Below are 57,671 nucleotides of genomic sequence, written 5' to 3' on the forward strand. Positions count from 1 at the left end.
GTCAATAGCATTTACAGCTTTTTCAAGAGGTTCAGTAATCTGCGATTCTATAATGTCGGCGTTAGCACCTGTGTAACTTGTTCTGATAGAAACCTGCGCCGGGTCGATCGAAGGAAATTCCCGCACACCCAAAAATGTATAACCAATAAAACCGAATAATATGATTAATAAATTCAGTACAATGGTTAAAACAGGTCTTCTTATACTTGTAGTTGATAAACTCATTTGTAATTTTAGATTTTAGATTGTTGATTTTAGATTTCAGATTTATTGCTAAATCTTACCGCCATCTTTAAATCTATATTCAAGTCTTATGACTTTGGACTTTCGGCTTTATGACTATTTTACTTTTACTTTAATAGGTGCTTCATTTTTTAATGACATAACACCGCTTGTTATTAAAGTATCTCCGGCTTTTAATCCTGATAAAATCAAAATAGAAGCGTCAGTTCTTGTTGTTGCATCAACCATAACTTCTTTGGCTTTACCCATGTCTGCAATAAAAACTTTTTTACCGTCTTGTACAGGAACAATAGCCTGAGAAGGTACAACTATGGCATCTTTAATAATGTTTAATGGTAATTTTACATCGGCAAAAGTTCCCGGAAAAAGTTTCCCGTCAATATTATCTGCAATGGCACGAATTTGTAAAGTTCGCGTTGAAACTGCCACTTCTGGCTCAATTGCGTAAATTTTTGCTGAATAGGTTTTATCTGAACCAGAAACTGTAAAATCGATTGTTGAACCGGATTTTACCTGCGATGCATATTTCTCAGGAATTGAGAATGTGATTTTTAATTTTCCTGTGTTGACCAGTTTTGCTACTAAAACTGTTGGTGTAATATAGGTTCCCGGTGAAATAGAACGCAGACCCACTTTTCCTGAAAAAGGTGCTTTTACAGATGTTTTAGATATTTGCGCTCTAATTAATTGACTTTGAGCCTGTGCCGAAGCATAATCTGCTCTTGCAACATCTGCTTCTTCCTGACTGATTGCTTCTTTTTGAAGTAAAAGTTTTGCTCTTCTTTCATTTTCTGCAGCTAAGCCTTCTTTGGTTACTGCTTGTCTTAATTGTGCTTTTAATTCGATGTCGTTTACTTTAAAAAGTATCTGACCTTTATTCACGTAACTTCCTTCATTAAAATAAATGCCTTCTACAATTCCCGAAACTTCACTGTGAATTTCAATTTGTTCGTTTGCTTCGATTGAACCTGATAAAGATAAGTTGTTATCAAATGTCGAAGTTTTAACTACAAGTCCAGTGACTGTTGTTGGTTTATCTTTGTCGCCAAATTTTTTTGATTCGTCATTTTTGCTTTTATTGGATATTATCCGATAGGTAATAAATCCTCCTAAAACGATGATTATCAAGGCGTAGATTAGGTGTTTTAATTTCATAAAATTTAGGTGAATGTTTTTTTGTTGTATTTTTTTGCAGCTAACAAATTTAACTTTTTGTACTGAAACCAAAAGGCGTTAGCTTTTATTTAACACTTGGATTACTATAATTTCAAATCGCTTTTATGAGCTATAACTGCCAAAGTTTGCTTTTAGACTTCTCTTTTGAGAAAAGGTTTAAATATAAATGCTGCTTTTTTTTAATAATTCTTAACAGCTTTGATAGTTTTTTATCTATATATCTTGTAATCAAACTGATATGTTTGTGTTTGGTATAAAAGTAAAATTTTATGTTTTAATTTTTATTTCCTTTCATCTCCAATGATTGCTCATACTTCATAATTTTTTTTCGCATTTGTCCGATTTTTTTTGCACTTTATCGAATTTATTTGTAACATTACTATGTTAAACAAAATGCCGGTTTTGCCAATAATAGGTATAAAATACTGTAAGATTATTTGCTTTAATAATAGGTTAGATGTAGTTTTTTAGGTTTTTTACAGAAATTATTTAATAATTATATTAACAAGTGTTTATATTTTTTGCTCTTAATTACTAAAAAAATAATAATATGAAGAAAAAAATACTCTTAGCTTTATGGTTTACACTTTTACTATTTTCAGTTGGTTATCTTTTTTGGCAGAATGAATTTAAATATAGTCTGCCAACGCCAATTCCGAAGAATTACCATGCTATCGCAATGGGTTCTAAAATTGATTTGTCGCAATGCTGCGCATTTGATAACAAACCTGTTTTTTTTCATTTCTTTAATCCGGATTGTCCTTGTTCACGCTTCAATGTTCCGCATGTAAGTGATTTGATAAAGAAATATGGTGATAAAGTCAATTTTAAAATTGTTGTTTTAAACAAAAAGAAGACTTTTTCTATTGAAGAAATTCAGCAAAAGTTTGGAGCGCATATTCCAGTTTATTTTGATGAAGGCATAGCTCAAAAATGCGGTGTGATTTCGACCCCGCAGGCTGTTCTTTTAGATGCCGGTCATAATTTATATTATCGTGGTAATTACAATAAAACTAGATATTGCACAGATGCTGATAGTAATTATGCCCAAATGGCGATCGATTCGCTGTTAAAACAAAATATTTCGCCCTCATTTAATGCTTTAGCCCTCAAAGCTTACGGATGTTCATTACCAAATTGCACTAAATAAAATCTATCACTAACCTAAAAATTTTTAACCTATGAAAACAAAAGCCAGTTTAAATGAGCAAGATTATCTGCATAATTTTATGTCAACTATGACACAAAAATCAGATACTATTATTAATTATGTTCTCGCCGTTTATTTTCTCCTCGGAATCGGATTGTCCTTTAAATATGATACATTCGAAATAGGAGTGGGAGTTGGAACACTAAACCTTTTGGCATATTATTCGGCCAAGTTTTTTGTAAAGAATTCCAAATTTTATCAATACGTATTGTCGATTGTGCTGGCGATATTTATGGCACAGTATATTTATCAAATGCACGGTTTATTCGAAATGCATTTTACAGTTTTCATTGCCAGTACCATTTTAATTATTTATCAAAACTGGAAACTGCAGATTCCGTTAACACTTCTGGTTGTACTTCATCACGCCGGGCTGGCTTATTTGCAAAACTTTGTTTATAATGATGCAAACGGACTTCAGATTTATTTTTCTCAGGTAAATTTTGATTTAGAAACACTTATAATTCATACTGTATTGGCAGCTGTTGTATTTTTTATGAACGGATATTGGGCTTATTATTTTAAAGAACACAGCCACAATCATATTTCTAAAATTTCTGATGAATATGAATTAGAAAACATGAAACTGGCATCTGCAAAATATAGTTCACTGTCGGCTACAAAAGAATATAATGACTTTATTCACAGAACAACTTTAGATTTAAAACTTCCGGTAAATTCAGTTTTAAAGTTAATTGATGTTTCAAAAGGACATACTGATAATGATAAGCTTTTGACGTATTTGGAAATGATGCGTGAGAGCGCTAAAAAGATTGATGATTTAGTAAATGATATTCATGTAAAGTCTACTAATTCAAGAAATTAAATGCTGTAAAAACAACTTTAAACAAACATTTTTACACATACAAATACGATTGTTTATTAATTATTTAGTAGAAATTTATGGATACGAGATTTAACCGCCCAACGCCTTCTGACAGAGAAGTTGATTGGAATAAAAATAAAGTATTACTCAGTAAAACAGATAAAAACGGAACAATTCTGTATGCCAATGAAGATTTTATTGATGTCTCAGGGTATGATGAATTTGAACTTGTAGGGCAGCCTCATAATATTGTGAGGCATCCTGATATGCCAAAAGTGATTTTTAAATTCTTATGGGACAGTATAAAATCAAGTGAAAACATCCATGTTATCATAAAAAATATGGCAAAAACCGGCAGGTATTATTGGGTTGTAACCGATTTTAAAATTATTGCCGATGCTGATGGAGATATTGTAGGCTACTTTGGAACCAGAAAATCTGTTCCCGAACCTCTCATTACAAAATTTATTGAACCGCTGTACAAAAAACTCTTGCAGATTGAAGAAGCAAGTGGTTTAAATGCTTCTGAAGAATATTTGGTTGGTTTTTTAGAAGAACGTAAAAAAACATATATGGAATATGTCGATCATTTAATTGCTACAGGAAAGGATGATAAAAATAAAATAAGCAAGGGCTTATTCAGCGGTTTATTCGAAAAAACTCCGCCCAAAAAATAGTTCAATAAAGTATGCTTCATTGTGTCGGCGCAATATTCAATCAAAAATTTGACCCCCAACAAATCTAATCACCTGAATATTTAAAAGTTATTAAAGTTTAGATGCAGTGGAGTGTATTTTTTTTGAAGGTTCAAAGTGACAAAGGGACAAAGGTTATTTTGGTTTCATAAGCCTTCGACTTCGTTCAGGATGACATTCGTCAAGTTAAAACCCCTGAACCTTTGTCACTTTGTATCTTTGTCACTTTGACCCTTACGAAATATAATTCCAAATATTTTTCTTCTTTGTTAATTCGATAAATACCATTTTTAAAATAGCATGTTCCGGTTTTTGTAAGGGAGCATCTTCTTTTAAAATTTTTAAGGCGTAGTTTCGTGCCAATGATAAAATGTCACGATCACGAACAATATCAGCTATTTGCAGGTTTAAAACACCGCTTTGCTGCGTTCCCATTAAATCTCCGGGACCGCGGAGTTTTAGGTCAACTTCGGCAATTTCAAAACCATCGTTGGTCTGCACCATTGTTTCCATTCTCGTTTTACTGTCGGCGCTTAATTTATGGCTTGTCATTAAAATACAATAACTCTGTTCGGCACCACGGCCAACGCGTCCGCGTAACTGGTGCAATTGCGACAAGCCAAAACGTTCGGCACTTTCGATAATCATAACACTGGCATTTGGAACATTTACACCAACTTCAATTACAGTAGTTGCCACCATAATATTGGTTTTTCCTTCAGAAAAGCGTTTCATTTCGGCATCTTTATCTGCAGGTTTCATTTTCCCATGTAGAATCGAAATCGAATATTGAGGCAGCGGAAAATCTCTCGAAATACTTTCGTAACCGTCCATCAAATCTTTGTAATCCATTTTTTCAGATTCCTGAATTAATGGATACACAATATAAATCTGTCTTCCTTTGGCAATTTCATCGCGCAGGAATTTCCAGACTTTTAATCGGTTAGTGTCAAAACGATGCGCTGTTTCAATTGGTTTTCTTCCAGGTGGTAATTCATCGATAACAGAAATATCGAGATCGCCGTATAAACTCATAGCCAAAGTTCTCGGAATTGGCGTTGCCGTCATAACCAAAACATGCGGCGGAATATCATTTTTCTTCCACAATTTTGATCGCTGTTCAACACCAAAACGATGCTGTTCATCAATAACCGCCAAACCTAAACTTTGAAATTTTACTTTATCTTCTAATAAAGCGTGCGTTCCAATTAAAATCTGCAGATTCCCATTTTCAAGTTCTTCATGAATAATTTTCCTTTCAGAAGTTTTAGTAGAACCTGTTAATATTTTGATATTGATGTTTAGTGTATTAGCAAATTTAGATAACCCGATAAAATGCTGATTTGCCAGAATTTCTGTCGGTGCCATTAAACAGGCCTGAAAACCATTATCGATTGCTAAAAGCATGCTCATAAAAGCTACAATCGTTTTTCCTGATCCAACATCTCCTTGAAGCAATCGGTTCATTTGGGCGTTGCTTCCCATATCTGAACGGATTTCTTTTATTACTCTTTTTTGAGCATTTGTCAGATCAAACGGAAGATGATTTTGATAAAAATCATTAAAAAATTCACCCACTTTTGTAAAAGGATGCCCTTTTATTTTATGTTTCCTGATTAAGTTTTTAGTTATTAATTGTAATTGAATAAAAAACAATTCTTCAAATTTTAATCGGAATTGGGCTTTTGCCAAAGCATCAGTACTTTTAGGGAAATGTATATTAAATAAAGCCGCTCTTTTAGGAATTAACTTTAATTCTTCAATTAAATATGCCGGAAAAGTTTCGGTAAACAAAGCCTGAGTTTCAATAAACAATTGTTCCATTATTTTATTGATCGTTCTGTTTGAAATTCCGCGGTTTGTCAGTGTTTCTGTAGAAGGATAAACCGGCTGCATGGCAGAACGAAGGCTTTTTTCATGTTCGCTCAACAATTCAATTTCCGGATGCGCCATACTAAATTGACTTCCGTACAAAGAACATTTTCCAAAAATAACGAGCTGTTCGTTGAGTTTTAAGCTTTCGCGAATCCATTTATGTCCCTGAAACCAGTTTAGTTCAATCATTCCTGTATCATCAACAAAACTTGCGACTAGGCGCTTTTTGTTTTTGGCAAATTCAACCGTTTTTATGTTGATGATTTTTCCAATAATCTGAACCTCTGCTCCCGTATTTTGCAGTTCATTAATCTTATAATAACGAGTCCTGTCGATATATCGGTTTGGATAAAAATTGACTAAATCTCCGTATTTATGAATTCCTAATTCCTTACGAAGCAATTGACCGCGGCTTGGGCCAACACCTTTTAAGTATTCGATAGGAGTTTCAAGGAGATTGTTAGACATTTATTAATTTTAGATTTTAGAGTTTTAACTTTAGATTTTGGAATTGGAATTTCTATTTTGGGATTTAATTTGAAAAGCGAAGATAAATTTTAATTAGGAATTTTGAAAGTCTGAAATAATTGCTGATAGCTGTTTTTTGATGACAAAGGCAGAATTCATGTTGTGGAGAAAAATTGGTGAAGACGAATAGTTTTAATATTATCTTTGATTAAAATTTTAAAAAATGACGACACATTTAGCTCTTCTTCGCGGTATCAACGTTTCGGGCCATAATATGATGAAAATGGACGCTTTGAAAACAATGCTGGAAAATATTGGCTTTCAAAATGTTCGAACATATCTGCAGTCCGGAAATGTTTTTGTTGATAGTGAAGATGATGCTGCAAAAGTGGGTTTTATAATCAAACAGGAAATTTTTAAGGTTTTTGGACATGAAGTTCCTGCAATTGTGATTTCAAAAAAAGATTTAGAGCTGAGTCTTGCAAACAATCCATTTTTAAAGGAAAAAGATATTGATGCCAAAAAGTTGTATGTAGTTTTTGTTGCTATTGCCTTAAAGAAAGAAAGCATACATGATTTAAAAATCAGTCAGTTTAAACCAGATGAAGCAAGCATTGATGAAAACAGGATTTACATTAAATACGCCATTGGTGCAGGAAAAACTAGACTTGAACTGAAATACATAGAGAAAAAACTGAATGTAATAGGAACAATGCGAAACCTGAATACGGTTACGAATTTATTATCAATGTACAACGAATAGTTTTTGCCGCGAATTACACAAATTTCCACGAATTGATTTGTGGAAATTTGTGTAATTCGCGGCAAACTATTATGCTCAGCCTGACAATTACTTAGGGATTAGGTCACAATACCAAAATCCAAAATCAAAAGCATCTGCAGTATTTGTGTCACAGGCTTTATTTGAAGAATCCTGAGTTTTTGGTTTTTCATATTTTCGATAAACAATTTCACCAATTTCAAAATCAATAGGTTTAGAAAAAATTGGCCCATCAAAAGTAAAAGTGTGAAACTCTCCGTTTTCACCGCAAACATCAACGTTTTTAGGTAAATCATTTATAAAGTCCTGATCGATAATTCGACCGACAAAACTTTTATCCAAATATCTTTCGTTTACACAAACAACAATTGTTTTAAAACCAAGCGAAATAAATTCCTGAATTAAATCGAGAGATGGAATTTTCCAAATAGGGAAAACGCCTTCAAAGCCTATTCTGGACAATTGTTCTTCACGATATTTTCGTAAATCTTCCAGAAAAATATCTCCAAAAACAGAGTACATAATTCCTTGATTTTTTAATTCCGTCAAAGTTTCTGTCATTACGGTTTCGTAAACTTCCATTGTTGGCATTTCTGGAACCTGCATGATTTTTAATGGAATTCTGATGCTTTCTGCCTGCGCCTGCAATAATTCAACACGAACGCCATGCATTGAAATTCGCTGATATTGCTGATTCACGCTTGTTAATAAACATTCAATTTTAAATTCAGGATTTTGAAGAATCTTGTATAATGTTAGGGCAGAATCTTTTCCGCTGCTCCAGTTAAATAAGGCTTTTTTTGTTGTAGGCACGTTTGGTTATTTTTGTATGGTAAACTTACAAATTTCATTCGATTTGTTGGTGGAACCTTTGTAACTTTGAGTTTTTTATACGCCAATTGATGACATTATATAAGAACAAATTAAAAATCGATTCCAATCGATTAAAGGATTGGGATTATTCATGTGAAGCAGTTTATTTCATTACGATGGTTACAAAAGATAGAGAATGTATTTTTGGCTCTATTGAAGATGGAAAAATGATTTTAAATGAAAATGGAAAGATTGTAGAGAATGAGCTTTTGAAAACGATAAAGATTCGTAAAAATTGGTTTTTTCATAATTGGGTTGTCATGCCAAATCATATTCATTTATTAATTGAAATTCAAGGAAATACATCGCATATTGAACCGTCACAGATTACAACGTCGTGTATTAACACGTCGTGTATTGTAGAGACGCACAGCAGTGCGTCTACGTCCGGCATATCCACAACGAATGAAACGCAATCTTTGTCGACAAACTTTGCGGAGACGCACTGCTTGCTGTGCGCCTCTACAGAACCAATCTTTGCAGACATTCTCTTGCAAACCAAATTCCATTTCATCATTTGTTGCTGTTTTTAAATCGATTACGACGAAACAAATCAATGGTTTTGAAACGATTTGGCAGCAAAACTATCACGATCATATTGTTAGGAATTACAAAACATTTGAAATAATTTATGATTATATTAAAAATAATCCAATATCTTGGGATACGGATTCTATAAATTCACAATTGCAATGAAATACATTTTCTTTTTTATAACCACTTTCATTTTTGCACAGCAAACCAAATATGTTGATTTTAAATCGGTTTCGGGACAATTAAATATTGTTGATTCTCAAAAAATAATTTACGGACAAGCAGATTACGATTTTGAGGTTTTGCAGCCTATTGATACCATAAAAATCGATGCCAAAAACATGCAGTTTACAAATGTTCAAATTGATGGAAAAGATGTAATTTTTATTTATACAAACAAAGAATTACAAATAATTAACAATTTTCAGAAAGGAAATAATCATTTGACTTTCAGTTACAACGTAAAACCAAAACAAGCCTTGTATTTTGTAAATATTGAAAATGACGATATTCAAATCTGGACGCAGGGACAGGGAAGATACACCAGCAACTGGTTTCCGAGTTTTGATGATGTGAACGAAAAAGTAATTTTCAATCTTGGAATAACTTATAAAAAAGAATACCAGGTTGTTTCAAACGGAGTTTTAAAAAGCAAAACCGAGAAAGATAATCTGGTACATTGGCAATACCAAATGGAAAACCCGATGAGTTCTTATTTACTGGTGCTTTCTATTGGAAAATATGATAAAAAACAATTTACATCTAAATCTAAAATTCCGTTAGAATATTATATTGAAAACAAAGATGAATCGCGTTTTGAACCAACATATCGTTATTCGAAGCGAATTTTTGATTTCCTGGAAAAAGAGATTGGAGTAAAATATCCGTGGAAAGTTTTCAGACAGATTCCGGTCCGCGATTTTTTATACGGCGGAATGGAAAATACGACAACTACACTTTTTACCACACGTTATGTAGTTGATGATATTGGTTTTATAGATCGAAATTATACTAATGTTGATGCACACGAATTGGCACATCATTGGTTTGGGGATTTAATTACAGCCGAAAGCAGTACGCATCATTGGCTTCAGGAGGGTTTTGCAACTTATTATGCATTATTGGCTGAAAGAAACATTTTTGGAGATGATTATTTTTATGCCAAATTATATGATACGGCGCAGCAGATAAAATTTGCCTCAAGAACAGACACTATTCCAGTTTTAAATGGAAAAGCCAGTTCGCTCACTTTTTATGAAAAAGGTGCGTGGGCACTTTTCGTTTTACATGAATCTGTTGGAGATAAGGCTTTTAAAAAAGCGGTAAAAAGTTATTTGAAAAAATACGCATTCAAGAATGTAAACACACAGAATTTCTTTGACGAAATTAAAAAGGTTTCCAATTTTGATTTGGTTCAGTTTCAGAAAACCTGGCTGGAATCTACAGCATTTGATACGCCGACAGCCAATGCTTTATTAAGTAAAAACAATGCAATTAAAGTGCGTTTAGAAGTAGATAAATTAAAGAAAACGCCTTTGAAAGAAAAGCTTGATTTCTTTGTTAAAACAATAGATTCAGACATTCATCATTCAGTAAAAGAAGCTGTTATTTCGCAATTGCAAACTGAAAAATACGAAGACAAGAAAGGATTATTATTGAAAGCACTGCATCAAAATAATGTGCAGCTTTGCCAGACTTTAGCAGAAACTTTATCTAAAATACCGGAAGATTTCAGGATAGAATATGAAACGCTGCTTGATGATAAATCATACCAAACACAGGAAGTTGCATTATTCTATTTATGGAATAACTTCCCGAATCATAGAAAAGAATATCTTGATAAATCGAAAAACTGGATTGGTTTTAACGATTATAATCTTCGTACATTGTGGCTTTCGCTTGCTTTATCTACACCGGATTACAGCAATAATCCTGAGGAATTAATAAATGAATTAATTGCTTTTTCCACAACAAAATATGAAGCGACTACACGTCAGAATGCATTAGAAAAATTAATTGCTTTTAAGTTTATTAATGATGATGTTCTAACCAATTTAGTTAACGCTACAACGCACCATATGTGGCAGTTTTCAAAATTTGGAAGAGATTCGATCAGGGTTTTGTTAAAAAATTCAGAAATGCGTGCTTCATTTAGTAGAATTTTACCTAATTTGACACCCGATGAACAGTTTCAATTGAATCGTTTATTAAAAGAATAGAACATAGAGAATAGATTAAAAAAATAGATTAAAGAAAATAGATTTCTAGGTTGAGTCTATATTCTGTTTTCTTTCCTCTATTCTCTAACCAAAAAACAAAACCTACTATATATTTTATGAGAGCATTAGTTATTTCTGGTGGTGGAAGTAAAGGCGCCTTTGCTGGAGGAGTTGCACAGTATTTAATTGAAGAAAAACGACATGAATACGATTTATTTATAGGAACATCTACAGGAAGTTTACTTATTCCGCATTTAGCTCTCGGTCATATCAAAAAAATACATTCTGTTTATACAAATGTTACGATGTCAAGTATTTTTAATATCTGCCCATTTGTAGTAAAAGTAAAAGAAGGAGTAGATATCGTTACAATTAATCACTTTAATGTACTTCGTCAGTTTTTTAAAGGAAAGAGAACTTTTGGCGAAAGCAAAGGTTTAAAGAGATATATTCAGAATAATTTTTCTCTCTCTGATTTCAATAAACTAAAAAAAATGAATAATGATGTAATTATTACAGTTACCAATTTTACTAAAAACGAATCAGAATACAAATCGGTTAAAGATTGTTCTTATGAAGAGTTTTGCGAATGGTCGTGGATTTCCAGTAATTATGTTCCGTTTATGAGTTTGGTTTCAAAAAATAATTGCGAATATGGTGATGGCGGATTCTCGAGTTTGGTTCCAATTCGAGAAGCTATTAATCGCGGCGCCACAGAAATCGATGTTATTATTTTAGAAACAGAGGTAAATACAGGTAAAACGGTTATTGGTAAAAACCCATTTTCATTAATGATTGATTTGTTTAGAATTGCTTTAGATCAAGTTGAAAAACATGATATTGCTATAGGAAAACTTATGGCAAATACTAAAGATGTGAAGCTTAACTTATATTATACTCCAACTAAATTGACAGATAACGCTTTGATTTTCAATAAAGAAATTATGAAAGTATGGTGGAAACAAGGTTACGAATATGCTCAGAATAAGTCTGAAGTTATGAGTGATAATAAGATAGCTTGATTAAGATAAATAACAAAAAATAAAATGAGCCAATTTAGATATAGCATCTGTGAACCAACAAACCCAAATATTATTGAAAAAGGAAAAATAGATTCTTCAGAAATATTGGAATTAGTTAATAATTTTCCGTGGAAGAAATATTTGCATGAAATGGAAAATATAAAAGATCCTTATTATTCACCTTCACTTGAATTTGAAAATTTGAATAATAAAAACGGTTTATCAATTTCTGCTGTAGGTACATATGAGAAATTTGAATTTTATGTATTTTTCAAAAGACCAAAAATGCAAAAGACCTGGTTTGGTTTAAGTGAAAAATTGAACAATAATTATACTTCGGAATTGCTTGATCAAAATGAAGAAAAAACTATGGAAATAGTAAAAGCTTTAGTTAATGATGATTTAAATTTTCTGGAACGTAAATTCAAATAAACTAAACAGAATATTTTAGAAGAAGGAATAAATAAAGAACCATTTATTCTTTAAAGTTATTTTAGATTTTAGATTGAAAGCTCATAAATCTGAACTCAGTAACCTAAAATCTAAAATCATTTTTTACCAAAGTTCTGCAACTTCGTTTTTAATATAACCTAAAGCAGCATTACTTGGAGATTGTTTCTCTAATAATTCATTCAAAATAACTTCACGAAGTTTATCTGCGCTGTCAACACGGTCGCTCATGGCAGCTTTACGAATCATTTGAATTGTTGAGTTTTTTGCAGTTGTAATAATAGTCCAACATTCATCAGACATATAAATTTGCTGTGTTAAATTGTGCTCAAATTCTTGTTCGATTTGGTCGATTACAAAGTTTTCATAATCATGTTTATCGTGTGAAATAGGAGTGATTCTGATTAATAATTTTGTCAAATTGATACGCTCTAAAAATAAAGTCATACGTTCGTAAGCTTGCAAACGTATCGGAAGTGATTCTTTATGAGCTTGTCTGCTTAACAAAAAAGCACGCTTTTTATCATTGTTTTTAATATGCAGTTCAAAAAAACTGTAGGCTACAAATCCGGTAACAATTGCAGGTAAAGTATAACTCGCTAATTCTATAATTCTTGTAAAATCCATTTGGGTAAATTTTTTTAGCAAAAATATACTTTTTGACGAGAAATCCACTTTAAATTTACGCGAATAAACAAATTGTAAAACTTACTTTTGCAACTTGTTTTTTAATACACTTTTAATGGATTCATACATAATATTTTTTCTTTGCCTGGCAGCTTTTGCGGCAGGATTTATTGATGCAATTGTGGGCGGCGGCGGACTTATCCAAACACCAATGGGATTAATTTTATTGCCAAATCTGCCGGTTTCAACAGTTATTGGAACTTTAAAAATTCCAGCTTTTAGCGGAACAGCTTTTGCAGCTTTTCAATATCTTAAAAAAGTAGTTATTCAATGGAAATTGCTTTTGATTATGATGTGTTTAGCAGTTCCATCTGCTTTTTTAGGCTCTACTATTTTGACACTTGTAAGCAATGATTTTATGAAACCGCTTTTGCTTGTTGTTTTATCATTGCTATTTATATATACTTACGCAAAGAAAAATTTCGGACAGCACGCTGCTAAAGATCATTCCGCAGCAACACAAATAATTTATGCGGTTGTCATTAGTATAATTGTTGGTTTCTACGACGGATTTATTGGCCCCGGAACAGGAAGCTTCTTTGTGGTTGCTTTTATTGCGCTTTTAGGTTTTGATTTTTTGCACGCTTCTGCGAATGCTAAAATGGTAAATCTGGCAACGAATTTCGGTTCGATCTGTTTATTTATGATTAAAGGAAAAATCATCTGGACAATTGCTATTCCAATGGCTGTAAGCAACGGACTTGGCGGCTGGCTTGGCGCAAAACTGGCAATTAACAAAGGAAATGGATTTATTAGGATTTTCTTTTTGGTTGTGGTTGTAGGGACTTTGATCCGATTTGCTTACGACGTTTTCTACAAATAGTTTTTTAAACCATATAAGTGATATAAGAAATTATAAGCTGTGCCTCAATAAGTTTAAATTTTTAAATCATATAAGTGTTACTGGCTTTGTTTAAGTCACAGAATTAAATGAACTTATATGACTTATATGGTTCAAAAAAACTTAGCAGCTTAGAACCTCAGAATCTTAGTAGCTTATTAAAACTATAATTCTTATTTTTGCATAAAGGAGAAAAATTACATGCAGAAATATATTGACCAGCTCAACGAAGCACAAAGACAACCCGTTCTGCAAAAAGACGGGCCAATGATTATTATTGCTGGTGCAGGTTCGGGAAAAACCCGTGTTTTAACAATTAGAATTGCTTATTTGATGGCTCAGGGTGTTGATGCATTCAACATTTTGTCGCTTACTTTTACCAATAAAGCAGCCCGTGAAATGAAACACAGGATTTCGGATATTGTGGGGGCATCTGAAGCAAAAAACCTTTGGATGGGAACTTTTCACTCTATTTTTGCCCGTATTCTTCGCTCAGAATCAGATCATTTAGGTTATCCATCAAATTTTACAATTTACGATTCTCAGGATTCGGCCAGACTGATTTCTTCTATTATTAAAGAAATGCAGCTGGATCGTGATATCTACAAACCAAAACAGATATTAGGCCGTATATCCAGTTATAAAAACAGCTTAATTACAGTAAAAGCATATTTCAATAATCCAGAGTTAATCGAGGCTGATGCAATGGCAAAAAGACCAAGATTAGGAGAAATTTATCAGCAGTATGTAGAACGCTGTTTTAAAGCCGGAGCAATGGATTTTGATGATTTGCTGTTGAAAACAAATGAGCTACTGACTCGTTTTCCAGAGGTTTTAGCAAAATATCAGGATCGTTTTCGCTATATTCTGGTTGATGAGTACCAAGATACGAATCACTCTCAGTATTTGATTGTTAGGGCTTTGTCTGATAGATTTCAGAATATTTGTGTGGTTGGAGATGATGCACAGAGTATTTATGCCTTCCGTGGAGCGAATATCAATAATATCCTGAATTTCCAAAAGGATTATGAAGGCGTAGTAATGTATCGTTTAGAGCAGAATTACCGTTCGACCCGAAATATTGTGGAAGCAGCAAACACCATAATGGAGCATAATAAAACCAAACTAGATAAAGTAGTTTGGACGGCGAATGAATTTGGCCCAAAAATTAAAATACATAGAAGCTTAACAGATGCCGAAGAAGGCCGTTTTGTAGCGAGTACGATTTTTGAACAGAAAATGCAGAACCAGCTTCATAATGGATCTTTTGCGATTTTATACCGTACTAATGCTCAGTCGCGTGCGATGGAGGATGCATTGAGAAAGCGTGATATTCCGTATAGAATTTATGGTGGATTGTCTTTCTATCAACGTAAGGAAATTAAAGACGTTTTGTGTTATTTACGTTTGGTAATTAATCCAAAAGATGAAGAAGCATTGATTCGTGTAATCAATTATCCGGCACGTGGAATTGGAGATACAACGGTCGAAAAACTAACTATTGCTGCCAATCATTATAAACGTTCGATTTGGGAAGTAATGGTGAATATTGATAAAATTGACTTAAAACTGAATGCGGGTACAAAAAATAAATTGAAAGATTTTGTAACGATGATTCAGAGTTTTCAGGTTATTGATCAAAATCAGGATGCATTTTATATTACAGACCACGTTGCAAAGAAAACTGGTTTGGTTCAGGAATTAAAGAAAGATGCAACTCCTGAAGGAATGGCAAAAATTCAAAATATCGAAGAACTTTTAAACGGTATTAAAGATTTTACAGAAGGGCAAAAAGAGATTGACGGTGCAAGAGGGGCTTTATCTGAATTTATGGAAGATGTGGCACTTGCAACAGATTTAGATAAAGATACAACAGATGAAGATCGTGTGGCGTTGATGACGATTCACTTAGCAAAAGGATTAGAGTTTCCTCATGTTTTTGTGGTGGGTATGGAAGAAGATTTGTTTCCTAGTGCGATGAGTATGAGTACCAGAAGTGAACTTGAAGAAGAACGTCGTTTATTTTATGTAGCTTTAACTCGTGCAGAACATCAGGCGTATTTGACTTATGCTCAGTCACGTTACCGTTGGGGAAAATTGACAGATAGTGAACCATCTCGTTTTATTGAAGAAATTGACGGACAATATTTAGAATACCTAACTCCATCAGAAAGTAATTACCGTTACAAATCACCAATTGACGGCGATATTTTTGGAGACATTGATAAATCAAAATTGCGATTAGCAAAACCAGTGGGTGGAACGCCGCCAAAACATATTACAGATAATAACCCGAAACCGGATTTAAACATTCGTAAATTAAAACCTGTTTCAGGAAATGCACCGGTAAGTTCTAGCACTAATTTGTTTGACAGTAAATTAACGGTGGGAAATGTGGTAATGCACGAACGTTTCGGAAAAGGAGAAGTGATCAATTTAGAAGGAGTTGGAGCTGATAAAAAAGCCGAAATTAAATTTGAAGTCGGCGGAATTAAGAAATTGTTGCTAAGATTTGCTAAATTAGATGTTGTAGGATAAGAATATTTGTTTCAAGTTTTGAAAACATTTGTCACCCTGAGCGAAGTCGAAGGGCGCTCCAATTGGACGCGGGCTTCGACTTCGTTCAGCCTGACAGCAGAGAACTTGAAACCTGAAACAAAATCAAAACTTTAAACAAAAAAACAAAAATGGCTGAATTCATAAAAATATATCAAGATAAACCTAGCGAAGCTGCAATTGCAAAAGTTGTAAAAGTGCTTCAAAATGGCGGTTTGGTAATTTATCCAACAGATACTGTTTACGGTTTAGGCTGTGATATTACCAATTCGAGGGCTTTAGAAAGAATTGCCAAAATAAAAGGAGTTAAATTAGAGAAAGCAAATTTCTCTTTCATTTGTCATGATCTAAGCAATTTGTCAGATTATGTGCGCCAGATTGATACTTCGACTTTTAAAATATTAAAAAGAGCTTTGCCAGGACCTTATACTTTTATTTTACCGGGAAATAATAATCTGCCTAAAGAGTTTAAAAAGAAAACGACTGTTGGTATTCGTGTTCCGGATAATAATATTGTTTTAGAAATCGTTCGCCAGTTAGGAAATCCAATAGTTTCGACTTCAATTCGTGATGAAGATGACGTAATTGAGTACACTACAGATCCTGAATTGATTTTTGAAAAATGGCAGAATTTAGTCGATATGGTAATTGATGGCGGTTATGGAGATAATATTCCATCAACAATTATAGATTTATCAGAGCATGAGCCGGTTATTGTAAGGGAAGGGAAAGGCGATATTGATATTTTGTAAAAAAATACTTAAATCATGTAAAAGTTAAAAAAAATATAACTAACTTTAGGATAGTTAAAATTTAGTTAGTTAATAAAAATAATGCTGTCCTTGATTTCTTTTAATTGGTTGTTAAAAAAAAATTAAGGAAACAAAAAAAAGCAGGTCAATCGACCTGCTTTTTCTGTATATAAAGTATGTTACTTTAAATTATTTTGCCTGTTTTTTCATTTCTTTCTCGATCATATCGTAGAACTGATCAATTTTAGGCATAACAACGATACGGGTTCTTCTGTTACGTGCTTTGTTTTCTGGAGAATCATTTGCAACTAATGGTACGTAAGAACTTCTACCAGCAGCAATTAATCTAGCAGGGCTAACATTTAAGTCATTTGTTAAGACACGAACGATAGAAGTAGAACGTTTAACACTTAAATCCCAGTTGTCTAGCAAAATTCCGTTGCTTTTGTATGGAACATCATCAGTATGTCCTTCAACCATACACTCAAAATCAGGTTTGTCATTTACTACTTTTGCAACTTTTGCCAAAACAGTTTTAGCTTTATCGCTTACGTCATAACTTCCGCTTTTAAATAACAATTTATCAGCGATAGAGATAAATACAACTCCTTTTTCAACATTGATTTCGATATCTGGATCGTTGATTCCAACAGCACCTTTTAAACTTGTAACTAATGCTAATGTTACACTGTCTTTTTTAGTAAGTGCATCTTGAAGTCTGGATATTTTTAGATCTTTCTCTTTTAAACTTTCTAAAGATTTTTCAAGATTTTCTGCACCTTTAGTAGTTAAAACTGTTAAATCTTTAGAGCTGTTAATTAAGTCTTGATTGTGTTGTTTATAACTTTCAGCTGTTGCTGCTAATCCTGCTTTTTCTTCCAGACAAGAATTTAATTTAACTGTGCAAGAGTTTAATAAATCTTGTGTCTCTTTTTGCTTAGCTTCTAATGCAGCATATTGCTTTTTCGATACACACGAAGTTAAAGCCATTAATACTGATAGTGCGATAACTATTTTTCTCATAGGTATTATATTTAATTAAACGTTGATTACAAATTTAGTTTTTAATATTTTGATTACTGTTAAAGATTTCTTTAAAAACCCCTAATTTCTTTATATAATAGAGGAAAACGATACTTTTTACAGTATAGTATTGCTGTATTTGAAAATCTTTTCGTTTGCTTAGATATTTTAAAGATAGGCAATAAAATGAAAAATGCGCCTTTAAAATTGCAAAAGTATGTCCAAATTTTCCTTGAGTAAGAAAACGGATACCAGCAACTCCATCTAAAATCATTCGGAAGAAAATTACAAAGAACAGTCCTTTTTTAGGAAGATTTTTGACAAGCATTAACAATGAATTCCTAAAGTTTAAATACGTTTTTTTAGGATTTCCCTGCTGCAAAGTTGCTCCTCCAACATGATAAACAACTGATTTTGAATTGTATTTTATTGTATGCCCTTCATTTGCTGCACGCCAGCACAAATCAATTTCCTCCTGATGCGCAAAAAAAATTTCATCAAAACCTCCTAGAGTATGATAAACTTCTTTTCTAATAAAGAAACAAGCACCAGATGCCCAAAAAAGTTTACAGTTGTCATTATATTGACCGTTGTCTTTTTCGATAGTATCAAAAATTCTGCCTCGGCAAAATGGAAAACCGTATTTATCAATAAACCCGCCGGCTGCTCCGGCATATTCAAAATATTCCTTATTTTTAAAATCAAGAATTTTTGGCTGAATTATAGCGGTTTCTTTTTCTTTATCGAAAGTTTCGATAATAGGTTTCAGCCAATTTTCGGTTACTTCAATATCAGAATTAATTAAGGCATAAATTTCGGCATCTACACTTTGAAGGGCTTCATTATAACCTTTTGCAAAACCGTAATTACCAGTATTTTGTATTATTTTTATTGAGGGAAAATTTTCTCTTACAAAATTTACAGAAGTATCTGTTGATGCATTATCAGCTACATAAATGGTGGCTTCTTCTGAATATTGTAAAACAGAAGGTAAAAATTGTTCTAACAATTTAACTCCGTTCCAATTTAAAATGACAACTGCTATTTTATCCAAAAGTGTTTTATTTTATTTATTAATATGGTAATCTGGTAAGCTTTGTAAAAACTGATATTTTTCATTTTCAAAGTCCATTTGACAATAAAAATGATTTAATCCATTCGTGACATTCAAAAACCGTGCCTTCATGGTCATGTTATAACGGGCAATTTGATCAAAAGTTGATTGAGATATTTTTACCTCAGGCGCTTTACACTCTACTAATATATGTATAGAACCATCTGAATTAAAAACTACAACATCATATCTTTTTCGTAATCCGTTGACAGTTAAAACCTTCTCTACATTGATTAATGATTTTGGGTATTTTTTTTCCTGAATTAAATATTGAACCACATGCTGGCGAACCCATTCTTCTGGGGTAAGAATGATAAATTTTTTCCTGATTTCATCAAAAATAGACACTTTATTTTCGCTATTTTTGAATCGGAAAGTATATGTGGGGAAATTTAGTTTTAACATATAGCAAATATAATTTGAAAATTAGTCAATTTGAAAATTAGTTAATTATTTTATTTCGAATTAAACTGAAAACTGATACTGAATACTGAAAACTAAATTTAATGGACGAAGTTGTAAAAATTGTTAATGATATCAAGGCAGGAGATATAAAACCTATTTATTTTTTAATGGGCGAAGAGCCTTATTATATAGATAAGCTGTCTGAATATATTGAACAAAATGTACTGGCCGAAGAAGAAAAAGGATTTAACCAAACGGTTTTATACGGAAGAGATGTTTCTGTTGAAGATATTGTTTCAACCGCCAAGCGTTATCCTATGATGGCTGATCGTCAGGTTGTTATTGTAAAAGAAGCACAGGATTTGTCCAGGACAATTGATAAAATAGAGTCTTATGTTGATAACCCGATGCTGTCTACAGTTTTGGTTTTTTGTTATAAATATAAAACGCTTGATAAACGTAAAAAAGTTACCAAACTTTTAGCGCAAAAAGGAATTGTTTACGAAAGTAAAAAACTATACGAAAATCAGGTTGGGGATTGGATTAAGCGTGTTCTGGCTGGAAAAAAATATACAATCGATCCCAAAGCAAATGCCATGCTGGTTGAGTTTTTAGGAACTGATTTAAGTAAAATCAATAATGAGTTAGAAAAACTGCAGATTATTTTACCACAAGGAACCATGATTACACCTCAGCACATTGAGGAGAATATTGGTTTCAGTAAAGACTATAATGTATTTGAACTCCGAAAAGCAATAGGGGAACGAAATCAATTAAAAGCTTATAAAATAGCTGAAAATTTTGCCCATAACCCAAAAGAATATCCGCTGGTAATGACAACCGGTTTAGTTTTTGGATTTTTTGTGCAGCTTTTAAAATACCACGGACTCAAGGATAAGAACCCAAAGAACGTGGCAGCAGCAATTGGAGTAAATCCGTATTTTCTAAAAGAATACGATTTGGCTGTAAAAAATTATCCAATGAGAAAAGTCAGCCAGATTGTTGGAGCCTTACGTGATATTGATGTAAAAAGTAAAGGTATAGGAGCCAATGCTTTACCACAATCAGATTTGTTAAAAGAAATGCTGTATAAAATATTTAATTAAGCCGTGAAAATTCACGATATTTGCCTTTCTAAAAATTTTACTACTTAAAAATAATAATTACACAATTATGGGAATGAATAAAAATACCGTTTTAGGATGGGCTACTTTTATAATGGTACTTATGGGATTGTTGCTTATAGGTCTTGGCGCTTTTAGATATAGTGACGTTTCTGGCTGGGGATTTGCGGCGGCAGGTGTTGGTTTTTTTGCTAATGCTTGGGTTTTTAACGCTTTAAAAGGTAGAGTTTAATCTTTTCAAAACCAATTGCAAAAATCAATTGCAATATAAATTCAATAAAAAATAAATAATTAAAATAAAATATAGAAAATGTCAGACGATAAGAAAGTAATTTTCTCAATGCAAAAATTGAGTAAAACCTATCAGGGAGCAGACAAACCAGTACTTAAAAACATTTATTTAAGTTTTTTCTATGGGGCTAAAATTGGTATTTTAGGTCTTAACGGTTCTGGAAAATCTTCTCTTTTAAAAATTATTGCAGGAGTTGATAAAAATTATCAGGGAGATGTGGTTTTTCAACCAGGTTATACTGTAGGTTATTTAGAGCAGGAGCCAATCCTAGATGATTCTAAAACTGTTATCGAAATTGTTCGTGAAGGAGCTGCTGAAACGATGGCAGTTTTAGAAGAATACAACCAAATTAATGATTTATTCGGTCTTGAAGAGAACTACTCAGATCCAGATAAAATGGATAAATTGATGGATCGTCAGGCCGCTTTACAAGATAAAATTGATGCTCTTGGTGCTTGGGAAATCGATACCAAATTAGAAATCGCAATGGATGCTTTGCGTACGCCGGAAGGAGACACGCCAATTAAAAACCTTTCTGGAGGTGAGCGTCGTCGTGTAGCTTTATGTCGTTTGTTATTGCAGCAGCCAGATGTATTATTACTTGATGAGCCTACCAACCACCTTGATGCAGAGTCTGTACTTTGGTTAGAACAGCACTTAGCACAATATTCAGGAACTGTAATTGCAGTTACGCACGATAGATATTTCCTTGATAATGTAGCAGGTTGGATTCTTGAGTTGGATAGAGGAGAAGGAATTCCATGGAAAGGAAACTATTCTTCTTGGTTAGACCAAAAATCAAACCGTATGGCTCAGGAAGAAAAAGTAGCTTCAAAACGTAGAAAAACTTTAGAGCGTGAGTTAGAATGGGTTCGTCAAGGAGCAAAAGGACGTCAGACAAAACAAAAAGCACGTTTACAGAATTACGATAAATTATTAAATGAAGACCAAAAACAATTGGACGAGAACTTGGAAATCTATATTCCGAATGGTCCACGTTTAGGTACAAATGTTATAGAAGCTAAAAATGTTGCCAAAGCTTTTGGTGAAAAATTATTATATGATAATTTGAACTTTACTTTGCCACAAGCTGGTATTGTTGGAATAATCGGGCCAAACGGTGCTGGTAAATCTACCATTTTCAAAATGATTATGGGAGAGCAAGCTACTGACAGCGGAGAATTTTCGGTTGGAGAAACGGTAAAAATTGCTTACGTAGATCAGTCGCACTCTAATATTGATCCGAATAAATCTATTTGGGAAAACTTTGCCGACGGTCAGGAATTGATTATGATGGGAGGGAAGCAGGTTAATTCAAGAGCTTACTTATCTCGTTTCAATTTTGGCGGTGGAGAGCAAAACAAAAAAGTTTCAATGTTGTCTGGTGGAGAGCGTAACCGTTTACATTTAGCTATGACATTGAAAGAAGAAGGAAACGTACTTTTACTGGATGAGCCTACGAATGACTTAGACGTAAATACACTTCGTGCACTTGAAGAAGGTTTAGAAAATTTCGCAGGCTGTGCTGTAATTATCTCTCACGACAGATGGTTCTTAGATAGAATTTGTACACACATCTTAGCTTTTGAAGGTGACTCTGAAGTTTATTTTTTCGAAGGAAGTTTCTCTGATTATGAAGAAAACAAAAAGAAACGCCTTGGTGGTGATTTAACTCCAAAACGTTTGAAATACAGAAAATTGATTAGATAATAAAATCTAAATTTTCAATAAAAAAATCCCAAATTCCAATTGTTGTGAATTTGGGATTTTTGTTTTTTGTCATTTCTGTAAAAGTCACTTATTTCGGTAACGGATTTATCATTTCAATTGGCTTTTTTCCATCAATTCCCTGATGTGGCCTTTCATGATTGTAATAATATAAATATTGTAATAATTCTTCCTTTAGTTCTTCTTGAGAATCAAAATCAGTATCTCTTAATAAATCATCTTCCAGAGTTCTCCAAAAGCGTTCTACTTTGCCGTTTGTTTGTGGTCGATATGGTTTTGTGTATCTGTGCACTATGCCTAATTCCATTAACATTCTTTCAAAAGGATGATTATTTTTTACCTTGCTTGTTTTAGGTCCAAACTCAGCTCCATTGTCAGATAATATCTCTTCAAATTTTATTTCATAATGACTGCTTAAGATGTTTAAGCATTTTAATGCGGCAAACATAACTGTCAAACTTGTGATGTCGGGAACCAATTCTGCCCAGGCAACCCGGCTGTAGTCATCAATTACACAGACTAAATAGAGCTTTTTGTTTTCTCCTCGAACAATACTTTTACTTAAATAATGACAATCAATATGACCCAGCTGTCCCATTCTTTCCTTGATTATTTTTTGATGATTCCTTTTAATCTTCGGAGTTAATCTATTTATTTTATGCCGTTTTAAAATATTATAAACTCCAGAATATGATGGTGTATGTTTTCCTAATTTGGGATTCAATATACTAACAATTTCATATCTGTTGTTTCCTTTTTCTCGTAATTCTATTACTTTCTGTTCTATAAAGGGCAAAGGACGTCTGGTTTTATATTTTGGACCCCGCTTTTGGGGTAATAGATCCCGAGATTTCCCGCTCTGTTTATAACGATTATAATACTTTAAGAAACTTTTTCTGCAAGTGTCATTTGCTGTGTAAAAATCCATCGCTTTTTTATAAAGCGGGTGAGTTTTATTTTTTACCTGCTCATATTCTTTTATTAAGAAACGATATTTCTCTAAATAGTTTCTCTCTAATGTGCAATCTTGACTATTATTTCTCATCGCAACAAAATTTATTAAAGTTAAATTTTGTTACCGAAATATCTAACCTTTACAATTTCGACGTAAGGAGAAATCGCACAAGAAACTCGACAAAGATTGGCGACATTCTATACGGAATTACTAGTGTGATTTTCGTTCCTCGAAATGACAAAATAAAAACCTGTGCAAACCCGTTTGATCAGTAAAATCAGTGGGCAATCTTTACAAAAACTTAGCCTTCAATTCCGGAGTAGGAATCATACAGCTTTCTTTTTTGCCGTACCATTTATAACGGTTTTTAGCAATATAATCGTAAATATAATTTCGAAGTTTTTCTGGAAAGATTTTAAAAAAAGAAAGTAAACTGTAAAATCGGCCTAAGTCATTTGCAATTTCTATAATCGCTGTTGATTTGTAATAATACGCAGCGCCGGGATTATACAAAATAATACTGTCAATTTTCGTTTGATCGACACCTATATAATTGCAAATTTCTTTTCCCAAATCTGATTGCAAAGCCACAAAACGAAAAATATCTTTTTTGTCATGTTTGATAATAAACTGAACAGCGCCGTTGCAGAGATTACAAACGCCATCGAAGAGGATTATTTTTTTTTGATTTGGTAATTCTTGCATTTTGATTATTTAAAATGAAAACTTTGACAAAGTTGTATTTAATTTGTCGTTCCTCGGAATGACAAAAAAGAGTATAAAATAATTATCAATGTAATTTATTAAAAATAAAAATTCAATAAATTTTACAAATTAAAAACAGCTTTCATAAATTATTTTTAAGCGATTTTTGAAATTTTTCCATCTTCGTAACTGTCTTTTTGAAGTTCGTTTCTTAAATCGCTTTATTTTAATTTTGCCTCAATTTTACGCATTTTTAAAACTGAAAACTGCGACTGCGACTGAAAACTAAAAAAAAATTACTTCTTCCCAGCTTCGACAAACTCTAATTCATCCAAACTTACTTTCGAAGTAAAAATTCCGTAATTTACTGTTGCTTTGTTTTTTTCGATAGAGTCGATACTTCCAACAGATCTTCCGTCGAGCATTCTAACTCTGTCACCAACTTTTAAAATTGGTTTTGGTTTTTCTATAACTGGTTTGAGTTTCTTTTCTTTTTTCTCTTTACGGATTTCTTCAACTTTTACTTGAACTTCGGCAATTACTTCTTTTTGTTTTTCAACTTTTGCCTTAACTTCTTTTGGAGTTGCTTTTTTACGTTTTGAGTTTTCGATTTCAACAATTTTCAAAAATTCTCCAATAAGTTCTTTTTTGTTTTTGTTGTTGAAATATTTCTCAGCAATATCGTCAATTTTTTGTCCTATATATATGATCTTCTGATTGCTGTCATATAATTCCTGATAGCTTTCTAATTTCTGCTGGATTCTTGTATTGATGTTTTCCATCTTTTTGCTTTCCTCACGAGCGCGGGTTTCTTCTTCTTTTAAATTAAGAGAAGTTTTTTCGAGCTTCGATCTTTCTTTCTGAAGCGTTGCAATGGTTTTATCAAAACGAACTTTTCCAACTTCGATTTTCTTTTTCGCACGATTAATTAATCCAAACGGAATACCATTTTTTTGTGCTACTTCAAATGTAAACGAACTTCCTGCTTGTCCTAAAGCCAATTTATACATTGGTTCTAAAGACTTTTCGTCAAACATCATATTTGCATTTGTTGCAAAAGGTAATTCGTTAGCCAGAATTTTTAAGTTTGAATAATGCGTTGTAATAATCCCGAAAGCTTCACGGTGATAAAATTCTTCCAGGAAAATTTCAGCTAAAGCTCCACCCAATTCTGGATCAGAGCCGGTACCAAATTCATCAATTAAAAACATGGTTTTCTTGTTGCATTTCTTCAAGAAATAATTCATGTTTTTTAAACGATAACTATATGTACTTAAATGATTTTCAATAGATTGATTGTCTCCAATATCTGTTAGAATTCTGTCAAACAAGAAAGTTTCGCTTCGTTCATGAACCGGAATCAATATTCCTGATTGTAACATCAATTGTAACAAACCAACAGTTTTTAAGGAAATTGTTTTTCCTCCGGCATTTGGTCCAGAAATTACAATAATTCTGTTTTCTTGTTTTAATTCAATTGTCTGCGGATGTGTAACTTCATTTTTTTGTTTATTGTTCAAGTACAAAATAGGATGATACGCTTCTCTAAAAAATAATCTTCTCTTTTCTGTGATTGCTGGCAAAATTCCGTTGATTCGGTTTGCGTATTTTGCTTTTCCGGCAACGACATCAATATCACTTAAAAAGTCTTGATATTCAATTAGTAAAGGTAAATACGGACGAATTATATTCGATAAATTCTTTAAAATTCGCGTAATTTCTTCTTTCTCTTCATATTCAAGATTTGCTAATTCTCTTGAGTATTTTAAAGTAGCTTCTGGTTCAATGTAAGCAATGCTTCCGGTTTTTGAACTTCCTAAAATTGAGCCTTTTACCTTACGTCTGTACATAGCAAGTACAGCCAAAACACGTCGGTTTTGAACGAAACTTTCTTTGATATCATCCAAATATCCTAAACCATTATATTGCGTTAAAGCTACACCAAAACTTTGGTTTACTTTTCCGCGAACTAAATTCATATTCTGACGAATACTCAAAAGTGCGGGAGAGGCATTGTCTTTAATTTCTCCGTATTTGTCAACAATTGCATCAATATGAGTTATGATGTCTTTTGTTAATTCTACACGAGAAGCTCTTGCATTTAAGTTTGGATAATAATCGTCAAACTTTCTCAGGAAGTTTAATAAAAAATTCGTTGTTGAAGAAAGATTGGCAATTTTTCTAAAACTGCCTACTTCAAGAAAACTGTCTTCAATTGCTAAAAACTTAATTTCATGTGTTATAGCGTCAAATCCATGATTTGGAATTGCGTTGTTATTTTCAAAAGACGAAACATATTCTGAAGTCTGCATTAAAGACTGCATTAAGGTTTCTTTATCTCTGAATGGTGTTATTTGTAAAGCTTTTTCTTTTCCAATATCTGTATTACAGCCAGCCGAAATGGTTTCGAGAACTGTTGGAAATTGTAAGTCTTGTAATGTTTTTTCGGTAATACTAATCATTTAATTTCTTTAAGAAAGTACAGGCAAAAATACAAAAATAGTATCATTGAATACTGTAAAGTTATAGTGTAATTTTATTGTTTGTTAAAGTATGATTTAACTTAAAAATTTCTGAAATTCGCATAAAAAAAATTATGGACGTAAAAATGCATTCTTCCTGGAAGCCAGTTTTAAATGCAGAATTTGAAAAATCTTATTTCAAGGAATTAATCGATTTTGTAAAATCAGAATATTCAACGAAGGTTTGTTATCCAAAAGGAAGCCAGATTTTTTCTGCTTTTGATCATTGTCATTTTGATCAGGTAAAAGTGGTTATTATTGGACAGGATCCTTATCACGGACCTAATCAGGCAAATGGCTTGTGTTTTTCTGTAAATGACGGAATTCCGTTTCCTCCATCTTTATATAATATTTTCAAAGAAATTGAAACTGATTTAGGTAAACCGTTACCAAAAACGGGCAATTTAGAACGCTGGGCAGATCAGGGTGTTTTTCTTTTAAATGCTACTTTAACAGTTCATCAATCTGAAGCCGGAAGTCATCAAGGAAAAGGCTGGGAAAAATTTACTGATGCTGTTATTAAACAAATTTCTGCCGAATCTGAAAATGTTGTGTTTTTACTTTGGGGCGGTTTTGCTCAAAAGAAAGCAGGTTTGATCGACGCTTCTAAACATCATATTTTAAAATCAGGACATCCATCTCCTTTAAGTGCCAATAGAGGATTTTGGTTTGGAAACAAACATTTCAGCCAGACAAATGCTTTCTTGAAATCAAAAGGGCTTAAGGAAATTGAGTGGTAAAAAAGTTTTATTTGTCATTTCGAGGAACGAGAAATCGCACCAGTAATTCCGTATAGAATGTCGCCAATCATTGTCGAATTTTCGTTCCTCGAAATGAAAAAACAGGGCTATTTTTTAATAATTTCCTCTAAAACAGCTTTGTTTTCGTAGTTCACTACTTTTAATATAATCTCTTGATTTTTAACTGTTTTTCCTTCAATGATATATAATTTTCCTTTGTTGAAGGGAACATTACTTTGGTCAAAATCAACATCTCCGTAAGTTAAAGTACTTTTGATATCGGCAGTATCAATCCATTTTTCGTTTAAAGTCTGAATTGCTTTATCTGAATATTCAAAAGGCTTTGTTCTTAGATTGTTTAAAACTCTGGCATTTGGGAAATAATTGCAGCGAGTGTCTTTACCACTAAATACAAGGGCTACAAAAAAGCATCCCATAATTAATCCAATCAAATAATAGGCAAAACGGTGTACGAACTTCATGAAATAAAATTTTTGCAAAGGTACATTAAAGTTCCTTTAAAATACAAGTAAATTAATATCGTTGTCTGGCAGGTCGAACCAGTCGCCAATGGCTTTATTTGTTAGAATTCCGTGATATAAATAAATTCCGTTTTTAAGTCCTTTATTGCAACGAATAGCACTTTCTAAACCACCATCTTCGGCTATCTGATGCAGGTAAGGCGTTAGCATGTTACTAATTGATAATGAAGCAGTTTTAGAATAACGTGAAGGTATATTGGGTACACAATAGTGCAAAACATTATTTTTAATGAATGTTGGCTTTTCGTGGGTCGTTACTTCCGAAGTTTCAAAACAACCTCCGGTATCAATACTTACGTCAACTATTACTGCACCTTTTTTCATGTGTTCGACCATAGTTTCGGTAACTATAATTGGGCAGCGTTCTTTGCCGCGCATTGCACCAATTGCGACATCGCAGCGTCTTAATGATTTTAATAACGCTTTCTGCTGAATGGTAGAAGTAAAAATCCTTTGGCTTAAATTATTTTGTAAACGGCGTAATTTAGTAATTGAGTTATCGAAAACTTTTACATTTGCACCCAATCCAATTGCAGTTTTTGCAGCAAATTCACCAACCGTTCCGGCTCCAAGAATCACAACTTCTGTAGGAGGGACGCCGGTAATATTTCCGAATAAAAGTCCTTTTCCAAATTCATCTGTAATCATTAATTCGGCAGCAATAAGAATGGAAGCAGTACCTGCGATTTCGCTTAGAGATTTCACGGCAGGATAAGACCCATCCTCATCTTTAATATATTCAAAAGCTAAAGCTGTAATTTTTTTTTGTGCCAAAGCTTCAAAGTAAGCTTTCTTTTTGGTTTTTAACTGAATAGCCGAAATGATTGTAGTTTCCGGATTTATCATTTCAATTTCAGCTAACGTTGGCGGTTCTACTTTTAATAGAAGCGGACAACCGAAAACTCTTTTGGTATCTTTTGTAATTTCTGCACCGGCATCTGAATATTCCTTATCGGTATAACTTGAACTTTCTCCTGCTCCAGATTCAATCATAACACGGTGACCTTCATAAGTAAGGGAATTTACGGCATCGGGAGTCAAACAGATACGACGTTCCTGATAGCTTGTTTCCTTAGGAATTCCTATGAAAAGTTCTCTTTTAAAACGACCAACCTCAAGTTTTTCTTCTTGCGGAAGCAATTGTTGTTTTGTAAATGGAGTTAAGGTAATTGACATGGATTGTGCAAAATATTAAGGGTACAAATTACGTAAAAAGTTTTAAAATTAGTGCAAAAATTCTGCTAATAGTAAAGTCCTAATGTTAAGTTATTTTTTGTGTCTCTCTGTGTAAATTTTTACCGCAGAGATTCGCAAAAAAATCACAGAGGTTCGCAAAGTTTTTTAGGCTAATTTTAATTCTCTTTTTCCATCTGCCAATAATTCAATATTAATTGTAGAATATTCTTCTGGAAGCAGGTTCGCTATTTTTTCAGACCATTCTATAAAACACCAGTTTCCTGAATATAAATAATCATCAACACCCATATCCAGTGCTTCGGTTTCTTTATTTAATCGGTAGAAATCAAAATGATAAACGGTTTGATTATTAGAAGTATTATATTCATTTACTAAAGAAAAAGTAGGGCTGCTGGTAGCATCCTGAACTCCTAAACTTTTGCATAACTGCTTAATTAAAGTAGTTTTTCCAACGCCCATTTCTCCATTAAAAAGGATAATTTTTTTAGGGTTTGAATCTAAAATCTGCTGTGCAGCTTCCTGAATTTGATCTAATGAAAAAACGATAGTCATTTTTATGTTTTATTTATTTTAGTCGCAGTCGCAGTTTGCAGTTTTAGTCTGAAAACTGTCAACTGCGGCTGTAAACTTTTTATTTATTTAAATTATCTTCTGCGAAAGCGAAATTATTTTTTTGCCACAGATTAAAAGGATTTTAAGGATTTCTTAATCTGTGTTAATCCTTTTAATCTGTGGCAAAATATATTTTAAATCAATTTCAAGTTCTCATTGAAAACCGAGACTAAAAACTTTATTTTGGGTTAAATACCAAGAATGGAATAATCATTTCTTCTAACGAAATTCCGCCATGTTGGTATGTATTTTTGTAATAACTTACATAATGGTTATAGTTGTTTACGTAAGCCAGGAAAAAATCATTTTTGGCAAAAATAAACGAACTACTCATATTTATTGCAGGTAAACCAATTGTTTTAGGTTCTTTAACTACATAAACATCTTTTTGTTCGTATGTTAAACTGCGGCCTGTTTTGTAGCGCAAATTTAAACTTGTATTTTTATCTCCCACAACTTTCGACGGATTTTTTACATTAATTGTTCCGTGGTCTGTGGTTAAAATCAATTTGAAACCTAAAAGCTGTGCCTGCTGAATGATTTCCAGTAATGGAGAATTTTTAAACCAGCTTAAGGTCAATGAACGATACGCTTTATCATCAGAAGCTAATTCTTTTACGACTTCCATTTCGGTTTTAGCGTGCGAAAGCATATCAACGAAATTGTATACAACGGTTACTAAATCATTTCCTTTTAAGGCTTTAAAGTTTTCAGCCAGTTTTTTACCGCCGGAATAATTGGTTATTTTGAAGTAATCTTCTTTAATATTTAATCCCAAACGTTTTATTTGTGCCGAAAGAAATTCAGCTTCGTAAAGATTTTTTCCTCCGTCTTCTACGTCATTTTTCCAATATTGCGGAAATTGTTTTTCCATATCCAAAGGCATTAAACCTGAAAAAATAGCATTTCTGGCATATTGTGTAGCGGTTGGAAGAATAGAGAAATACGGAACTTCTTTTTCTAATTTATAGTAATTAGAAATTACGGTTTCAAAAGATTTCCATTGATCGTAGCGAAGGTTATCAATTACAACAAACAAGATTGGTTTGTCTTTCTTTTTAATTTCAGGAACTACTAATTCTTTGAATAAATTGTGTGACTGAATTGGTTTATCTGCTTTTGGTGCAAACCAGTCTTCATAATTTCTTTCAATATATTTTCCGAATTGAGAATTGGCTTCAACCTTTTGAGATTCAAGGATTTCGACCATTGCCTGATCGTTGATGTTTTCTAGTTTTAATTCCCAGAAAAGCAGTTTTTTATACAATTCAACCCAGTCTTCATATGAATTAACCATCGCTAATTCCATTGAAATTTTGCGAAATTCTTTCTGATAATCGAGCGTCGTTTTTTCTGAAATTAGTCTTGAATCATCCAGATTTTTCTTCAAACTCAATAAAATCTGATTTGGATTTACTGGTTTTATCAGATAATCGGCAATTTTAGAACCAATTGCTTCTTCCATTATATATTCTTCCTCACTTTTGGTAATCATAATCATCGGGATGGCCGATTTTTTCTCCTTCATTTCAGAAAGGGTTTCAAGTCCGCTCATTCCCGGCATATTTTCATCAAGGAAAACAATATCGAAATTTTCTTCTTCAAACAAAGCAATGGCATCAAGGCCGTTGTTGCTTGTTGTAACTTCGTAATTCTTTTTTTCGAGAAATAATATATGTGGCTTTAAAAGATCAATTTCATCATCGACCCAAAGTATTTTAATCTTATCCATAAACAGTTTTAATTTTAATGCAATTTAAAAGTATAGAACTTAAAAAGTATTAAAAATAGTATAAAATTAGGGGTGACAAATTGAAATTTATTTAAAATTATTTTTTGCGTCTTTTTAATGTTTAAGAAAATACTTATGATAAATATCTGTTTTTTAAGTTAAAAACTAAAATGAATTTATACTTATTTACTTATATTTGTTGACCAAAAAATAACCAACGAGTGACTCAAATTAACAAATTAAAAATATTCAATGACCCAATTTACGGGTTTATAACAATACCGAACGAACTAATCTACGACCTAATTCAACACCCTTATTTTCAGCGTTTGCGACGTATTTCACAAATGGGATTATCGTATTTAGTTTATCCGGGAGCAAATCACACCCGTTTTCATCATGCTTTGGGCTGTATGCATTTAATGCAGAAAGCAGTTGAAGGTCTTCGTTTTAAAGGTGTTGCCATTTCAAATGAGGAAGAGTGTGCTTTATTAATTGCTATTTTACTGCATGATATTGGGCATGGGCCGTTTTCGCATGCTATGGAAAAAAGTATTGTTGAAGATGTAAATCACGAAGCTATTTCATTATTGTTTATGAACAGGCTTAATGATGAATTTGATGGTAGATTAAGTCTGGCGATTCAGGTTTTTAAGGGCGAATATCATAGGAAATTCATGCTGCAATTGATTTCAAGTCAATTAGATATGGACAGAATGGATTATCTTAAAAGAGATAGTTTTTATACCGGGGTTGCAGAAGGAAATGTAAATTCAGAACGTTTAATCCAGATGATGAATGTGGTTGACGACGTTTTGGTGATTGAGGAAAAAGGTATTTATTCTGTAGAGAAATTTCTGCTTTCGCGAAGATTAATGTACTGGCAGGCTTATTTGCATAAAACGAGTCTGGTTGCCGAGTTAATCTTAATGAAGGCGTTGAAACGAGCTAAAGAATTGACTTTAAAAGGAGCTAAACTTCCTTGCAGTGAACCACTTTTGTATTTTATGCAAAACAAAATTAGTCTTGAAGATTTTGATGCCGAAAAACTGGATTTATTTTCCCAGTTAGATGATTTTGATATTATCAGTGCTTTAAAAGCATGGCAGAGGCATAATGATTTTATACTTTCTACTTTAAGTAAAATGATCATTAACAGAGACTTATTAAAGATCAAACTTAGTGCAGACAAAATTCCGATGGAAGAATCCCAATCTTTAAAAGAAGAATTTGCAGAAACGCATAATATATCGGCCTTAGACGCCGGTTATTTTATTTTTAGAGGTAAAATTAAGAATCAGGCTTATAGTAAAGCTGCCGAACCAATACGAATTTTGAAAAAAGATAAAACAATTGAGGATGTTGTTGAAGCTTCTGATCAGTTGAATCTGAAATCGTTATCTAAATTGGTGACAAAATATTATATCTGTTTTCCAAAACAACTTATCTAAAATTAACATTTAAAATCTATTTTTTATATTTTTGTCGCAATGAAATTTACAGCAGAACAAATAGCAGGAATTTTAGAAGGAGAAGTTGTTGGGAATCCCAATGCCGAAGTTTCTCGACTTTCTAAAATAGAAGAAGGGGAGGAAGGATCTCTTACTTTTTTGGCTAATCCGAAATATATCAACTATATATATACCACAAAAGCAACCGTTACCATTGTTAACGACAGCTTTATACCTGAACAGGAAATAACTACTACATTAATAAAGGTTGAAGATGCGTATGCTTCTTTTTCTAAATTATTACATTTTTACAATCAGGTAAAATTGAATAAAAACGGAATTGAACCACAGTCTTTTATGTCTGAAGGAACTAAACATGGTGAAAACCTGTATTTAGGAAGCTTTAGTTATATAGGACAAAATGTAGTTTTAGGAAATAATGTAAAAATTTACCCAAACAGTTTTATTGGCGATAATGTTGTTATTGGTGATAATGTGTTTATTTTTGCCGGTGCAAAAATTTATTCAGAAACTATAATTGGTAATAATTGTACGATACATTCAGGTACTATTATAGGTGCAGACGGTTTTGGTTTTGTACCAAATGAAGAAGGGGTTTATAGTAAAGTGCCGCAAATAGGTAACGTGATTATCGAAGATAATGTAGATATTGGTGCAAATACTACAATTGACAGGGCAACTCTGGGTTCTACAATTATTAGACAAGGAGTTAAATTAGACAATCAAATTCAAATCGCCCATAATGTTGAAATTGGTAAAAATACTGTAATTGCTGCGCAGAGTGGTGTTGCAGGTTCTACTAAAATTGGCGAAAACTGTATGATTGGCGGACAAGTTGGTATCGCAGGACACTTAACAATAGGAAATAACGTGAGACTTCAGGCACAGTCCGGAGTAGCGAGAAATATTAAAGATGATGAAATTCTGCAGGGAACGCCATCACTTGGATATACTGATTTTAACAAATCGTATGTTCATTTCAAAAATCTTCCTAAGATAGTTGCCGAAGTTGAAGAAATAAAAAAACAAATAATAAACCCAAAAAATGGAAATAATGGTTAAACAGAAGACCATCAAAAATGAAATTTCACTAACAGGAGTTGGATTACATACTGGTAAAGAAGTTACAATGACTTTTAAACCTGCTCCAATTAATAATGGTTTCACTTTTGTCAGAGTAGATTTGCAAGGCCAGCCAGTCATTGAGGCTGACGCTAATTATGTTGTTAATACGCAAAGAGGAACTAATTTAGAAAAATTAGGTGTTAAAATACAAACTCCTGAGCACGTTTTAGCGGCAGTAGTTGGCTGTGATTTGGATAATATTATTATTGAATTGGATGCCTCTGAACTTCCTATTATGGATGGTTCATCAAAATATTTTGTTGAAGCAATAGAAAAAGCAGGAATCGAAGAACAAGACGCAAGCCGTAATGTTTATGTCGTAAAAGAAGTTATTTCGTTTACTGATGAAGCAACAGGAAGCGAAATCCTTGTTATGCCAAGTGATGAGTATCAGGTAACAACAATGGTAGATTTTGGTACAAAAGTTTTAGGCACTCAAAACGCTACGCTTAAAAGTATTGCTGATTTTAAAGAAGAAATTGCAAGCTCAAGAACTTTTAGCTTTTTACACGAATTAGAGTCTTTATTAGAAAATGGGCTGATTAAAGGTGGTGATTTGAATAATGCTATTGTTTATGTAGACAAAGAAATTTCTGAGTCTACAATGGTTAATTTAAAGAAAGCTTTTGGTAAAGAGGAAATTTCTGTTAAACCAAACGGAGTTTTAGATAACCTTACATTGCATTATCCAAATGAAGCTGCAAGACACAAATTACTTGATGTTATTGGAGATTTGTCTCTTATTGGAGTTCGTATTCAAGGAAAAATCATTGCAAATAAACCAGGTCACTTTGTAAACACCCAGTTTGCTAAAAAACTGGCAAAAATAATTAAAATAGAGCAGAGAAATCATGTTCCGGTTTATGATTTAAATCAGGAACCATTGATGGATATTCATAAAATTATGTCAATGCTTCCTCACAGACCTCCATTTTTGTTGATCGACAGAATTATCGAAATGTCTGATCGTCATGTGGTTGGTTTAAAAAATGTTACGATGAACGAAAATTTCTTCGTAGGACATTTCCCTGAGGCTCCAGTTATGCCGGGAGTTTTAATTGTTGAAGCAATGGCACAAACAGGCGGAATTTTAGTTTTAAGTACTGTTCCGGACCCTGAAAATTATTTGACATATTTCATGAAAATTGATAATGTTAAATTCAAACACAAAGTATTGCCGGGTGATACCTTAATTTTTAAATGTGAGTTGATTTCTCCTATCAGAAGAGGAATCTGTCATATGCAGGCAAATGCCTACGCAAACGGAAAATTAGTGACTGAGGCAGAATTAATGGCACAAATTGCAAGAAAACAATAATTAATCAAATTTATTGTTTAGGTTTGTTGCCCTAAAAATTAGACTATTTTAATTAAAATATAAAATATAGATGAATCAACCATTAGCATATGTTCATCCAGGCGCTAAAATCGCCAAAAACGTTGTAATTGAGCCTTTTACAACAATTCACAATAATGTTGTTATTGGAGATGGTACTTGGATTGGTTCAAATGTGACCATTATGGAAGGCGCTCGAATTGGTAAAAATTGCAATATTTTTCCGGGGGCGGTAATTTCTGCAGTGCCACAGGATTTAAAATTTGGCGGAGAAGATTCTCTTGCTATAATTGGAGACAATTGTACTATTAGAGAATGTGTTACTATCAATAGAGGTACTGTTGCTTCTGGACAAACTATTCTTGGAAACAATTGTTTAGTTATGGCTTATGCCCACATTGCACACGATTGCGAGATTGGTAATAATGCCATTATTGTAAATGGTGTTGCTTTGGCAGGTCACGTAGTTGTTGGTAATCATGCCGTAATTGGCGGTTTGGCGGCGATTCACCAATTTATTCATATTGGAGATCACGCCATGATTTCTGGAGGATCTTTGGTAAGAAAAGATGTTCCTCCTTATACAAAAGCAGCTAAAGAACCATTATCCTATGTTGGTATCAATTCAGTTGGTTTAAGAAGAAGAGGATTTAGTACTGAAAAAATTAGAGAAATTCAGGAAATTTACAGAATTTTATATCAAAAGAATTACAATACAACACAAGCTTTAAGTATCATTGAAGCAGAAATGGAAGCAACTCCTGAGAGAGATGAAATTCTTGATTTTATTAGAAATTCATCACGAGGAATTATGAAAGGTTACTCAGGGAATTATTAATTTTAGAGTTTAGATTTCTAAACATTATAAAATTAATTAAGCATTAAAACATTATAAAAAATATGTAGATCAGTTTTTAAAAATCTAAAATCTACATTCAAAAATCTAAAATAAAAAACAAATGGCATCTACATCAGATATTAGAAACGGATTGTGTATTAAATTTAATCACGATATCTATAAAATTATTGAATTTCTTCACGTTAAACCAGGAAAAGGTCCAGCTTTCGTAAGAACAAAATTAAAAAGTTTAACTTCAGGTAAAGTATTAGATAATACTTTTTCTGCTGGTCATAAAATTGACGTTATTAGAGTTGAAACACATACATTCCAGTTTTTATATCCAGAAGGTGATGAATTCCACTTTATGAATGCTGAAACTTTTGAGCAGATTTCTTTAAACAAAAATATCTTAGATGCTCCGGATTTATTAAAAGAAGGAACAAATGTAATGGTTCAGATTAATACTGAAACTGATTTACCATTATCTGTAGATATGCCTGCATCTGTAATTCTTGAAGTTACTTACGCTGAGCCGGGAGTAAAAGGAAATACAGCTACAAACGCTACAAAAAATGCTACTGTAGAAACTGGTGCATCTGTAAACGTTCCGTTGTTCATCAACGAAGGTGATAAAATTAAAATCGATACAGCTTCAGGTTCTTACATGGAGCGTGTAAAAGAGTAGTTTATTAATTAAGATAATTTGTCAATGAGTCATTAGATAATGTGTGAATCGACAATTTGAACATTCATTTCTAACTGACTCATTTTCTAATTGACACATTCTCTAATTGACAAATTTTCTAATTAAAATATATGAAATTTCCAAAAGTTCACTCTTTAGAAGAAATTGCAAATTTGCTTAACTGCGAATTTATTGGCGACAAAAACTTTGAGGTTTTAGGCATGAACGAAATTCATGTTGTAGAACCAGGTGACATTGTTTTTGTTGACCACCCAAAATATTATGACAAAGCTTTACAATCTGCAGCAACAATTGTTTTAATAAACAAAAAGGTTGAATGCCCGGAAGGTAAAGCTCTTTTAATTTCTGATGATCCTTTCAGGGATTTTAATACTTTAACCAGACATTTTAAACCATTTCAATTTGCAAATGTTGCGATTTCATCTTCAGCTAGTATTGGGGAAGGGACTGTAATCCAGCCTAATAGTTTTGTTGGTAATCATGTTAAAATAGGAAAGAACTGTTTGATTCACTCAAACGTTTCTATTTACGATCATACGATTATTGGTGATAATGTTATTATTCATGCCGGAACTATTTTAGGAGCAGATGCTTTCTATTATAAAAAACGTCCGGAAGGTTTCGATCAGTTAATTTCTGGCGGAAGAGTGGTAATTGAAGACAATGTTGGAATTGGTGCTCTTTGTACAATTGATAAAGGAGTTACTGGAGACACTACAATTAAAGAAGGTACAAAAATCGACAATCAAGTGCATGTTGGACATGATTCTGTTATAGGGAAAAAATGTTTAATTGCCTCGCAGACTGGTATTGCAGGCTGTGTTGTTATTGAAGATGAAGTTACAATTTGGGGACAAGTTGGTACAACCAGTGGTATTACGATAGGAGCGAAGGCTGTTATTATGGGACAAACCGGAGTTACCAAATCGGTTGAAGGAGGAAAATCATATTTTGGAACTCCAATCGAAGAATCAAGAGAAAAGTTAAAACAATTAGCCAATATCAAAAAGATTCCTGAAATTCTAAATAAATTGAAGTAATATGTCTATAAAAGAGTTTGTTCAAAAATTTTATAAGTCGGATGCCTTAATTGATAGTGAAATTTTAAAAACTTATCTGCATCCTGAAGTAATCATTGAATGGAACAGCAGTAAAGGTTTTATTCAGTTGGATTATAATGCCATAGTTGAACTGACAAATGAACTCAGCAGGGCTTATGTGCGTTCTAAAGTTAGAATAAGCCACATTCTTGCCGAAGATGACTTAGTTTCAGTACGTTATTCTCATTATGTAAAAACAATCGAGAACCCGCGAGAGGAAATGTTATTGGCGCATTTTGCAACGATTTGGCAAATAAAAGACGATAAGCTTTATAGAGGTTATCAAATGAGTCAATTTTCTTAATATTTTTTTGATAATAAAAGAGGCAAATTACATTACAAAACCTTATTTTTGCAACACAATTTTAAAAACTACATAAAATATATATCATGAGTGTTTTAGTTAATAAAGATTCCAAAATAATTGTTCAGGGATTTACAGGAAGCGAAGGTACTTTCCACGCTTCTCAAATGATTGAGTACGGTACTAATGTTGTTGGTGGTGTTACTCCGGGAAAAGGAGGAACTAGCCATTTAGACCGTCCGGTTTTTAATACAGTAAAAGATGCTGTAGATCAAGCTGGAGCTGATACTTCTATCATTTTTGTTCCGCCAGCTTTTGCTGCTGATGCAATTATGGAAGCTGCTGATGCCGGAATTAAAGTAATTATTGCTATTACAGAAGGAATTCCTGTAGCAGATATGATTAAAGCAAATAATTATGTTAAAGAAAGAAATTCTAGATTAATTGGTCCAAACTGTCCAGGTGTAATTACTCCGGGAGAAGCTAAAGTTGGTATTATGCCAGGTTTCGTTTTCAAAAAAGGAACAGTTGGTATTGTTTCTAAATCTGGAACTTTAACTTACGAAGCTGCTGACCAGGTTGTAAAACAAGGTTTAGGAATTACTACAGCTATTGGTATTGGTGGAGATCCAATTATTGGGACTACAACTAAAGAAGCCGTTGAATTATTAATGAACGATCCTGAAACTGAAGCAATCATTATGATTGGTGAAATTGGAGGTCAATTAGAAGCTGATGCTGCAAGATGGGTAAAAGCTGATGGTAACCGTAAACCAGTTATTGGTTTTATCGCTGGAGAAACTGCTCCTGCTGGTAGAACAATGGGTCACGCAGGTGCTATTGTTGGTGGTTCTGATGATACTGCTGCTGCTAAAAAACAAATTATGAGAGACAACGGAATTTACGTTGTTGATTCACCAGCAGAAATTGGTAAAAAAGTAAAAGAAGTATTAGGATAATCTCCAAATATTCAAAATAACAAATTCCAAAAAAGTCTCAATATTTGTTGAGACTTTTTTACATTTTAAAGACTGAGGCGTAAAAAGAAAAAACTTAGAATCTTAGTACCTCAGTATCTTAGAAGCTTAAAATAGAAAAACAATGAGTAAAGAATTAGAAAAGTTTAAAGCAAGTAATAGTTTTACTTTTACTGTAAATGATAGTTTAGAAGAAGTTTGCAACGCTCCGGAAGGAAGTGCCGGAATCTTTGTAGTTTATGAAATTGATGGAGATACAAAAGAATTAATCATGGTGGGTTCTACTGGAACTGTTCAAAACGACGGAACCCTTAAAAGCAAAAATGGCGGATTATACGATAAAATTGTAAACGGACACCAATTTGCTAAAACAGGAAGAAAATATTCATGGCCGGCGCAAATGAAATTAGAAAACATTTCTGTTCTTGAAGTAGTTTGGTACGAAACTTTTAATACAGATGTAAAAGCTATTCCAACTTCTGTTGAAGGACAAGTTTTGCAAAATTTCTTAGATGAAAATGCAAAATTGCCAAGATGGAATGTGGCTTTTTAAGCTGAACTTAATAAATAATAGAAGAAGCCCTGCTATATTTAGCAGGGCTTTTTTGTTTTAAAAACTCCTGTATATAGATTTTATCGTAAAAACTTAATGTTAATTGATTAAGATAAATCTTATATTTGGTGGATTTATTTTAGTTAAATAAAAATTTTAACATTTCCTTAAGAACCCAGTTATACCAGCCAAAAGAGACAGTTTTCTATATTAGAAAACTGTCTCTTTTGTGTAAAATAATTGGTTTTAAATTTTTGCTTTTATATATTTATCGAACAAAAGTAAATGATAATGTTAAAATAATGTATTCTCTGCATTAAAGAATATTGTCTTACAGAAGAACGATAAGTCCCAAAATATGAAAACCCGAATCCTGCCAGTTAGTGCTGTTGATGATAATACACTTTGGAATAATTTAATAATTGGAGATGAAAAATCATTTTCGTTATTATTCGAAAGATACTATAGTGATCTTGTAAATTATGGAAATTCCCTTTCTCCATATGCCGAAAAAGTTCAGGATTGTATTCAGGATGTTTTTACAGATATTTGGGTATATCGTAATTCACTGCAGGAATCTGTAGTTGTAAAATCCTATTTATTTTCCAGCGTTCGAAAGAGAATTGCTCGTTTGTATGAACGAGATCATATTTTTAGAAAAACTGCCACTACAGATGCTATTGCTTTTCTTTTAGAATTTTCTGTAGAAAACGAACTTTTGGACGATGATTATGCTGCAAAAGAAAAAGTAATATACTTAAATAAATTATTAAACGAATTACCTGCAAGGCAAAAAGAAGCACTTTATTTACGCTATCATCAGGGCTTATCTGTAGAACAAATTGCAGAAATGCTGGATGTCAATTATCAATCAGCAAGTAATTTACTGCACCGCGGATTACTTACTCTTCGCAAAGAATGGAAAGGTAGTTTTTCCTTAATAATGCTGCTATTCTCAGGTACTCTTTAAAAAAAGGTTAAAAAAACTTAAAAAAAATCTTAATTTAGTGAGTATAAAATAAAAAAACTGTCCTCTATGTTTTTGTAACCTTATTTTTAGATGCAAAAACGTAATAAATATACCGAAATAGAAGATTTTTTATCTGACGAATCATTCAAGTCGTGGGTTTTGTTTAAAATCGATGAAGATGGCTGGGAAGAATGGACTTTAGAAAGCCTTCAGCGTGCTAAATTAGTTGAAGATGCACGATTACTGCTTCTGGCAATGAAAGTTCCTGAAAACAATCTTTCAAGCTCTGATATTCACAGGGCGCTGCACAATACCTGGATAAAAGTGCGGGATAAAGAAAATCAAAAAACTTTACAGAGTTTAAAAGTTAAGTTTTTACGCAGACAATTTTTGTCTGGCGCAGCGGCGGCATTGTTTTTTGCTTTTATGGCAGTGTGGTTTTATAATAGTTATTTTAAAAATGAAAGCACAGTTGTAACGTATAATGAACTTATTTACGAAAACAATGAAGGATTAGTTGAGCAGACTAATAATTCTGACAAGCCTCAAATTATTACTTTATCAGACGGCAGTTCTGTATTACTGCAGCCCAACAGTAAATTAAGTTACCCTAAAATCTTTACCGGAAACGAAAGGAAGGTGTATTTATCCGGCGAAGGTTTCTTTGAAATTAGTAAAAATCCCCAAAAACCTTTCTTCGTTTACGCAAATGAAATTGTTACGAAGGTTGTAGGAACTAGTTTTAGAGTTAAAGCTTATTCTGACCAGCCTGATGTAGAAATTCTTGTTCGCACCGGTAAAGTTAAGGTAAAATCAAACGATCTTGTTTCCAGATCTGATAAAGAAGAAATCGTGTTACTGCCTAATCAGGCGTTACGATTTTTGCGAAGCGACTTAAAGTTTAATAAAATTACAAATATTACTCAGGATCCAGCTTTAGCTCAAAGTATTGGGAATATAGAACAGTTGAGTTTTGAATTTAATGATATTCCTGTTTCGCAGATTTTTGAAACAATAGAGCAGGCTTACTTAGTAAATATCGATTACCCAAAAAATAAATTAACAGACTGCCACTTAACAACATCATTAAGTGACCAGCCTTTAACAGAGAAACTAAAAATTGTCTGTAAAAGCATAGGCAATAATACCAGTTTTGAAATGAATGGGAATCAAATAATTATTACCTCAGACGGTTGTAATTAATTTTTTAGTGTAACTGTAATTGCACCAAAAATACTCTTGTTTTTACTAATTAAATTTTCGAAGTAAAGCCTTTCAATTTTTTATTGGAATGTAATTTATTTCACCAAAATAATAACCAAAAACTAAACTCAACCAGAAATAATTAAATGCCTATGTAAAAAGAATACCATAAAAAAAGTGCCGAAATGCTGTAACATTATCGACACTTCATTAAATCGAATTTCTCTCTGTAAAGAGTAATTCATACGTTTCTTAAAATACACTCGAATCAGTATTAATCAAAACAAATCAAAATTATGAAAAAACCAGTTGTTAAACAACGATTACTCCATAGAATCATGAAAATAACACTATTTCAGTTTGTCTTAGCACTTGTGTTTTCAAGCTTTGCAGTGGCAAATAATGTAAATGGGCAAAAAAAATTAGATACCAAAGTTACAATTACAGTTGAAAATTTGACTCTTGATAATGCTTTGTCTAAAATTGAAAAGTCTGCACATGTAAAGTTTTCGTATAACTCAAGACTTCCTCAATTGAGTAATAAAGTGAGTATAGAAGCCAATCAGGAAACGCTTTCTAGTATATTAAGCAGAATCCTGGTTCCATTTAATATTACATTTTCTGAAGTAAGCAATCAGATTATTTTGCAAAAAACTGCCAGTGCAGTCCCTTTTGCAAATACAGATAACCATGATTCACTTTTTGAAGTATTAACTGCAGGTCCAATTATCAAGGGTAAAGTTACAGACCAGTCAGGAAGCCCGCTTCCGGGTGCTACAGTTATGGCAAAAGGAACTAAAATAGCTGTATTAACAGATTTTGATGGTAATTTTACTATCGAAATGCCTGCAAATTCAACTGGACTTATCATTTCTTACGTAGGTATGGATACGAAAGAAATTGGTATTGAAAACACTACGCCAACCGTAGTGCTTACTGAAGTAGGACAAAACTTAAAAGAAGTTGTAGTTACAACAGGTTACGAAAAAACATCTAAAAGAACCTTTACGGGAGCGATCAGCAAAATTTCCGGAGCCGAATTAAAAGTAGACGGTGTTGTTGATGTAAGCAGAATGATCGAAGGTAAAGCAGCCGGGGTTACGGTACAAAACGTAACGGGAACATTTGGTACAGCTCCAAAAATTACAGTTCGTGGATCATCTTCAATTTTTGGAGATACAAAACCATTATGGGTTATTGATGGTGTGGTTCAGGAAGATATCATCAATATGTCATTTGCAGATTTAGCATCTGGAAACTCAGAAACATTATTAAGTTCATCTGTAGCAGGTTTAAACGCAAACGATATTCAAAGTATTGAGATTCTTAAAGATGCATCGGCAACTTCTATTTACGGTTCAAGATCGTTAAACGGAGTTGTGGTTGTAACAACAAAACAAGGACGCAGAGATGCTCCGTTAAAAATTACTTACGGTTTAGAGCAAACTGTTAGAGCGGTACCAAACTACAGCCAGTATGATATTTTAAATTCTCAGGAATCTATGAGTATTTTAAAAGAAATGGAACAAAAAGGATATTTAGATTTACCTTCAACAGTAAATGGAAGATATGGCGGCGCTTACAACATTTTAGGAAGAGCAATCAATACTTATGTGCCTGAAACAGGAGGATATTTAGTAAACAATGATCCGGTAAGCCGTAATAATTTCTTAAAAAAATACGAATTAGCAAATACAGACTGGTTCAACGTTTTGTTTAGACCATCTATTACTCAAAATCACTCTTTAAGTTTTTCTGGCGGAGGAAAAAATAACACATTCTACGCATCTTTAGGATATTATACAGATCCGGGATGGACAATTGCCGATGATGTAAAACAAATTTCAAGTAACATTAAAGGAACATTTTATGTAAACGATAAATTGAATATTACATTATCTACATTGGCATCTATTCGTGATCAGGGAGCTCCTGGAAGTTACGAAAGTGAAAAAGATGTAGTTTTTGGAAAAGTAACCCGTGATTTTGATATTAACCCATTTAATTATGTTTTAAATACAAGCAGAACATTACGTCCTTATGATGATAATGGTAACTTAGAATACTACAGAAACAACTGGGCTAAGATGAATATCATCAACGAGCTTGCAAACAATTACATGGAAATCGAAGTAAAAGATATCCGTTTCCAGTTAGATCTTGATTATAAAATTACACCGCATTTAACGTATAATCTAACAGGTTCTGCACGTTACGCAAATACAAGCCGTGAACATAAAATTTTAGAAAACTCGAATGTAGTTGGTGCTTATAAAGCCGGAACTCCAGACGGAGAAGATGGTGTAAACACACTTGTAAGAGATGAGAATATATTCTTATACCAAGATCCTAATGATTTAACAGCACCAAAAGTTTCTGTTTTACCAAATGGAGGTTTCTTAAGAAAATTTACAAACGACATGACATCTTATAACCTGAGAAATAGTGTTAATTATAGAAATGTATTTAGCGATAAACATGAAGTAGAAGGTTTATTTGGAACAGAGATGAGAGTTGTAGACAGAACAAGCGATCAATTTACAGCTGCTGGTTTACAATATGACAAAGGTTTAACAGCCTTTACAGACCCAAGAATCATCGAAAAAATCATCAATGGAGGAGATTCTTATTATGGATTTAATGAAGAAAAAGAAAGAACAGTTGGTTTCTTCGGAAAAATAGGATATACATATGATCGTCGCTATACAGCTTCTGTAACAGGACGTTATGATGGTTCAAACAGACAAGGAAACAGCGATTCATCAAGATGGTTACCAACATACACTTTTAGCGGGAAATGGAATGTTGCCGAAGAAAGTTTTATGAAAAATGTTGAGTCAGTAAACACATTGGCGCTTAGAGCTTCTTACGGTTTAACTGCAACTGCTGGACCGGCAACAAACTCTTTGGCAATTTACAAAAGTTATATTACAGACCGTTTTAATCTTGATGACAGAGAATCTGGAATTAGAATTGACGAACTGCAAAACAGTGATTTAACTTGGGAGAAACAATTTGAAACCAACATTGGACTTGATCTTGGAATGTTCAATAACAGAGTACAGTTAACAACAGATGTTTACCGTCGTAAAGCATTTGACTTAGTTGATTATGTAATTACTTCAGGAATTGGAGGACAAAGAATCAGACAAGGAAACAATGCCGATATGGAAACTAAAGGTTTAGAGGTTGGTATTACAACTAAAAACTTTGATAACAAAGATTTTAAATGGTCTACAACACTTAACTTTTCTGTATACCACCAGGAAATTACGAAGTTAGAAAACACACCAACTGCATTTGATTTAATTGATGCAAACGGAGGAAACACAGTTGGACACCCAAGAAATTCATTGTATTCTTACCAATTTACAGGTTTAAACAATCAAGGTCTTCCAACGTTTATTTTACAAGACGGAGCGGAAAATAATATTACAGATGCTAACTTTCAGGATAATTTAGATGTTACGAAATATCTTAAATATGAAGGATCGATAGAACCAAACAAATCTATAGGTTTAGCAAACACATTTACGTATAAAAACTGGTCATTGTATGTGTTTTTTGTTGGGTCAGGAGGAAACAAAGTTCGTTTAAACCCTGTATATGACAGTACTTATGATGATTTAACAGTATTTACAAAAGATTTTACAAACCGCTGGATTAACCCTGGAGATGAAAACTTTACAAACATTCCGGTTATTGCTGACAGACGTTTAAATGCTAATTATGGTGGAGAGCGTACACTTGCAAGAGCTTACAATACTTATAATTATTCAGATGCTCGTATTGCAGATGGTGATTTCATTCGTTTGAAAAACATTTCATTAAGCTGGGAATTCCCTAAAGATTTCAAGAAAAAATTGGGACTAAGTACTTTTACATTAAAAGGTTCTGCAGTTAATCCTTGGTTACTTTACTCTGATAAAAGATTAAACGGTCAGGATCCTGAGTTTCGTAATTCTGGAGGAGTTGCTTTACCGGTAACATCTCAATACACCTTTACTTTAAACCTTTCATTATAATAGTCAGAAACATGAAAAACTTAAAAATAGCTTTATCCCTATTAATACTTATAAGTATTACTAGCTGTGATGATTTCCTTTCGGAAAAACCAGATAACAGAACAGAAATTGACACACCCCAAAAAATATCAGAATTATTAGTCGAAGCCTATCCGCAAATGAGTTATTTTGATATAGCAGAAACAATGTCTGATAATGTTTTTGACAGCGGAATGGCAGAAACACTAAGAAAAAATGAGCAAAACTATAACTGGGAAATTCAAACAGAAACAACAGATATCGATACTCAGGCTTACTATTGGGATGCATGTTACAGAGCAATTGCCCATGCCAATAAAGCATTAGAAGCAATTGAAGACTTAGGAAGCCCGGCGAGTTTAAACCCGCAAAAAGGAGAAGCCTTAATAGCAAGAGCTTATTCTCATTTTATGCTGGTTTCACTTTGGTCAAAACGTTACAATCCTACTACAGCTTCAACAGATTTAGGGATTCCGTACGTTACAAAACCGGAAACAGAATTAGTAACAAAATACAAACGTAACACAGTAAGAGAAGTTTTTGACTTTATTGAAAAAGATATCGAAGATGGTTTAAAAATCGTAACAAACGATTACAAACAGCCAAAATTCCACTTCAATGTAAATGCATCAAAAGCTTTTGCCAGCAGATTTTATTTAATAAAAGGAGATTGGGACAGAGTACTTGAATTAACAAGCGATTTAGGTTCAAAACCAGTTGGTAAATTAAGAGATTTTGCATCTTATGATTTACTTAGTGCCGTTGATCAAAGATTAGCCTACGCAAGCAGTGATGCCGAAACAAATTTATTAATCGTTTCTGCAAATTCAATTGTAAGCAGATCCTACTATTCAAACCGTTTTTATCTTTCAGGAGCAAGATATCCGGATATTTTTGGTACAGCAACAAGTTTGTTTAATAAACCGTGGCTTTACAATTTTTATTCATCAAACAGCAGTATAACAGTATTTCTTCCTAAATTTTATGAATATTTCAAATATTCAAATGTAACAGCCGGAATTGGGGATCCGTATGTTGCAGAAGTTTTATTAAGCAATGATGAGTTTTTCTTAAACAGAATCGAAGCTCACGTAATGAAAGGAGAAATTGCACTGGCAAACGATGAGTTAGAATATTTTTTATCAACAAGAACTGTAGGATATCAGCCAACAGACAAATTAACAGAAGCAAAAGTTGTAGCAAAATATCCGGTAATTGCAGATGAGTACACACCGTTCTACACCATGACGCCAGTACAGACATCTTACATTAAAGCAATTGCAGAAACAAGACGCAGGGATTTTATACATGAAGGAATGAGATGGTTTGATGTAAAACGTTTTAACATCGTAGTTAACCACGAAACAACAAACAAACCGGTAAACACATTAGTAAAAGATGACAACCGCAGAGCAATACAAATTCCTTTGCATGCATCAAACACAGGTGTCGAATTAAATCCTAGATAATCTTTAAAATTAAAAACTTATGAAACTATTCAAATACAATAAAATTATCGTTATGGCCATGGTTTCGGCAGCTCTAATTTCATGCGGAAGCGAAGATCAGCCGGGAGAAAGCCAGTTAGACTATACACAGCCAGTAAAAACGGCCTTAGATAACTGGATTGCAACTACATATTTAAACCCTTTTAATATTAATGTACAATACAAATGGAACCAAAATACAGTAGATAACAGCCGTTATTTATTTCCGCCAACAATCGATAAAGTGCAGCCGGCACTTGAAATTGTTGAAGAAATATGGCTAAAAAGCTACTCGACAGTTGGCGGGGCAGATTTTGTTAAAAAAATTGCACCAAGAGAAATTGTTCTGGTTGGAGGAGTAAACTTAAACAGTGTAGGAACAAGAACCCTGGGTATAGCCGAAGGAGGACAGCGTGTTACATTATTTGAAACAGATTATATAGACAAGTCAGATCGTGCAAACGTATCAGAATTTATACACACCATTCAGCACGAGTACATCCATATTTTGAATCAAAACAAACCTTTTGACGAAAAAGCGTGGGCTGCAGTAACACCTGTAGGATATACGGCAGACTGGTATAATTATGATATTCCGGAATCAAACGAAATTGGATTTATTACATCTTATGCAAGATCAAATATTAATGAAGACTTTGCAGAAACAGCTTCAATGATTTTAATTTTCACAAAAGCACAATACGAAGCATTTTTAGCTGGTATCCAAAGTCCGTTTGCATTACAGGCATTAAAAACAAAAGAAGCTCTTGTAGTAAAATATTTCAAAGAAGCATTCAACATGGATTTTTATGCTTTAAGAGATGAAGCTGAGAAAAACACAACCGCTGTAATAAACAACTAAAACAAGTATCATGAAAATAAAAAACATATATAAGTATTTATTTGCAGCTATTTTGATACTGCATTTATGCGCCTGTAACAATAATACAGATGCCGATCAATTATTTGACGAAACGCCTACAACACGTTTAAACAATCAAAAATCTGAACTTAATACTGCGCTGCTTTCATCACAATTTGGCTGGAAGGCGGTTTATTTTACAGATAATACAGTTTTAGGAGGATACACACACTTGTTTAAGTTTGCTCAGGACGGAACTGTAGAAATGGCTTCTGATTTTGATGCAGATACTGATGTATATAAAAGTGAATATGCAATACAGCTTGGAAGTACAGTAAGTTTAACCTTTACAACAAAAAACAGAATTCACCTTTTATCAGAATCAGATAATTATCCAGTTCCGGCATTAAGGGCCAAAGGATATTTAGGAGACTTTCAGTTTTTATATTACGGACAAGAAAACGGAGAAATCATTTTTAAAGCAAACAGAAACGGTACAGAAATACGTTTTGTAAAAGCAACGGCCGATGATTGGGCAAAACTGCCTCAGAATCTGGTAATGGAGCAAAACGTAATAGGAAGCGACGAAAGACCGCTTTTTAGATTACTGGAAACTACTGATGGTACGACAACGCACAAATTTGATTTTTCTTTTAGCGAAGTAACTCGTTTTGCTGAGTCAAATTCTATCGAAAGCGGATATTCTATCAGTTACAACATGGGAGTTGGGTACACACCAACCGGAATTGTTGTAAGCCCGGCTGTAGAAGTTGGCGGACAAAAATTATCAAATTTTGTGTATAATGATGCTGATGGAAGTTTTACAGCTACAGGAACTGGTGGAGTTAAGGCTGAAATTAAATATTCTAATAAACCTTTAATCATTACTGATGACTATAAAAATTTCTTAAATGGTCAACCGCAAATGGTTATAAGTTTTATTACTGCAAATCTTTATACAGCACCAACAACTTCTGCATACTTTAAAACGTTATTTGACAATGCAAATGCTACATTACCGGCAAATCAAAAAATAACTAGAATTCAAATTTATTTCAATTCAGCTTTTGGTAACTATATCCAATATCGTTTTGCAGGAGGAAAACCAAGTGTTTATCACAACTTTACAACAAGTGCAGATGATACAAACAAACGAATTATTCTGACTCATGATTCATGGGATGATGGATCAGCTTATATCCCGGCTCCGGCTTACTTAAAAGCACTTGATGATGAATTCTTCAATACGGCAGGACTTTACTTGAAAAAAGAAGCATTTAAAATTACGTTTTCAAACAACATTTATACGCTTACAAGTCCTACAACTAACTTTAGAATGACAACATATCAATTATAGTAATTTTTAGTTTTAATTTTTATTTTGGAGGAAGCAGCTCAATTTTTTTGAGCTGTTTTTTTTCTAACCAAATTCTAAAAAGCAATGAAAAAGTACCTTACACCAATAAATATTATTTTCTTTTTATGGGGTTTAATACTTCAGGCCGTATCATGGTTTTATCCGGATTATACAAGATATTATTTATGCTTGTCTATTATAGTAAGTATACCTTTTGCGATTGCAAGTTTTATAAAACAAAAGAAAAAAGATAAAATAGAAGGAACAAAAGAGTTTCAGGCATCTATTTATAGAATGCTGATTATGGCTGTGGTTCTTGGAATTATGTATTTTATAACATATCAAAATCATATATAAGAATTTAGTTTTGATTTTTATTTTGGAGGGAGCAGCTCATTTATTGAGCTGTTTTTTTATTTACAATAAAAAGAAAATTCTGAACCAAATTTTGTATTACAAATTTTATTAAACGCCCAAATACTCTATATTTGTATTTCAAAAAATAAAAACGAATACCTTAATATGAAATTACTAGAAGGAAAAGTAGCAATCATTACTGGCGCCAGCCGTGGAATTGGTAAAGGAATTGCAGAAGTTTTTGCTAAACACGGAGCAAACGTAGCATTTACATACAGTTCATCTGCTGCATCTGCAGAAGCTCTTGAAGCTGAGTTGAATAGTTTAGGAGTAAAAGCAAAAGGTTACCAATCTAACGCTGCCGATTTTAATGAAGCGCAGACTTTTGTTGATGCTGTTTTAGCAGATTTTGGAACAGTTGATATTTTAATTAACAACGCCGGAATCACAAAAGATAATTTACTTATGCGTATGTCTGAAGCTGATTTTGACCAGGTTATTGATGTTAACCTGAAATCAGTTTTCAATATGACAAAAGCAATTCAAAAAACTTTCTTAAAACAGCGTGCAGGTTCTATTATTAATATTAGTTCTGTAGTTGGAGTTTCAGGAAATGCCGGACAGACAAACTATGCTGCTTCAAAAGCCGGAGCAATTGGTTTTACAAAATCTGTAGCTTTAGAATTAGGTTCTCGTAATATTCGCTGTAACGCAATCGCACCAGGGTTTATCGAAACTGAAATGACAGCAAAATTATCTGAAGATATAGTAAAAGGATGGAGAGAAGGTATTCCGTTAAAACGTGGCGGAAGCCCTGAAGATGTAGCAAACGCTTGTCTTTTCTTAGCTTCAGATATGAGCAGTTATATTACCGGACAAGTCCTTAATGTTTGTGGAGGAATGCTTACTTAATAGTTTGCAGTGTTCAGTTTTAAGTATTCAGTAAATATAGTCTGATAATAATAAAGAGAACACATTTGTTATAATTCGATTTCTAATGCTGATCACTAAAAACTGATTACTGAATACTAAAAAAATATGACTACAAACACGATTTTATTATTATTACTTTCTTTAGTAATAGCGGGTGGTTTGTCGTACTTTCAATACTTTTATAAAGCCAAAAACAAATCAAATCTGATTTGGTTTTTGGCTTTTTTACGTTTTTTGGCTATTTTCGGATTATTGGTTTTATTGATAAACCCGATAATTTCTAAAAATTCGCTCGAAATAACTAAAACACCATTAGCCATTGCAGTCGATAATTCGAGTTCGATAACAGCTTTAAAATCAGATAAAAAAGCAGTCGAATTATATCAAAAGCTAATTTCAAATCCAGCTTTAAAAGAAAAATTCGATATTCAGTCATATCAGTTTGACGATGAATTTAAAACCTCAGATAAATTTGATTTCAAAGGAAAACAAACCAATTTAGAGGAAGTTGCCAAGAATTTAAAAAGCATCAACAAAAACCTGACTTTCCCAACGGTTATAATTACCGACGGAAATCAAACTACAGGAAACGACTACGTATATAGATTCGATCCTGCCAATAAAGTTTATCCTTTGGTTGTAGGAGATACAACCACGTTTTTTGATTTAAAAATAAATCAGCTTAACGTAAACAAATACGCATTCCACAAAAATAAATTTCCCGTTGAAGTTTTTTTGCAATATGCCGGAGACAAAGCCACAACTGCCGATTTTTCAATTTCGCAGGGAAATTCAGTTGTAGCAAAAGAGAAAGTTTCTTTTTCTCCATCAAAAAAAACAGCCGCTTTAAATCTGCTTTTACCTGCAGATAAAGTAGGGCTGCAGATTTTTAGAGCCAATATTTCTTCAAACGCAAAAGAGAAAAACAGCTACAATAATATCAAGAATTTTGCTGTAGAAATAATCGATCAAAAATCTACAATTGCAATAGTTTCGGCAATAAATCACCCGGATATTGCAGCCTTAAAACGTTCAATAGAAGTTAACGCACAGCGTAAAGTAATCTTGGTTAAACCAAATGATATTAATCAGTTACAAGAAGCTTCAGTTTTGGTTTTATATCAGCCGACTTATGCTTTCAAACCAATTTTTGACAACAATAAAGCTGCCGGAAGAAATACGTTTATTATAACCGGAAACAGCACCGATTTTAATTTTCTAAACCAGCAGCAAAACAATTTAATCTTCAAAATGAGCGGACAAGTTGAAGATTATTTATCAGAATTTCAATCGCAGTTTAATTTATTTGCAATCGATAATATTGGTTTTGAAAACTTCCCGCCATTGCAAAACGCATTCGGAACAATTTCAACAAACGGAAATGTTTCTGTTTTACTTTCTTCAAAAATTAGAAACGTTTCTACCAATGCGCCTTTATTGGCTTTCGCCGAAAATCAAGGAAAACGAACTGCTTTTCTTTTAGGAGAAAACAGCTGGAAATGGCGTTTGCAAAGTCATATCGACAATCAGTCATTTGAAAAGTACGATGTTTTTGTAGATAAGATAATTCAGTTTTTGGCAACATCAACTTCAAAAAAATCATTGGTTGTAACACATGAAAGTTTTTATAATTCAGGAGAAGAAATTGTAATCAACGCGCAATATTTCAATAAAAACTATGAGTTTGACGAAAAAGCAAGACTAACAATCACAGTTACAAATGCCGAAACCAAACAAGCTAAAAACTATGATTTATTAAAAGGAAATAATTCATTCTCTGTAAACTTAGAAGGATTAACAGCCGGAAAATATAATTTCACCGTAAAAGAATTAAACTCAAATACATCGTATTCAAGTCATTTTGAAATCTTAGATTTTGATATCGAAAAGCAATTTGTAAATCCTGATGTTTTAAAACTGAAACAATTGGCGTTACAAACCAACGGAAAAGCTTTCTTTGAAAATCAAGCAGAAGATCTGATAAATACACTTTTAGAAAACAAAGAATACAAATCAATCGAGAAAAACGTGTCAACCAAAACTCCAATAATTGACTGGGTTTGGTTATTGATTTTAATTGCGGCTTTATTAACGGCGGAATGGTTTGTTAGGAAATATAATGGGCTTTTGTAGATTTTATACATTATTATATAAAGTCCCTACGGGACAAAATTGTGTTTGAAACGCTGGTTTTGCTACCGATATTTAATCTCTACGAGATTTTGCCGTTTAATTTTTTTTGTTAGATAAACTCCGTTAGGAGTTTTAGGTCGGTAGAAAAAATATGATCCATCAAATAAATTTGTCCCGTAGGGACTATACTAAATTTAATTCGTGTAAATTAGTGAAATTAGTGTTTCACATTAAATAACAATATGGATTTCAGGCTAAAAGTTTTCTACACCGTTGCGCTCCGCCTTAATTTTACTAAAGCGGCTACCGAATTGTATATTACACAGCCGGCAGTTTCGAAACATATTCAGGAACTCGAAGAAACCTACAAAACAAAACTTTTTGAACGAAACGGTTCTAAAATCGCTTTAACTCCAGCCGGAGAAATTCTGCTTAAACATACTAAAGAAATCTTCGAAATTTACCGCGAAATCGATTTTGAAATGAGTTCCTTTATCAGCGAACGTCAGGGATTATTGAGACTAGGAGCAAGTACCACAATTTCTCAATATATAATTTCTCCTGTTTTGGCACGTTTCCACCAAAAACAAAAAGACATAAAAGTCAATTTGTTAAACGGAAATACAGAACAAATTGAAAATGCTTTAATTAATAAGGAAATTGAAATTGGAATTGTCGAAGGACAATCAAAAAATCAATCCATAAAATACATTCCGTTTTTAAAAGACGAGCTGGTTTTAGTCTGCAACAGCAATAATCCATTTGTAAAGCAAAACGAAATTTCGGTAAACGATTTAAAATCAATGAAATTCATAACCCGCGAACGCGGATCAGGAACACTTGAAGTTATAGAATTTGCACTTAAAAATGTCGGTTTAAAATTCTCTGACTTACAAATCGAAATGCAGTTAGGAAGTACAGAAAGTATAAAATCATATTTATTAAATTCAGATTGTTTTGCATTTATGTCCATTCATGCAGTAAATAAAGAATTGAAAAACAAAGAATTAATTGTTTTAGATGTGGAAAAACTAGCAATAGAAAGACATTTTTATATTATTACTTTATTAGGAAAATCAGATCCTTTGTCAGAATTGTTTATTCAGAATATTGCCAATCATTATAACTTGAAGTTATAGTCGATCGTATTTTACGATTGGCGAATTCCATTTAATCGACGGAACTTTGCAGAGTAAATATCAATTACTCTATTTTGAAAACGAAACAACATTCCGCATCTCAATTATTTGAAATAAATCACTTCTTGCAACAGTTAATTTTTGCTGTGGTAATTTTACTGTGTTTGTTTTCGATAATTTCTCCACCAATTGCATTATTACTTGGCGTTATCATAGTGAATGTATTCGGGAATCCATTTGTAGAATTTAATAGCAAAGCCATAACTTTTTTATTGCAGTTTTCAGTAGTCGGTTTAGGCTTCGGAATGAACGCATCAAATGCATTTTCGGCAGGAAAAGAAGGATTTGTATTAACTATATTTTCGATTTTCAGCACCTTAATATTTGGTTTTTTATTGGGAAAATGGCTTAAAACAGAGAAAAAAACATCACATTTAATTTCATGCGGAACTGCAATTTGCGGCGGAAGTGCCATCGCAGCAATTTCTCCCGTAATAAAATCAAATGAAAGCCAGACATCAATCGCTTTAGGAGTAATATTTATACTAAATTCAATTGCGTTGTTTGTTTTCCCATTTATTGGACATCAGCTTGATTTGTCTCAAAAAGATTTTGGATTATGGTGCGCTATTGCCATTCACGATACAAGTTCTGTAGTTGGCGCAGCAAATAAATACGGGGCCGAAGCTTTGCAAATCGCAACAACCGTAAAACTGGCCAGAGCTTTATGGATTATTCCAATTTCACTTTTAACAGCCGTTATTTTCAAAAATAAAAACTCAAAAATAAAGATTCCTTATTTTATTGGTTTGTTCGTTTTAGCAATGCTTATTAATTCTTACGTTCCGCAAGTATCGATTGTTGCACTGCATATTGTAAATCTGGCTAAAATTGGTTTAACCATTACATTGTTTTTAATTGGAGCAGCTTTAAATGTAAATACTTTAAAATCAGTAGGAGTAAAGCCTTTGCTTCAGGGAGTTTTTCTATGGGTATTTATTGCAGGTTTAAGTTTAGCGTCAATTGTTTTTCTAAGCTAGATTATTTCACATTAGAAAACTTTACAACGGGCTTACCAATCAATTTATATGATTTTCCCTTAAAAGAAAAACGTCTTTCAATTTCAAAATTAAATGATTTTTTAGTTTTTGCCATTGCAGCAATTTCCTCTGGAGGCGTAACTTCAAACTCGTCATCAGCTTTTGCAGCTTTACTGAATGATCCGCCGGTTTTAATAATAATATCTCTAAAATGTTTTTTAGTACCATCATCTATAACCGTATAAGAACCTGACCATTTTACACTTGAAACATTGGTTAACTGGTAATTATTAGCTTCGAGAATAGGCTGGTATTTACCATCAAAACCAGCGACAATATAAAAATAACCTTCAAAAGGACCGCCGGCACCGCCATTTACATGCAATAATGTAAATGCAAATTGATCTTCACCAATTTGTATAAGTTTTGGTGTTGGGCATTGTGCAAAAGCTCCAAAAGCAGCAACTGCAGGCTGAAAAGATCGCATTTCCCAAGCATTGCCATTCTTAGCAAATTTTGCCAAACCTAACAAACCGCCAGAAAAACGTCCGGTTTGTAAACCATCTGCATCGTAATAAGAATGATTAAAAGCTAAAATTTTGAATTGGTTCCCTTTCGAATCAGAATAATCAATATTGGCAAGAAGTCTTGTCGCCACACCTTCACTATAAGGGAATAATTGATCACCTTCAACACCATTAACATCAATAAAAGGCAAAGGTTTACAAGTTTTACAATTCCAGCTTATAAAAGTATTGTGGTCAGAAAGTTTGTATAATTTTCCGGGAAACAACTTTTGCATCGTTTTTACTGCATCGAGCGGATCTTGTATTTTTAGAACCCGTTTAGGATTTAAAATAGTATCGTTAATGTTTTTTAACTCTATGTCAGCCTCCTGTGCTAAACAAACAGAACTAAAAAAGAGTATAAAAAATAAATGTAAATGGCGCATATTTATAAAACTTAATTCTAAAACAAACTTACAAAGAAAAATAATTAAGGGTTAAACTAATATTACTTATATGGTTCAAAAATTCCAAAAAATAAAATTAACATAATCTTGAAAGGTAATCTTTTAAATTATCTGCAAATAAGGTAAATTTGCATTTCAAATAACAAAAACAAAATGAAAAACTTCAAAATGAGACCAAAATTAATTGCCTTATTTGCATTAGTTATTGGTTTTTTTACTTTATCATGGGGAATTGTAGGGCATGAAAGAATTAATAAAGCAGCTGTAATGGCTTTGCCACAGCAACTTCAGGTTTTCTTTTACAACCACATTGATTTTATTACTCAGGAAGCTTCTGTTCCGGATATTCGTAAGTATGCTTTAAATTACAAAGATGAAAATCCAAGACATTATTTCGATATGGAAAACTTTGGTTCTGCTGACAGTATTCCGCAGACAATGGAAGCCGCAAAGAAAAAATACGACGCTAAATTTCTAAATGATAACGGAATTTTACCTTGGTATATTGAAGATATGATGGTGAAATTAACCAAAGCTTTTAAAGATAAAAACAGAGCAGAAATTTTATTTCTTGCTGCAGATTTAGGTCATTATATTGGTGATGCGCATATGCCATTACATACTTCTGCAAACCATGACGGACAATTGAGCGACCAAAAAGGGATTCATTCTCTTTGGGAAAGCAGACTTCCTGAATTATTTGCTAAAAATTATAAATTAAATGTTCCTCAGGCACAATATTATACAGATGTTCATAAAGCAATCTGGGATATGATAAATGATACTCACAGTTTAGCGCAGCCATTATTAGACATCGATAAAAAATTAAGAACTTCAACTCCTGAGAATCAGGTTTTTAAA

Annotated in this window: 51 protein-coding genes (2 of these 51 cut by a window edge); 35 read left to right on the forward strand and 16 right to left on the reverse strand. The window is 32.9% G+C overall.

Features of this window, described 5'->3' with window-relative positions; translation table 11 throughout:
- Window positions 1-225 carry the beginning of an efflux RND transporter permease subunit gene (locus AABD74_RS15770; protein WP_406843520.1) on the reverse strand. 2,871 nt of this gene lie to the left of the window's left edge, so the window shows 225 of its 3,096 coding nt (coding positions 1-225); it begins with the start codon at window positions 223-225; its stop codon lies off the left edge, out of view.
- Between the two features lie 114 nt (window positions 226-339).
- On the reverse strand, window positions 340-1,398 hold the full coding sequence (locus AABD74_RS15775) for an efflux RND transporter periplasmic adaptor subunit (protein WP_406843521.1): 1,059 nt from the start codon (window positions 1,396-1,398) through the stop codon (window positions 340-342).
- A 571-nt stretch (window positions 1,399-1,969) separates the two neighbouring features.
- On the opposite strand from AABD74_RS15775, the gene AABD74_RS15780 reads away from it, so the two are divergent.
- From AABD74_RS15780 to AABD74_RS15790, 3 genes are all read left to right on the forward strand, one after another.
- Window positions 1,970-2,569, forward strand: coding sequence for a TlpA family protein disulfide reductase (locus AABD74_RS15780; RefSeq protein WP_406843522.1), 600 nt, complete (start codon window positions 1,970-1,972; stop codon window positions 2,567-2,569).
- 31 nt (window positions 2,570-2,600) lie between these two features.
- Window positions 2,601-3,455: a hypothetical protein gene (locus AABD74_RS15785; protein ID WP_232678358.1), complete on the forward strand. Its 855-nt coding sequence runs from the start codon at window positions 2,601-2,603 to the stop codon at window positions 3,453-3,455.
- Between the two features lie 77 nt (window positions 3,456-3,532).
- Window positions 3,533-4,132 (forward strand): PAS domain-containing protein, encoded by a 600-nt coding sequence (locus AABD74_RS15790; RefSeq protein WP_406843523.1) that lies wholly within the window; start codon window positions 3,533-3,535, stop codon window positions 4,130-4,132.
- A gap of 252 nt (window positions 4,133-4,384) precedes the next feature.
- Here the strand turns inward: AABD74_RS15790 and recG are convergent, their stop codons facing one another.
- Window positions 4,385-6,493 carry an ATP-dependent DNA helicase RecG gene (gene recG, locus AABD74_RS15795; protein WP_406843524.1) on the reverse strand — a complete coding sequence of 703 codons (2,109 nt, stop codon included), beginning with the start codon at window positions 6,491-6,493 and terminating at the stop codon, window positions 4,385-4,387.
- 223 nt (window positions 6,494-6,716) lie between these two features.
- On the opposite strand from recG, the gene AABD74_RS15800 reads away from it, so the two are divergent.
- Complete coding sequence (locus AABD74_RS15800) at window positions 6,717-7,256, forward strand: DUF1697 domain-containing protein (protein WP_232678352.1); 540 nt, start codon at window positions 6,717-6,719, stop codon at window positions 7,254-7,256.
- 87 nt (window positions 7,257-7,343) lie between these two features.
- Here the strand turns inward: AABD74_RS15800 and AABD74_RS15805 are convergent, their stop codons facing one another.
- Entirely contained in the window at window positions 7,344-8,087 is a 744-nt protein-coding gene (locus AABD74_RS15805) for a diphthine--ammonia ligase (RefSeq protein ID WP_406843525.1), read from the reverse strand.
- 752 nt (window positions 8,088-8,839) lie between these two features.
- On the opposite strand from AABD74_RS15805, the gene AABD74_RS15810 reads away from it, so the two are divergent.
- From AABD74_RS15810 to AABD74_RS15820, 3 genes are all read left to right on the forward strand, one after another.
- Window positions 8,840-10,900 carry a M1 family metallopeptidase gene (locus tag AABD74_RS15810; RefSeq protein WP_406843526.1) on the forward strand — a complete coding sequence of 687 codons (2,061 nt, stop codon included), beginning with the start codon at window positions 8,840-8,842 and terminating at the stop codon, window positions 10,898-10,900.
- Between the two features lie 116 nt (window positions 10,901-11,016).
- Window positions 11,017-11,922 carry a patatin family protein gene (locus AABD74_RS15815; protein WP_232678344.1) on the forward strand — a complete coding sequence of 302 codons (906 nt, stop codon included), beginning with the start codon at window positions 11,017-11,019 and terminating at the stop codon, window positions 11,920-11,922.
- Window positions 11,923-11,946: 24 nt separating this feature from the next.
- Window positions 11,947-12,354, forward strand: a complete 408-nt coding sequence (locus AABD74_RS15820; RefSeq protein ID WP_232678341.1) for a hypothetical protein — start codon at window positions 11,947-11,949, stop codon at window positions 12,352-12,354.
- Between the two features lie 123 nt (window positions 12,355-12,477).
- On the opposite strand, the gene AABD74_RS15825 is transcribed toward AABD74_RS15820, so the two are convergent.
- On the reverse strand, window positions 12,478-12,999 hold the full coding sequence (locus tag AABD74_RS15825; RefSeq protein ID WP_232678339.1) for a hypothetical protein: 522 nt from the start codon (window positions 12,997-12,999) through the stop codon (window positions 12,478-12,480).
- 115 nt (window positions 13,000-13,114) lie between these two features.
- On the opposite strand from AABD74_RS15825, the gene AABD74_RS15830 reads away from it, so the two are divergent.
- The 3 genes from AABD74_RS15830 (at window position 13,115) to AABD74_RS15840 (ending at window position 17,208) form a co-directional block, all read left to right on the forward strand.
- Window positions 13,115-13,882 (forward strand): sulfite exporter TauE/SafE family protein, encoded by a 768-nt coding sequence (locus AABD74_RS15830; protein ID WP_406843527.1) that lies wholly within the window; start codon window positions 13,115-13,117, stop codon window positions 13,880-13,882.
- Between the two features lie 219 nt (window positions 13,883-14,101).
- Window positions 14,102-16,438 (forward strand): ATP-dependent helicase, encoded by a 2,337-nt coding sequence (locus AABD74_RS15835; protein WP_232678336.1) that lies wholly within the window; start codon window positions 14,102-14,104, stop codon window positions 16,436-16,438.
- Between the two features lie 149 nt (window positions 16,439-16,587).
- Window positions 16,588-17,208 carry an L-threonylcarbamoyladenylate synthase gene (locus AABD74_RS15840; protein WP_406843528.1) on the forward strand — a complete coding sequence of 207 codons (621 nt, stop codon included), beginning with the start codon at window positions 16,588-16,590 and terminating at the stop codon, window positions 17,206-17,208.
- Window positions 17,209-17,397: 189 nt separating this feature from the next.
- Here AABD74_RS15840 and AABD74_RS15845 read toward each other — a convergent pair whose 3' ends face one another.
- From AABD74_RS15845 to AABD74_RS15855, 3 genes are read right to left on the reverse strand one after another with little or no spacing between them, the layout of a single operon-like run.
- A complete protein-coding gene (locus tag AABD74_RS15845) occupies window positions 17,398-18,231 on the reverse strand; it encodes an OmpA family protein (protein WP_232678332.1) in 834 nt (277 codons plus the stop codon).
- Between the two features lie 34 nt (window positions 18,232-18,265).
- The gene (locus tag AABD74_RS15850; RefSeq protein WP_406843529.1) at window positions 18,266-19,285 is read right to left on the reverse strand and encodes a glycosyltransferase family 2 protein; all 1,020 of its coding nucleotides are present in this window, start codon (window positions 19,283-19,285) and stop codon (window positions 18,266-18,268) included.
- 12 nt (window positions 19,286-19,297) lie between these two features.
- A complete protein-coding gene (locus AABD74_RS15855; protein ID WP_232678328.1) occupies window positions 19,298-19,750 on the reverse strand; it encodes a type I restriction enzyme HsdR N-terminal domain-containing protein in 453 nt (150 codons plus the stop codon).
- Window positions 19,751-19,851: 101 nt separating this feature from the next.
- Between AABD74_RS15855 and holA the strand changes: the two genes are divergently transcribed.
- The 3 genes from holA (at window position 19,852) to ettA (ending at window position 22,876) form a co-directional block, all read left to right on the forward strand.
- Window positions 19,852-20,856, forward strand: a complete 1,005-nt coding sequence (gene holA, locus AABD74_RS15860) for a DNA polymerase III subunit delta (protein WP_406843530.1) — start codon at window positions 19,852-19,854, stop codon at window positions 20,854-20,856.
- 67 nt (window positions 20,857-20,923) lie between these two features.
- A complete protein-coding gene (locus AABD74_RS15865; RefSeq protein ID WP_056209547.1) occupies window positions 20,924-21,106 on the forward strand; it encodes a CAL67264 family membrane protein in 183 nt (60 codons plus the stop codon).
- A gap of 78 nt (window positions 21,107-21,184) precedes the next feature.
- Window positions 21,185-22,876, forward strand: coding sequence for an energy-dependent translational throttle protein EttA (ettA, locus tag AABD74_RS15870; RefSeq protein ID WP_111291005.1), 1,692 nt, complete (start codon window positions 21,185-21,187; stop codon window positions 22,874-22,876).
- Window positions 22,877-22,964: 88 nt separating this feature from the next.
- Here the strand turns inward: ettA and AABD74_RS15875 are convergent, their stop codons facing one another.
- From AABD74_RS15875 to AABD74_RS15885, 3 genes are all read right to left on the reverse strand, one after another.
- On the reverse strand, window positions 22,965-23,939 hold the full coding sequence (locus AABD74_RS15875) for an integrase core domain-containing protein (protein ID WP_406843531.1): 975 nt from the start codon (window positions 23,937-23,939) through the stop codon (window positions 22,965-22,967).
- A 201-nt stretch (window positions 23,940-24,140) separates the two neighbouring features.
- On the reverse strand, window positions 24,141-24,554 hold the full coding sequence (locus AABD74_RS15880; protein ID WP_406843532.1) for a thiol-disulfide oxidoreductase DCC family protein: 414 nt from the start codon (window positions 24,552-24,554) through the stop codon (window positions 24,141-24,143).
- Between the two features lie 296 nt (window positions 24,555-24,850).
- Complete coding sequence (locus AABD74_RS15885; protein WP_406843533.1) at window positions 24,851-27,016, reverse strand: endonuclease MutS2; 2,166 nt, start codon at window positions 27,014-27,016, stop codon at window positions 24,851-24,853.
- A gap of 134 nt (window positions 27,017-27,150) precedes the next feature.
- On the opposite strand from AABD74_RS15885, the gene AABD74_RS15890 reads away from it, so the two are divergent.
- On the forward strand, window positions 27,151-27,816 hold the full coding sequence (locus AABD74_RS15890) for a uracil-DNA glycosylase (RefSeq protein ID WP_406843534.1): 666 nt from the start codon (window positions 27,151-27,153) through the stop codon (window positions 27,814-27,816).
- A gap of 107 nt (window positions 27,817-27,923) precedes the next feature.
- On the opposite strand, the gene AABD74_RS15895 is transcribed toward AABD74_RS15890, so the two are convergent.
- The 4 genes from AABD74_RS15895 to AABD74_RS15910 all read right to left on the reverse strand — a co-directional run bounded on the left by AABD74_RS15895 (window position 27,924) and on the right by AABD74_RS15910 (window position 31,899).
- Window positions 27,924-28,298 carry a DUF4258 domain-containing protein gene (locus AABD74_RS15895; RefSeq protein WP_232678318.1) on the reverse strand — a complete coding sequence of 125 codons (375 nt, stop codon included), beginning with the start codon at window positions 28,296-28,298 and terminating at the stop codon, window positions 27,924-27,926.
- 36 nt (window positions 28,299-28,334) lie between these two features.
- Window positions 28,335-29,534: an alanine dehydrogenase gene (locus AABD74_RS15900; RefSeq protein ID WP_406843535.1), complete on the reverse strand. Its 1,200-nt coding sequence runs from the start codon at window positions 29,532-29,534 to the stop codon at window positions 28,335-28,337.
- A 165-nt stretch (window positions 29,535-29,699) separates the two neighbouring features.
- Window positions 29,700-30,107, reverse strand: coding sequence for a tRNA (adenosine(37)-N6)-threonylcarbamoyltransferase complex ATPase subunit type 1 TsaE (tsaE, locus tag AABD74_RS15905; RefSeq protein ID WP_232678313.1), 408 nt, complete (start codon window positions 30,105-30,107; stop codon window positions 29,700-29,702).
- 238 nt (window positions 30,108-30,345) lie between these two features.
- Window positions 30,346-31,899 (reverse strand): bifunctional response regulator/alkaline phosphatase family protein, encoded by a 1,554-nt coding sequence (locus tag AABD74_RS15910; RefSeq protein ID WP_232678311.1) that lies wholly within the window; start codon window positions 31,897-31,899, stop codon window positions 30,346-30,348.
- Window positions 31,900-32,120: 221 nt separating this feature from the next.
- Between AABD74_RS15910 and AABD74_RS15915 the strand changes: the two genes are divergently transcribed.
- From AABD74_RS15915 to AABD74_RS16010, 20 genes are all read left to right on the forward strand, one after another.
- Window positions 32,121-33,350 carry an HD domain-containing protein gene (locus AABD74_RS15915; RefSeq protein WP_406843536.1) on the forward strand — a complete coding sequence of 410 codons (1,230 nt, stop codon included), beginning with the start codon at window positions 32,121-32,123 and terminating at the stop codon, window positions 33,348-33,350.
- A gap of 39 nt (window positions 33,351-33,389) precedes the next feature.
- The gene (lpxD, locus tag AABD74_RS15920) at window positions 33,390-34,433 is read left to right on the forward strand and encodes a UDP-3-O-(3-hydroxymyristoyl)glucosamine N-acyltransferase (RefSeq protein ID WP_232678307.1); all 1,044 of its coding nucleotides are present in this window, start codon (window positions 33,390-33,392) and stop codon (window positions 34,431-34,433) included.
- Window positions 34,426-35,814 (forward strand): bifunctional UDP-3-O-[3-hydroxymyristoyl] N-acetylglucosamine deacetylase/3-hydroxyacyl-ACP dehydratase, encoded by a 1,389-nt coding sequence (locus AABD74_RS15925; protein WP_232678305.1) that lies wholly within the window; start codon window positions 34,426-34,428, stop codon window positions 35,812-35,814. Before lpxD ends, AABD74_RS15925 begins: the two co-directional genes overlap by 8 nt.
- 70 nt (window positions 35,815-35,884) lie before the next feature.
- Window positions 35,885-36,670 (forward strand): acyl-ACP--UDP-N-acetylglucosamine O-acyltransferase, encoded by a 786-nt coding sequence (lpxA, locus tag AABD74_RS15930; RefSeq protein WP_029270176.1) that lies wholly within the window; start codon window positions 35,885-35,887, stop codon window positions 36,668-36,670.
- 121 nt (window positions 36,671-36,791) lie between these two features.
- Window positions 36,792-37,358 (forward strand): elongation factor P, encoded by a 567-nt coding sequence (efp, locus tag AABD74_RS15935; protein ID WP_132991049.1) that lies wholly within the window; start codon window positions 36,792-36,794, stop codon window positions 37,356-37,358.
- A 131-nt stretch (window positions 37,359-37,489) separates the two neighbouring features.
- Window positions 37,490-38,419, forward strand: coding sequence for a UDP-3-O-(3-hydroxymyristoyl)glucosamine N-acyltransferase (locus AABD74_RS15940; RefSeq protein ID WP_406843537.1), 930 nt, complete (start codon window positions 37,490-37,492; stop codon window positions 38,417-38,419).
- Between the two features lies 1 nt (window position 38,420).
- A complete protein-coding gene (locus AABD74_RS15945; protein WP_232678301.1) occupies window positions 38,421-38,783 on the forward strand; it encodes a nuclear transport factor 2 family protein in 363 nt (120 codons plus the stop codon).
- 86 nt (window positions 38,784-38,869) lie between these two features.
- Window positions 38,870-39,742 carry a succinate--CoA ligase subunit alpha gene (sucD, locus tag AABD74_RS15950; protein WP_053471430.1) on the forward strand — a complete coding sequence of 291 codons (873 nt, stop codon included), beginning with the start codon at window positions 38,870-38,872 and terminating at the stop codon, window positions 39,740-39,742.
- A gap of 142 nt (window positions 39,743-39,884) precedes the next feature.
- Window positions 39,885-40,313: a hypothetical protein gene (locus tag AABD74_RS15955; protein ID WP_406843538.1), complete on the forward strand. Its 429-nt coding sequence runs from the start codon at window positions 39,885-39,887 to the stop codon at window positions 40,311-40,313.
- A 358-nt stretch (window positions 40,314-40,671) separates the two neighbouring features.
- Window positions 40,672-41,283, forward strand: a complete 612-nt coding sequence (locus AABD74_RS15960; protein WP_232678297.1) for an RNA polymerase sigma factor — start codon at window positions 40,672-40,674, stop codon at window positions 41,281-41,283.
- A gap of 90 nt (window positions 41,284-41,373) precedes the next feature.
- Window positions 41,374-42,486, forward strand: coding sequence for a FecR family protein (locus AABD74_RS15965; RefSeq protein ID WP_406843539.1), 1,113 nt, complete (start codon window positions 41,374-41,376; stop codon window positions 42,484-42,486).
- Between the two features lie 296 nt (window positions 42,487-42,782).
- Window positions 42,783-46,511 carry a SusC/RagA family TonB-linked outer membrane protein gene (locus AABD74_RS15970; protein ID WP_406843540.1) on the forward strand — a complete coding sequence of 1,243 codons (3,729 nt, stop codon included), beginning with the start codon at window positions 42,783-42,785 and terminating at the stop codon, window positions 46,509-46,511.
- Between the two features lie 11 nt (window positions 46,512-46,522).
- Window positions 46,523-47,998 carry a RagB/SusD family nutrient uptake outer membrane protein gene (locus AABD74_RS15975; protein WP_232678291.1) on the forward strand — a complete coding sequence of 492 codons (1,476 nt, stop codon included), beginning with the start codon at window positions 46,523-46,525 and terminating at the stop codon, window positions 47,996-47,998.
- Window positions 47,999-48,017: 19 nt separating this feature from the next.
- Entirely contained in the window at window positions 48,018-48,878 is an 861-nt protein-coding gene (locus AABD74_RS15980) for a substrate import-associated zinc metallohydrolase lipoprotein (protein ID WP_406843541.1), read from the forward strand.
- Between the two features lie 10 nt (window positions 48,879-48,888).
- Window positions 48,889-50,235 carry a DUF4302 domain-containing protein gene (locus AABD74_RS15985; protein WP_406843542.1) on the forward strand — a complete coding sequence of 449 codons (1,347 nt, stop codon included), beginning with the start codon at window positions 48,889-48,891 and terminating at the stop codon, window positions 50,233-50,235.
- 84 nt (window positions 50,236-50,319) lie between these two features.
- Window positions 50,320-50,592, forward strand: coding sequence for a hypothetical protein (locus AABD74_RS15990; protein WP_406843543.1), 273 nt, complete (start codon window positions 50,320-50,322; stop codon window positions 50,590-50,592).
- A 165-nt stretch (window positions 50,593-50,757) separates the two neighbouring features.
- Window positions 50,758-51,504 carry a 3-oxoacyl-[acyl-carrier-protein] reductase gene (gene fabG, locus AABD74_RS15995; RefSeq protein WP_232678282.1) on the forward strand — a complete coding sequence of 249 codons (747 nt, stop codon included), beginning with the start codon at window positions 50,758-50,760 and terminating at the stop codon, window positions 51,502-51,504.
- Window positions 51,505-51,630: 126 nt separating this feature from the next.
- On the forward strand, window positions 51,631-53,658 hold the full coding sequence (locus tag AABD74_RS16000) for a hypothetical protein (RefSeq protein WP_406843544.1): 2,028 nt from the start codon (window positions 51,631-51,633) through the stop codon (window positions 53,656-53,658).
- Window positions 53,659-53,900: 242 nt separating this feature from the next.
- On the forward strand, window positions 53,901-54,797 hold the full coding sequence (locus AABD74_RS16005) for a LysR family transcriptional regulator (protein WP_406843545.1): 897 nt from the start codon (window positions 53,901-53,903) through the stop codon (window positions 54,795-54,797).
- A gap of 74 nt (window positions 54,798-54,871) precedes the next feature.
- Window positions 54,872-55,837, forward strand: a complete 966-nt coding sequence (locus AABD74_RS16010) for a YeiH family protein (RefSeq protein ID WP_406843546.1) — start codon at window positions 54,872-54,874, stop codon at window positions 55,835-55,837.
- 1 nt (window position 55,838) lies between these two features.
- Here AABD74_RS16010 and AABD74_RS16015 read toward each other — a convergent pair whose 3' ends face one another.
- On the reverse strand, window positions 55,839-56,639 hold the full coding sequence (locus tag AABD74_RS16015; RefSeq protein WP_232678275.1) for a hypothetical protein: 801 nt from the start codon (window positions 56,637-56,639) through the stop codon (window positions 55,839-55,841).
- 324 nt (window positions 56,640-56,963) lie between these two features.
- Between AABD74_RS16015 and AABD74_RS16020 the strand changes: the two genes are divergently transcribed.
- A protein-coding gene (locus AABD74_RS16020; protein ID WP_232678273.1) for a zinc dependent phospholipase C family protein crosses the window boundary here: on the forward strand, window positions 56,964-57,671 show its 5' portion. 291 nt of this gene lie beyond the right edge of the window; 708 of the gene's 999 nt are visible here — the first part of the coding sequence; it begins with the start codon at window positions 56,964-56,966; its stop codon lies beyond the right edge, outside the window.

The organism is Flavobacterium soyae (assembly GCF_045348165.1).
Lineage (GTDB): Bacteria > Bacteroidota > Bacteroidia > Flavobacteriales > Flavobacteriaceae > Flavobacterium > Flavobacterium soyae.

What these genes read in the sequence shown, in the direction of transcription:
- AABD74_RS15775 (WP_406843521.1), bottom strand. Translation starts at nt 1,398, where the DNA reads ATGAAATTAAAACACCTAATCTACGCCTTGATAATCATCGTTTTAGGA.
- AABD74_RS15780 (WP_406843522.1), top strand. Translation starts at nt 1,970, where the DNA reads ATGAAGAAAAAAATACTCTTAGCTTTATGGTTTACACTTTTACTATTT.
- AABD74_RS15785 (WP_232678358.1), top strand. Translation starts at nt 2,601, where the DNA reads ATGAAAACAAAAGCCAGTTTAAATGAGCAAGATTATCTGCATAATTTT.
- AABD74_RS15790 (WP_406843523.1), top strand. Translation starts at nt 3,533, where the DNA reads ATGGATACGAGATTTAACCGCCCAACGCCTTCTGACAGAGAAGTTGAT.
- recG (WP_406843524.1), bottom strand. Translation starts at nt 6,493, where the DNA reads ATGTCTAACAATCTCCTTGAAACTCCTATCGAATACTTAAAAGGTGTT.
- AABD74_RS15800 (WP_232678352.1), top strand. Translation starts at nt 6,717, where the DNA reads ATGACGACACATTTAGCTCTTCTTCGCGGTATCAACGTTTCGGGCCAT.
- AABD74_RS15810 (WP_406843526.1), top strand. Translation starts at nt 8,840, where the DNA reads ATGAAATACATTTTCTTTTTTATAACCACTTTCATTTTTGCACAGCAA.
- AABD74_RS15815 (WP_232678344.1), top strand. Translation starts at nt 11,017, where the DNA reads ATGAGAGCATTAGTTATTTCTGGTGGTGGAAGTAAAGGCGCCTTTGCT.
- AABD74_RS15820 (WP_232678341.1), top strand. Translation starts at nt 11,947, where the DNA reads ATGAGCCAATTTAGATATAGCATCTGTGAACCAACAAACCCAAATATT.
- AABD74_RS15825 (WP_232678339.1), bottom strand. Translation starts at nt 12,999, where the DNA reads ATGGATTTTACAAGAATTATAGAATTAGCGAGTTATACTTTACCTGCA.
- AABD74_RS15830 (WP_406843527.1), top strand. Translation starts at nt 13,115, where the DNA reads ATGGATTCATACATAATATTTTTTCTTTGCCTGGCAGCTTTTGCGGCA.
- AABD74_RS15835 (WP_232678336.1), top strand. Translation starts at nt 14,102, where the DNA reads ATGCAGAAATATATTGACCAGCTCAACGAAGCACAAAGACAACCCGTT.
- AABD74_RS15840 (WP_406843528.1), top strand. Translation starts at nt 16,588, where the DNA reads ATGGCTGAATTCATAAAAATATATCAAGATAAACCTAGCGAAGCTGCA.
- AABD74_RS15845 (WP_232678332.1), bottom strand. Translation starts at nt 18,231, where the DNA reads ATGAGAAAAATAGTTATCGCACTATCAGTATTAATGGCTTTAACTTCG.
- AABD74_RS15855 (WP_232678328.1), bottom strand. Translation starts at nt 19,750, where the DNA reads ATGTTAAAACTAAATTTCCCCACATATACTTTCCGATTCAAAAATAGC.
- holA (WP_406843530.1), top strand. Translation starts at nt 19,852, where the DNA reads ATGGACGAAGTTGTAAAAATTGTTAATGATATCAAGGCAGGAGATATA.
- AABD74_RS15865 (WP_056209547.1), top strand. Translation starts at nt 20,924, where the DNA reads ATGGGAATGAATAAAAATACCGTTTTAGGATGGGCTACTTTTATAATG.
- ettA (WP_111291005.1), top strand. Translation starts at nt 21,185, where the DNA reads ATGTCAGACGATAAGAAAGTAATTTTCTCAATGCAAAAATTGAGTAAA.
- AABD74_RS15875 (WP_406843531.1), bottom strand. Translation starts at nt 23,939, where the DNA reads ATGAGAAATAATAGTCAAGATTGCACATTAGAGAGAAACTATTTAGAG.
- AABD74_RS15880 (WP_406843532.1), bottom strand. Translation starts at nt 24,554, where the DNA reads ATGCAAGAATTACCAAATCAAAAAAAAATAATCCTCTTCGATGGCGTT.
- AABD74_RS15885 (WP_406843533.1), bottom strand. Translation starts at nt 27,016, where the DNA reads ATGATTAGTATTACCGAAAAAACATTACAAGACTTACAATTTCCAACA.
- AABD74_RS15890 (WP_406843534.1), top strand. Translation starts at nt 27,151, where the DNA reads ATGGACGTAAAAATGCATTCTTCCTGGAAGCCAGTTTTAAATGCAGAA.
- AABD74_RS15895 (WP_232678318.1), bottom strand. Translation starts at nt 28,298, where the DNA reads ATGAAGTTCGTACACCGTTTTGCCTATTATTTGATTGGATTAATTATG.
- AABD74_RS15900 (WP_406843535.1), bottom strand. Translation starts at nt 29,534, where the DNA reads ATGTCAATTACCTTAACTCCATTTACAAAACAACAATTGCTTCCGCAA.
- tsaE (WP_232678313.1), bottom strand. Translation starts at nt 30,107, where the DNA reads ATGACTATCGTTTTTTCATTAGATCAAATTCAGGAAGCTGCACAGCAG.
- AABD74_RS15910 (WP_232678311.1), bottom strand. Translation starts at nt 31,899, where the DNA reads ATGGATAAGATTAAAATACTTTGGGTCGATGATGAAATTGATCTTTTA.
- lpxD (WP_232678307.1), top strand. Translation starts at nt 33,390, where the DNA reads ATGAAATTTACAGCAGAACAAATAGCAGGAATTTTAGAAGGAGAAGTT.
- AABD74_RS15925 (WP_232678305.1), top strand. Translation starts at nt 34,426, where the DNA reads ATGGTTAAACAGAAGACCATCAAAAATGAAATTTCACTAACAGGAGTT.
- lpxA (WP_029270176.1), top strand. Translation starts at nt 35,885, where the DNA reads ATGAATCAACCATTAGCATATGTTCATCCAGGCGCTAAAATCGCCAAA.
- efp (WP_132991049.1), top strand. Translation starts at nt 36,792, where the DNA reads ATGGCATCTACATCAGATATTAGAAACGGATTGTGTATTAAATTTAAT.
- AABD74_RS15940 (WP_406843537.1), top strand. Translation starts at nt 37,490, where the DNA reads ATGAAATTTCCAAAAGTTCACTCTTTAGAAGAAATTGCAAATTTGCTT.
- AABD74_RS15945 (WP_232678301.1), top strand. Translation starts at nt 38,421, where the DNA reads ATGTCTATAAAAGAGTTTGTTCAAAAATTTTATAAGTCGGATGCCTTA.
- sucD (WP_053471430.1), top strand. Translation starts at nt 38,870, where the DNA reads ATGAGTGTTTTAGTTAATAAAGATTCCAAAATAATTGTTCAGGGATTT.
- AABD74_RS15955 (WP_406843538.1), top strand. Translation starts at nt 39,885, where the DNA reads ATGAGTAAAGAATTAGAAAAGTTTAAAGCAAGTAATAGTTTTACTTTT.
- AABD74_RS15960 (WP_232678297.1), top strand. Translation starts at nt 40,672, where the DNA reads ATGAAAACCCGAATCCTGCCAGTTAGTGCTGTTGATGATAATACACTT.
- AABD74_RS15965 (WP_406843539.1), top strand. Translation starts at nt 41,374, where the DNA reads ATGCAAAAACGTAATAAATATACCGAAATAGAAGATTTTTTATCTGAC.
- AABD74_RS15970 (WP_406843540.1), top strand. Translation starts at nt 42,783, where the DNA reads ATGAAAAAACCAGTTGTTAAACAACGATTACTCCATAGAATCATGAAA.
- AABD74_RS15975 (WP_232678291.1), top strand. Translation starts at nt 46,523, where the DNA reads ATGAAAAACTTAAAAATAGCTTTATCCCTATTAATACTTATAAGTATT.
- AABD74_RS15980 (WP_406843541.1), top strand. Translation starts at nt 48,018, where the DNA reads ATGAAACTATTCAAATACAATAAAATTATCGTTATGGCCATGGTTTCG.
- AABD74_RS15985 (WP_406843542.1), top strand. Translation starts at nt 48,889, where the DNA reads ATGAAAATAAAAAACATATATAAGTATTTATTTGCAGCTATTTTGATA.
- AABD74_RS15990 (WP_406843543.1), top strand. Translation starts at nt 50,320, where the DNA reads ATGAAAAAGTACCTTACACCAATAAATATTATTTTCTTTTTATGGGGT.
- fabG (WP_232678282.1), top strand. Translation starts at nt 50,758, where the DNA reads ATGAAATTACTAGAAGGAAAAGTAGCAATCATTACTGGCGCCAGCCGT.
- AABD74_RS16000 (WP_406843544.1), top strand. Translation starts at nt 51,631, where the DNA reads ATGACTACAAACACGATTTTATTATTATTACTTTCTTTAGTAATAGCG.
- AABD74_RS16005 (WP_406843545.1), top strand. Translation starts at nt 53,901, where the DNA reads ATGGATTTCAGGCTAAAAGTTTTCTACACCGTTGCGCTCCGCCTTAAT.
- AABD74_RS16015 (WP_232678275.1), bottom strand. Translation starts at nt 56,639, where the DNA reads ATGCAAAAGTTGTTTCCCGGAAAATTATACAAACTTTCTGACCACAAT.